Annotated in this window: 53 protein-coding genes (1 of these 53 running past the window's edge); 37 read left to right on the forward strand and 16 right to left on the reverse strand. The window is 71.4% G+C overall.

Annotated elements, in window-relative coordinates; all coding sequences use genetic code 11:
• Window positions 1–123: 123 nt before the first annotated feature.
• Window positions 124–441, forward strand: coding sequence for a DUF736 domain-containing protein (locus GXW74_RS16250; protein ID WP_149536470.1), 318 nt, complete (start codon window positions 124–126; stop codon window positions 439–441).
• Between the two features lie 416 nt (window positions 442–857).
• Here GXW74_RS16250 and GXW74_RS16255 read toward each other — a convergent pair whose 3' ends face one another.
• Window positions 858–2,207 carry an IS1380 family transposase gene (locus GXW74_RS16255; protein WP_211847582.1) on the reverse strand — a complete coding sequence of 450 codons (1,350 nt, stop codon included), beginning with the start codon at window positions 2,205–2,207 and terminating at the stop codon, window positions 858–860.
• A 66-nt stretch (window positions 2,208–2,273) separates the two neighbouring features.
• Between GXW74_RS16255 and GXW74_RS16260 the strand changes: the two genes are divergently transcribed.
• The 4 genes from GXW74_RS16260 to GXW74_RS16275 all read left to right on the forward strand — a co-directional run bounded on the left by GXW74_RS16260 (window position 2,274) and on the right by GXW74_RS16275 (window position 7,211).
• On the forward strand, window positions 2,274–3,176 hold the full coding sequence (locus GXW74_RS16260) for a toll/interleukin-1 receptor domain-containing protein (protein WP_211847583.1): 903 nt from the start codon (window positions 2,274–2,276) through the stop codon (window positions 3,174–3,176).
• A gap of 39 nt (window positions 3,177–3,215) precedes the next feature.
• Window positions 3,216–3,740 (forward strand): hypothetical protein, encoded by a 525-nt coding sequence (locus tag GXW74_RS16265; RefSeq protein WP_211847584.1) that lies wholly within the window; start codon window positions 3,216–3,218, stop codon window positions 3,738–3,740.
• Between the two features lie 95 nt (window positions 3,741–3,835).
• Entirely contained in the window at window positions 3,836–4,417 is a 582-nt protein-coding gene (locus tag GXW74_RS16270; RefSeq protein WP_211847585.1) for a hypothetical protein, read from the forward strand.
• Window positions 4,347–7,211 (forward strand): type ISP restriction/modification enzyme, encoded by a 2,865-nt coding sequence (locus tag GXW74_RS16275; protein WP_211847586.1) that lies wholly within the window; start codon window positions 4,347–4,349, stop codon window positions 7,209–7,211. Before GXW74_RS16270 ends, GXW74_RS16275 begins: the two co-directional genes overlap by 71 nt.
• Window positions 7,212–7,230: 19 nt before the next feature.
• Here GXW74_RS16275 and GXW74_RS16280 read toward each other — a convergent pair whose 3' ends face one another.
• The 4 genes from GXW74_RS16280 to GXW74_RS16295 all read right to left on the reverse strand — a co-directional run bounded on the left by GXW74_RS16280 (window position 7,231) and on the right by GXW74_RS16295 (window position 9,903).
• Complete coding sequence (locus tag GXW74_RS16280; protein ID WP_211847587.1) at window positions 7,231–7,809, reverse strand: RES family NAD+ phosphorylase; 579 nt, start codon at window positions 7,807–7,809, stop codon at window positions 7,231–7,233.
• A gap of 3 nt (window positions 7,810–7,812) precedes the next feature.
• Entirely contained in the window at window positions 7,813–8,160 is a 348-nt protein-coding gene (locus GXW74_RS16285; protein ID WP_211847588.1) for a DUF2384 domain-containing protein, read from the reverse strand.
• The gene (locus GXW74_RS16290; RefSeq protein WP_211847589.1) at window positions 8,157–9,518 is read right to left on the reverse strand and encodes a hypothetical protein; all 1,362 of its coding nucleotides are present in this window, start codon (window positions 9,516–9,518) and stop codon (window positions 8,157–8,159) included. The genes GXW74_RS16285 and GXW74_RS16290 overlap by 4 nt, the downstream gene beginning before the upstream one ends.
• 100 nt (window positions 9,519–9,618) lie before the next feature.
• Window positions 9,619–9,903, reverse strand: coding sequence for a helix-turn-helix domain-containing protein (locus tag GXW74_RS16295; RefSeq protein ID WP_211847590.1), 285 nt, complete (start codon window positions 9,901–9,903; stop codon window positions 9,619–9,621).
• Window positions 9,904–10,062: 159 nt separating this feature from the next.
• On the opposite strand from GXW74_RS16295, the gene GXW74_RS16300 reads away from it, so the two are divergent.
• The 11 genes from GXW74_RS16300 to GXW74_RS16350 all read left to right on the forward strand — a co-directional run bounded on the left by GXW74_RS16300 (window position 10,063) and on the right by GXW74_RS16350 (window position 19,185).
• Window positions 10,063–10,329, forward strand: a complete 267-nt coding sequence (locus GXW74_RS16300) for a DNA -binding domain-containing protein (RefSeq protein ID WP_211847591.1) — start codon at window positions 10,063–10,065, stop codon at window positions 10,327–10,329.
• Window positions 10,330–10,451: 122 nt separating this feature from the next.
• Window positions 10,452–10,790 carry a transcriptional regulator domain-containing protein gene (locus GXW74_RS16305; protein WP_211847592.1) on the forward strand — a complete coding sequence of 113 codons (339 nt, stop codon included), beginning with the start codon at window positions 10,452–10,454 and terminating at the stop codon, window positions 10,788–10,790.
• Between the two features lie 31 nt (window positions 10,791–10,821).
• The gene (locus GXW74_RS16310) at window positions 10,822–11,214 is read left to right on the forward strand and encodes a DUF2285 domain-containing protein (protein WP_211847593.1); all 393 of its coding nucleotides are present in this window, start codon (window positions 10,822–10,824) and stop codon (window positions 11,212–11,214) included.
• A gap of 125 nt (window positions 11,215–11,339) precedes the next feature.
• Window positions 11,340–11,624, forward strand: coding sequence for a helix-turn-helix transcriptional regulator (locus GXW74_RS16315; protein ID WP_211847594.1), 285 nt, complete (start codon window positions 11,340–11,342; stop codon window positions 11,622–11,624).
• Window positions 11,625–11,637: 13 nt separating this feature from the next.
• Window positions 11,638–12,708: a replication initiator protein A gene (locus GXW74_RS16320; protein WP_211847595.1), complete on the forward strand. Its 1,071-nt coding sequence runs from the start codon at window positions 11,638–11,640 to the stop codon at window positions 12,706–12,708.
• Entirely contained in the window at window positions 12,705–13,169 is a 465-nt protein-coding gene (locus tag GXW74_RS16325; protein WP_211847596.1) for a DUF2840 domain-containing protein, read from the forward strand. The genes GXW74_RS16320 and GXW74_RS16325 overlap by 4 nt, the downstream gene beginning before the upstream one ends.
• On the forward strand, window positions 13,166–13,696 hold the full coding sequence (locus tag GXW74_RS16330; RefSeq protein ID WP_246523498.1) for a S26 family signal peptidase: 531 nt from the start codon (window positions 13,166–13,168) through the stop codon (window positions 13,694–13,696). The genes GXW74_RS16325 and GXW74_RS16330 overlap by 4 nt, the downstream gene beginning before the upstream one ends.
• On the forward strand, window positions 13,693–14,511 hold the full coding sequence (locus GXW74_RS16335; protein WP_246523499.1) for a lytic transglycosylase domain-containing protein: 819 nt from the start codon (window positions 13,693–13,695) through the stop codon (window positions 14,509–14,511). Before GXW74_RS16330 ends, GXW74_RS16335 begins: the two co-directional genes overlap by 4 nt.
• 316 nt (window positions 14,512–14,827) lie before the next feature.
• Window positions 14,828–16,585, forward strand: coding sequence for a relaxase/mobilization nuclease domain-containing protein (locus GXW74_RS16340; protein ID WP_211847597.1), 1,758 nt, complete (start codon window positions 14,828–14,830; stop codon window positions 16,583–16,585).
• A gap of 153 nt (window positions 16,586–16,738) precedes the next feature.
• Entirely contained in the window at window positions 16,739–18,715 is a 1,977-nt protein-coding gene (locus GXW74_RS16345; RefSeq protein WP_211847598.1) for a conjugal transfer protein TraG, read from the forward strand.
• A gap of 5 nt (window positions 18,716–18,720) precedes the next feature.
• Complete coding sequence (locus GXW74_RS16350) at window positions 18,721–19,185, forward strand: ribbon-helix-helix domain-containing protein (protein ID WP_211847599.1); 465 nt, start codon at window positions 18,721–18,723, stop codon at window positions 19,183–19,185.
• Window positions 19,186–20,539: 1,354 nt separating this feature from the next.
• On the opposite strand, the gene GXW74_RS16355 is transcribed toward GXW74_RS16350, so the two are convergent.
• Complete coding sequence (locus GXW74_RS16355) at window positions 20,540–22,177, reverse strand: sigma-54 interaction domain-containing protein (protein WP_211847600.1); 1,638 nt, start codon at window positions 22,175–22,177, stop codon at window positions 20,540–20,542.
• 209 nt (window positions 22,178–22,386) lie between these two features.
• On the opposite strand from GXW74_RS16355, the gene GXW74_RS16360 reads away from it, so the two are divergent.
• From GXW74_RS16360 to GXW74_RS16385, 6 genes are read left to right on the forward strand one after another with little or no spacing between them, the layout of a single operon-like run.
• Window positions 22,387–23,658, forward strand: a complete 1,272-nt coding sequence (locus tag GXW74_RS16360; protein ID WP_211847601.1) for a CaiB/BaiF CoA transferase family protein — start codon at window positions 22,387–22,389, stop codon at window positions 23,656–23,658.
• Window positions 23,659–23,661: 3 nt separating this feature from the next.
• A complete protein-coding gene (locus tag GXW74_RS16365; protein WP_211847602.1) occupies window positions 23,662–25,278 on the forward strand; it encodes a class I adenylate-forming enzyme family protein in 1,617 nt (538 codons plus the stop codon).
• Between the two features lie 43 nt (window positions 25,279–25,321).
• On the forward strand, window positions 25,322–26,548 hold the full coding sequence (locus GXW74_RS16370; RefSeq protein WP_211847603.1) for an ABC transporter substrate-binding protein: 1,227 nt from the start codon (window positions 25,322–25,324) through the stop codon (window positions 26,546–26,548).
• On the forward strand, window positions 26,545–27,261 hold the full coding sequence (locus tag GXW74_RS16375; protein ID WP_211847604.1) for an SDR family NAD(P)-dependent oxidoreductase: 717 nt from the start codon (window positions 26,545–26,547) through the stop codon (window positions 27,259–27,261). Before GXW74_RS16370 ends, GXW74_RS16375 begins: the two co-directional genes overlap by 4 nt.
• On the forward strand, window positions 27,258–28,388 hold the full coding sequence (locus GXW74_RS16380; protein ID WP_211847605.1) for a CaiB/BaiF CoA transferase family protein: 1,131 nt from the start codon (window positions 27,258–27,260) through the stop codon (window positions 28,386–28,388). The genes GXW74_RS16375 and GXW74_RS16380 overlap by 4 nt, the downstream gene beginning before the upstream one ends.
• Window positions 28,385–29,281 carry a zinc-binding dehydrogenase gene (locus GXW74_RS16385; protein WP_211847606.1) on the forward strand — a complete coding sequence of 299 codons (897 nt, stop codon included), beginning with the start codon at window positions 28,385–28,387 and terminating at the stop codon, window positions 29,279–29,281. The genes GXW74_RS16380 and GXW74_RS16385 overlap by 4 nt, the downstream gene beginning before the upstream one ends.
• A gap of 63 nt (window positions 29,282–29,344) precedes the next feature.
• Here GXW74_RS16385 and GXW74_RS16390 read toward each other — a convergent pair whose 3' ends face one another.
• From GXW74_RS16390 to GXW74_RS16410, 5 genes are read right to left on the reverse strand one after another with little or no spacing between them, the layout of a single operon-like run.
• Window positions 29,345–30,199, reverse strand: coding sequence for an FAS1-like dehydratase domain-containing protein (locus GXW74_RS16390; protein ID WP_211847607.1), 855 nt, complete (start codon window positions 30,197–30,199; stop codon window positions 29,345–29,347).
• Entirely contained in the window at window positions 30,196–30,621 is a 426-nt protein-coding gene (locus GXW74_RS16395) for a Zn-ribbon domain-containing OB-fold protein (protein ID WP_211847608.1), read from the reverse strand. The genes GXW74_RS16390 and GXW74_RS16395 overlap by 4 nt, the downstream gene beginning before the upstream one ends.
• Window positions 30,621–31,766 carry a thiolase family protein gene (locus GXW74_RS16400; RefSeq protein WP_211847609.1) on the reverse strand — a complete coding sequence of 382 codons (1,146 nt, stop codon included), beginning with the start codon at window positions 31,764–31,766 and terminating at the stop codon, window positions 30,621–30,623. The genes GXW74_RS16395 and GXW74_RS16400 overlap by 1 nt, the downstream gene beginning before the upstream one ends.
• 35 nt (window positions 31,767–31,801) lie before the next feature.
• Window positions 31,802–32,899, reverse strand: a complete 1,098-nt coding sequence (locus tag GXW74_RS16405) for an acyl-CoA dehydrogenase family protein (protein ID WP_211847610.1) — start codon at window positions 32,897–32,899, stop codon at window positions 31,802–31,804.
• Between the two features lies 1 nt (window position 32,900).
• A complete protein-coding gene (locus GXW74_RS16410; RefSeq protein WP_211847611.1) occupies window positions 32,901–34,118 on the reverse strand; it encodes an acyl-CoA dehydrogenase family protein in 1,218 nt (405 codons plus the stop codon).
• 409 nt (window positions 34,119–34,527) lie between these two features.
• Between GXW74_RS16410 and GXW74_RS16415 the strand changes: the two genes are divergently transcribed.
• Genes GXW74_RS16415 through GXW74_RS16460 form a run of 10 tightly spaced genes read left to right on the forward strand, consistent with a single transcriptional unit; the run spans window position 34,528 to window position 42,893 of the window.
• Window positions 34,528–35,304: an enoyl-CoA hydratase/isomerase family protein gene (locus tag GXW74_RS16415; protein WP_211847612.1), complete on the forward strand. Its 777-nt coding sequence runs from the start codon at window positions 34,528–34,530 to the stop codon at window positions 35,302–35,304.
• A 1-nt stretch (window position 35,305) separates the two neighbouring features.
• A complete protein-coding gene (locus tag GXW74_RS16420; RefSeq protein ID WP_211847613.1) occupies window positions 35,306–36,100 on the forward strand; it encodes an SDR family oxidoreductase in 795 nt (264 codons plus the stop codon).
• Between the two features lie 22 nt (window positions 36,101–36,122).
• Window positions 36,123–36,935, forward strand: a complete 813-nt coding sequence (locus tag GXW74_RS16425; protein WP_211847614.1) for an enoyl-CoA hydratase/isomerase family protein — start codon at window positions 36,123–36,125, stop codon at window positions 36,933–36,935.
• Between the two features lie 21 nt (window positions 36,936–36,956).
• Complete coding sequence (locus tag GXW74_RS16430) at window positions 36,957–37,373, forward strand: Zn-ribbon domain-containing OB-fold protein (RefSeq protein ID WP_211847615.1); 417 nt, start codon at window positions 36,957–36,959, stop codon at window positions 37,371–37,373.
• Window positions 37,374–37,376: 3 nt separating this feature from the next.
• A complete protein-coding gene (locus GXW74_RS16435; protein WP_211847616.1) occupies window positions 37,377–38,519 on the forward strand; it encodes an acyl-CoA dehydrogenase family protein in 1,143 nt (380 codons plus the stop codon).
• 37 nt (window positions 38,520–38,556) lie between these two features.
• The gene (locus GXW74_RS16440) at window positions 38,557–39,735 is read left to right on the forward strand and encodes a thiolase C-terminal domain-containing protein (RefSeq protein ID WP_099096134.1); all 1,179 of its coding nucleotides are present in this window, start codon (window positions 38,557–38,559) and stop codon (window positions 39,733–39,735) included.
• A gap of 13 nt (window positions 39,736–39,748) precedes the next feature.
• Window positions 39,749–40,216 (forward strand): MaoC/PaaZ C-terminal domain-containing protein, encoded by a 468-nt coding sequence (locus GXW74_RS16445; RefSeq protein ID WP_211847617.1) that lies wholly within the window; start codon window positions 39,749–39,751, stop codon window positions 40,214–40,216.
• A 7-nt stretch (window positions 40,217–40,223) separates the two neighbouring features.
• Window positions 40,224–41,213 (forward strand): NAD(P)H-dependent flavin oxidoreductase, encoded by a 990-nt coding sequence (locus GXW74_RS16450; protein ID WP_211847618.1) that lies wholly within the window; start codon window positions 40,224–40,226, stop codon window positions 41,211–41,213.
• A gap of 5 nt (window positions 41,214–41,218) precedes the next feature.
• A complete protein-coding gene (locus GXW74_RS16455) occupies window positions 41,219–42,370 on the forward strand; it encodes an acyl-CoA dehydrogenase family protein (RefSeq protein WP_211847619.1) in 1,152 nt (383 codons plus the stop codon).
• A gap of 19 nt (window positions 42,371–42,389) precedes the next feature.
• A complete protein-coding gene (locus tag GXW74_RS16460) occupies window positions 42,390–42,893 on the forward strand; it encodes a TRAP transporter small permease (RefSeq protein ID WP_211847620.1) in 504 nt (167 codons plus the stop codon).
• Window positions 42,894–42,934: 41 nt separating this feature from the next.
• Here the strand turns inward: GXW74_RS16460 and GXW74_RS16465 are convergent, their stop codons facing one another.
• A complete protein-coding gene (locus GXW74_RS16465; RefSeq protein ID WP_211847621.1) occupies window positions 42,935–44,479 on the reverse strand; it encodes a class I adenylate-forming enzyme family protein in 1,545 nt (514 codons plus the stop codon).
• A gap of 92 nt (window positions 44,480–44,571) precedes the next feature.
• Between GXW74_RS16465 and GXW74_RS16470 the strand changes: the two genes are divergently transcribed.
• The 5 genes from GXW74_RS16470 (at window position 44,572) to GXW74_RS16490 (ending at window position 50,346) form a co-directional block, all read left to right on the forward strand.
• A complete protein-coding gene (locus GXW74_RS16470) occupies window positions 44,572–45,543 on the forward strand; it encodes a Bug family tripartite tricarboxylate transporter substrate binding protein (RefSeq protein ID WP_211847622.1) in 972 nt (323 codons plus the stop codon).
• Between the two features lie 99 nt (window positions 45,544–45,642).
• The gene (locus GXW74_RS16475) at window positions 45,643–46,614 is read left to right on the forward strand and encodes a Bug family tripartite tricarboxylate transporter substrate binding protein (RefSeq protein WP_211847623.1); all 972 of its coding nucleotides are present in this window, start codon (window positions 45,643–45,645) and stop codon (window positions 46,612–46,614) included.
• A 50-nt stretch (window positions 46,615–46,664) separates the two neighbouring features.
• The gene (locus GXW74_RS16480) at window positions 46,665–47,975 is read left to right on the forward strand and encodes a TRAP transporter large permease (RefSeq protein WP_211847624.1); all 1,311 of its coding nucleotides are present in this window, start codon (window positions 46,665–46,667) and stop codon (window positions 47,973–47,975) included.
• A 47-nt stretch (window positions 47,976–48,022) separates the two neighbouring features.
• Window positions 48,023–49,150 carry a C4-dicarboxylate TRAP transporter substrate-binding protein gene (locus GXW74_RS16485; RefSeq protein ID WP_211847625.1) on the forward strand — a complete coding sequence of 376 codons (1,128 nt, stop codon included), beginning with the start codon at window positions 48,023–48,025 and terminating at the stop codon, window positions 49,148–49,150.
• Window positions 49,151–49,164: 14 nt separating this feature from the next.
• Window positions 49,165–50,346: a CaiB/BaiF CoA transferase family protein gene (locus GXW74_RS16490; protein WP_211847626.1), complete on the forward strand. Its 1,182-nt coding sequence runs from the start codon at window positions 49,165–49,167 to the stop codon at window positions 50,344–50,346.
• A 146-nt stretch (window positions 50,347–50,492) separates the two neighbouring features.
• On the opposite strand, the gene GXW74_RS16495 is transcribed toward GXW74_RS16490, so the two are convergent.
• From GXW74_RS16495 to GXW74_RS16510, 4 genes are all read right to left on the reverse strand, one after another.
• Window positions 50,493–51,416, reverse strand: a complete 924-nt coding sequence (locus GXW74_RS16495; protein ID WP_211847627.1) for an electron transfer flavoprotein subunit alpha/FixB family protein — start codon at window positions 51,414–51,416, stop codon at window positions 50,493–50,495.
• 2 nt (window positions 51,417–51,418) lie between these two features.
• Entirely contained in the window at window positions 51,419–52,168 is a 750-nt protein-coding gene (locus GXW74_RS16500; protein WP_211847628.1) for an electron transfer flavoprotein subunit beta/FixA family protein, read from the reverse strand.
• Between the two features lie 46 nt (window positions 52,169–52,214).
• Window positions 52,215–53,381 carry an acyl-CoA dehydrogenase family protein gene (locus tag GXW74_RS16505; RefSeq protein ID WP_211847629.1) on the reverse strand — a complete coding sequence of 389 codons (1,167 nt, stop codon included), beginning with the start codon at window positions 53,379–53,381 and terminating at the stop codon, window positions 52,215–52,217.
• A gap of 144 nt (window positions 53,382–53,525) precedes the next feature.
• Window positions 53,526–54,923 carry the 3' portion of a DHA2 family efflux MFS transporter permease subunit gene (locus GXW74_RS16510; RefSeq protein ID WP_338148254.1) on the reverse strand. The gene runs 225 nt beyond the window's last position, so only the last 1,398 of its 1,623 coding nucleotides appear in the window; the start codon falls outside the window, past its right edge; it ends in the stop codon at window positions 53,526–53,528.

A 54,923-nucleotide genomic window follows, 5' to 3' on the forward strand; every position in this document is an offset into this window, starting at 1 on the left:
CCCGCCAGCGGCGGGGCGTCCGATCTGCACGCCACAACCCTCCGCAGATCATCAGCACCTTGACCTGAACCCCTCATGTGAGGCCGCGATGGGCGCGGCCCGATCGACAGACAGGAGACAGTCATGGCGACCATCGGCACCTTCACCCGCACCGGCGACGGCTTCACCGGCACGGTCTCGACGCTCACCCTCGACGCCAAGGTCCAGGTCCGGCCGGCCGAGAAGAGCAGCGACAAGGCCCCCGACTTCCGCATCTTCGCCGGCCGCGCCGAGATCGGGGCGGCGTGGAAGAAGACCTCGAACGAGGGCCGCGACTACCTCTCGGTCAAGCTCGACGACCCCTCCCTGCCGGCGCCGATCCTGGCGAACCTCTTCGAGATGGAGGGCGGCGAGTTCGAGCTGATCTGGTCGCGCCCCAACGGCAACCGCAGCAGGGAGTGAACGGCCAACGGCGCCCCGCCCGAGAGGGCGGGGCGCCTCCCTCCCAACAAAGCCGCGATACCGCCAGTCCGAATCGCCGGATCGTGCTATCCGATCCCTGAGAGCGCCGCCCAGCGTGCCCGTGTCGACACACGGTTCGCCCCCTCCAGCGGCCCGCTGGGACATCATGGCGACGATCTTCTTTTCTTACTCCCACGCCGACGAGGCACTGCGCGACCAGCTCGAGAAACACTTGTCTGCGCTAACCCGAATAATTCATGAGGGTGGACGGAACACGCGGACGGCGGACGGGCGCTCCTGGAGCGGAGACGCGGTCGCGCGCGATCGGCGCCGCCTCTGCAGGCTGCCTGTGGGTGCGGATCGCGGTGCTGGAGGGTTGCGGTTCCGGGGCTCGATCGGGGCGTCCGCCCCGTTGCTCAGCAGGCGAGGCGCGGCAGACGTTCGAGCACGAGGCGCAGGATGGCCTTGTCGGGACAGGCGCTCGGCAGGTGCAGCATGACGCGGGTCTTCAGTGCGACGACACGGGTGGCCAGCTTCACCAGGCGAAGCCGCAGGGTGTCGAATTGCGCGACCCGCCAGGTCGAGCGCTTCGGCATCAGGCTGCGCAGCGACCACAGCAGCCAGTAGGCGCCGGTGTGCAGTATCAGGCGGAACTGGTTGGCATCGGCGCGGCAGCAGGAGGTGCGGTCAGCGGCGAGATGGCGCTTCCAGGCCTTGATGTGATTCTCGGCCTGACCGCGCCGGCAATAGACGTTCTCGTAGATCACGCGTGCGGTCCCGTCCGTGAGGTTGGTGACGACGAAGCGCGTGTCGGTGCCCTGCGCGCCGGCCTCGACGCGGGCGATGAGGCGCTCGACGCGGCTCCAGCTCGCGGCGCTATCGTGGAATTCCTTGTAGCGCCGCAGCTTGTCACCGCTCGGCGCACTGGCGTAGCGGCTGGCGGTGCTGGCTTCCAGCGTCTCGACATGCCGGCGCAGCGTCGTGGTGGTGGCGACGCCGAGCACGAAGTCGATCCGCGCTGCGCGGCAGAAATCCAGCACTTCCGGTGCGCAGTAATGGCTGTCGGCACGGATCAGGATCTCGACGCGCGGCCAGTGACTGCGGATCTCGTGCACCAGGCGGCGGAGGAAGGCGCGCGCCACGGTGCCGGTTGGGCGCTTGGCCGGGCGCAGCATGGCGGCGACGGGTCGGCCATCTGCGTCGAAGACGACGATCGGCTGGAAGCCGTATTCGTCGTAGTAGGCGTTGAACAGACGCAACTGCTGCCCGCCATGGACGGCGTCGAAGGTGTCGTCGATGTCGAGCGTGATGCGGCGCGGCACCTGGCGGAAGCTCGCGCAGTAGAGCGCCACCATGGCGCGCGCCATGCGGATGAGCGCGCGCGGCCCCGGCGTGTTCTCGAGACGCGACAGCGTCGGCTGCGAGCAGAGCGCGGCCTCATCAGGCAGTCGCCCATTGGCGAGCTTGAACAGCGGGTCGTGGCGCAGGCTGTCGGCGTCGTTGCCGTCCTCGTAGCCGGCAGCGATCATCAGCAGGCGGAAGCGCAGCATGTCGGCGAGGCTGTGCTGGATGCGTTCGGGCGCGCGCGGATCGTCGATGCACGCAGCGAGGCGCTGGGCTACGCCGAGACGCGCCTCAACCTCACGCAGCGCCAGCAGGCCGCCATCGGAGGAGAGCGAGCCGCCGTCGAAGCGGGCAAGGATCGGCTTGCCTGCGACCGGTGACACACCCGGCAGGGGCAGCGTAGCGTGTGCGTCGGCGGGCATGGTGTCCGGAAACGGCGGGGTTCTGGGTTCGCAGCCGAATCCTATGGCTGTTCAACGGCTTGCACCATGCCCGCCAGCCATGATGAATTTTCCGGGCTAAAGCACGAGGGCCTGGTCGAAACCTGGCACGATCGGCGCATCCCAGCCGGCGATGTTTTGGACGACGCGATCAGTACAGAACTTGAGCGCGCCGATGTCATCCTGCTTCTTGTGAGCGCGGATTTCCTCGCTTCGAGATACTGCTTCGACATCGAGATGCGCCGCGCGATGGAGCGACATGCCGCAAGAGAGGCGCGGGTCGTCCCTGTCATCCTGCGTCCTTGCGACTGGCACGGCACGCCGTTCGGCAAGCTCGCTGCAACACCGGATGACGGAAAGCCAGTCCGGTCGTTCGCCGATATGGACGAAGGCTTTCTCCAGGTTGTGCGCGCCATCCGGCGGGCCCTGCAAGCCAGCGCCCCGACTGCGCCGCCGGCGCCGCCGAGCCGGACGGCTACCAAGCCGCACCCACAACAGCCCGTTCGCCCGGCACCCAGGTCCAGCAATCTTGGCTTGCCGCGACGATTCACCGATATCGATCGTGACCGCTTCCGTGACGAAACCTTCGAGTTCTTTGCCGCCTTCTTCGAAAACTCCTTGAATGAGTTGGCGCAGCGACACCCCGACGTTCAGGCGCGCTTCAAGCGCATTGATGCTGAAGCGTTCACGGCGGCGCTGTACCGCGACGGAAAGAAGAAGGCGTCCTGCCACATCTTCCTTGGAAAGCTGCCGGACGGAATTGCCTATTCGTCGTCAGAAAGCCAAGCTCGCAACAGCTACAACGAAATCCTCAACGTCGAAGCTGACGAACACGGCCTGTTCTGGCGTCCGATCGGCATGAACATTCGCAATCAGGATGCGGCACGTCTCATGCCGCAGGCTGCTGCCGAGGCGTACTGGGAGCTCTTCCTGCGCGATATGCGGCGGTGACGAGGGCAGGACGCCCATCGGTAACATGAAAGGCAGCGCATGCGTTTCTGGCCGCCCGTGACTCTCCGTCCCATCGAGGAACTCTCGCCAGGCGACGCATTCCTATTGGTCGACCTGCCATCACCCGCCGTGGGCTTCTGCGCGCAGGAAGCTGCCGGCGGAGCCATGGCGGACGGCGCGCTACTCGTCCTGCTGAACAGCAGCGCAGATGGCTTACCCGAGTTTGTTTGGCCGCATGCGCTTCAGGCGTCGTCCGTCCTCTCGTTCGGCGCCGCTGTCCGCTTCCACTTCGACCCGACAAGTCCTCGCGTCCGGCTCGCAGCGTCAGGCGGTAGCTGCGAGGGCTGCCTGATCGTCCGCAGGTCCGGCGTCGTCCTGCGCGTGCCTCAACGGCGCGGGGGCATGCGGTTGGGGTCGCGCGATGTCGACATCTCATCCGGCAAGATCACCGCCGGCGGGACGGGAAGTGGGGATGTCGCGATCACGGACTGGGACCTGCGGCTGTCGCCCGCCGACCCTGGCGGACAGCCAATCGTCCTGTTCCGGTTTGGAGCGACGACCTGAGCCGCGTTTCGGCTGTGGTGCTGGCGATTGGCCACTGCGTCCCCTAGCCTGGGCGGGACAGCAACAGTAGCCGAGGTTCCCCGCGCGTGCCCGTCATGACGCTCGCCGACGCCGTTTCCCGCTTCGGTGCCTCGCTGAAGGCCAAGCTCTCCGGCAATGCCGCCGTCGGTGCGCCCGAAGACCAGCTTCGCGCGCCCCTGGAGACGCTGATCACCGACCTCGCGGCGATCCTGCTGTTCAAGGGCGGGGATGTCGTTGCCATTGGCGAAACCACGCTTTCCTCCCTCAAGACCCGGCCCGACTACGCGGTGCGGGCCCGCAACGCCCTCGTCGGCTTCATCGAGGTCAAGGCCCCTGGCAAGGGTGCCGACCCGCGCCGCTTCAAGGACGAGCACGACCGGGACCAGTGGGCCAAGCTCAAGTCGCTCCCGAACCTCATTTACACCGACGGCAACGCCTTCTCTCTCTGGCGCGATGGCGCGCTTCAGGGCGAGATCGTGCGGCTGTCTGGCGACGTGGAAACCGCCGGCGCGGAGCTCACAGCCCCCGACGCGCTGACCCGCCTGTTCGGCGACTTCCTGCGGTGGGAACCGATCCCGCCGACCAATGCGCGCGCTCGCCGCGCTCAGCGCCGGCCTGTGCCGCCTGCTGCGCGACGAGGTCACCGAGCAACTTGAGCAGAAGGTTCCCGCGCTAACCGGTCTCGCCGAGGATTGGCGCCGGCTGCTGTTCCCCGAAGCGAGTGACGAGGACTTCGCCGACGGCTACGCGCAGGCCGTCACCTTCGGGCTACTGATGGCGCGCGCGCAGGGCATCGTGCTCGCCGATGGCCTGGACCGCGTCGCCCGGGCGCTGGCCAAGACCAACACGGTGATCGGCAGCGCCTTCCGCGTGCTGACCGACGATGTCGATGGCCAGGAAGCACTGAAGACGTCGCTCGGCACCCTCACGCGCGTGCTTGATGCCGTAGATTGGGCCGCCATCGGCAAGGGCGACCCCGAGGCCTGGCTGTATTTCTACGAGCACTTCCTGGAGGCCTACGACAACGACCTGCGCAAGCTCACCGGGTCCTACTACACGCCGCCCGAGGTGGTCACCGCCATGGTGCGCCTGGTGGATGACGTGTTGCGTGACCCGGCGCGCTTCGGGCAGCCGGAGGGCCTCGCCTCGAACGAGGTCACGCTGGCGGACCCGGCCGTCGGCACGGGCACGTACCTGCTCGGCGTCCTGCGGCGCATCGCCGAGACCGCGCGGGCCGACGGCGCCGGCACGGTGCCGGGTGTCATCCGCGCCGCGCTGAAGCGCATCATCGGCTTCGAGTTGCAGTTTGGCCCCTTCGCCGTGGCGCAGCTGCGCCTGCTGGCCGAGGTCGCCGACCTGCTCAAGGTGAAGGGCACAGTGCCGTCCGACGTGCACCTGCGCCTGTATGTCACCGACACCCTCGGCAATCCCTATGCCGATGAGGAATACATCCCGCAGATCCTGAAGCCGCTCGCCGAATCCCGGCGCGAGGCCAACAAGGTGAAGCGCGCGGAGCCGATTACCGTCGTCATCGGCAATTCGCCCTACAAGGAAAAGGCCAAGGGCCGCGGCGGATGGGTCGAGGCCGGCAGCGCGAACGCGAAGGACCCCGCGCCGCTCGCGCGCTGGATGCCGCCGCCGGAATGGGGCGTCGGCGCGCATTCGAAGCATCTGCGCAACTTCTATGTCTATTTCTGGCGCTGGGCGACGTGGAAGGTGTTCGGCGATGCGGCGGCTGCGCCGCAGGCGCGAGAAGACCGGCGCGGGATCGTGTGCTTCATCACCGTGGCGGGGTTTCTCAACGGGCCAGGCTTCCAGGCGATGCGCGCCGATCTTCGCCGCACGGCGGATGAGATCTGGGTGGTGGACTGCTCGCCGGAGGGGCATCAGCCCGCCGTCGCCTCGCGCATCTTCCAGGGCGTGCAGCAGCCCGTGTGCATCGTGCTGGTGGCGCGGACCGGCAAGGCCGATGCGAAGAAGCCCGCCCGTGTGCGGTATCGCGCGCTGCCCGTCGGGCGGCGGGAGGAGAAGTTCGCGGCGCTGGCGCAGCTCACCCTGGACGGTGCCGATTGGACCGAGTGCCCGGAGGAGGAGCGTGCGGCCTTCTTGCCTGCCGCGACCGGCGGATGGGCAACGTATCCGGCGCTCGATGCGCTGTTTGACTACAGCGGCTCGGGCGTCATGCCGGGGCGAACCTGGGTAATCGCGGCGGATCGCTGGTCACTGGAAGAACGCTGGAAGCGCCTCGTGGCCGAGCGGGATCCGGACCGGAAGGAAGTGCTGTTTCATCCGCACCTGTGCGACGAAAAGCTCGGCGACAAGCACTCAGGCAAGATCGTGGAGGAGGGCCTGCCCGGCCACGTTCATCGCACAATACCTGTAGCGAAGGATAAGGGAGCAGTGGTCACGCCGTCCCTCTACGGGTTCCGATCCTTCGATCGCCAGTGGGTCATCCCTGACGCGCGCTTGTTGAATCAACCGAACCCGACCCTGTGGCGCACTCATTCGGCGAAGCAGATCTATCTCACCGCGCCACATGACCGCACGCCGAGCGGTGGTCCAGCAGTGACCTTCTGCTCGCTCATCCCCGATTTGCACCATTACAATGGTCGTGGTGGTCGCGCCTTTCCCTTGTGGGCTGACAGCGCTGCGGCAACGCCGAACATCCCTGCCACGGTGCTGGCCGCGCTCTCCTCCGCCCTCAGCGCGCCGGTCTCCGCGCCCGACCTCTTCGCCTATATCGCCGCCGTGGCCGCGCACCCCGCCTATGTCGCGCGCTTCGCGACCGACCTGGTGCAGCCCGGCCTGCGCATCCCGCTCACCGCCGACGCCGCGCTGTTTGCCGAGGCCGCTCGGCTTGGCCGGCGCGTCATCTGGCTGCACAGCTTCGGCGAGCGCTTCGTCGATGCGTCCGAGGGCCGTCCCGCCGGCGCGCCGCGCCTGCCCACCGCGGAGCGTCCGACCATCCCGGAAGCCGGCGCCATCCCGACCGACCCCGCTGCGATGCCGGACGCGATCCGCTACGACGCCGCCACTCGCCGACTGCATGTCGGCCAGGGCAATGTGGACAACGTCGCGCCGGCGGTCTGGGCCTACGAGGTCTCCGGCAAGCAGGTGTTGACGCAGTGGTTCAGCTACCGCGGTCGCGACCGATCGCGCCCGATCATCGGCGACCGCCGCAAGCCCTCGCCGCTCGGCGACATCCAGCCGCCCGGCTGGCTGCCGGAATACACGGCGGAACTGCTCAACGTGCTGAACGTGCTTGGCGGCCTGGTTTCGCTGGAGACCGCGCAGGCCGACCTCCTGGAGCGCATCTGCAGCGGCCCGACGCTGCCCGCTTCGGCGCTGCAGACCGCGGTTCCGGCGGATGCGACGAAGGCCCCCGCCGCACGTCGCGGTCGCCGCCGCGTCGCGGCGCAGGGCGATCTGTTGGGCGGCAGCGACCCCTGACGCGCTGGCGGCGCGCCGCTCAGCCGTTGCGCTGCGCGTTGCGCCAGGCCGTCCAGTCGACGATGCCGTGGTCGCGCACGGCCTCGACCGCCTCAGGTCCGGCGACGCCGCAGAACACCACCAGGTTGGGATGGACGGAGCGCGCGCTCGGCACGAACAGGCCGTCGCGGCCGTGGAAATGCGCGGCCTCGGCGATCTCCTGCGTGCGCGGATATTCGAGCTGCCGTTCGCTGTAGGACAACTGGCCGAACGCGTTGGTCTTGAGGCCCAGGCTCGCGAGCACCTCCAGCGAGGCGATGCGCACGCAGGCATCGAGCGTGACGCGAAGCTCGTGCAGGCCGTAGCGTACCTGGGACGGCATCACCGGCTGGCCGCGGCTGAGATGGAAGAACATTTCGGCCCGCGCGCCATCCGCATGCGTCGAGGTGTAGAGAACCTCGAAGCTGCGATCGTCCCAACGACCGCCTACCGCGCTGCACTGCGTCGGGTCGCGCCCTTCGCGCACGACACGCCACACAGGGCCGCTCCAGGCCTCCCGCGGCAAAGCTTCGACGGCGTCGAGCAGATGGTTGTCGCGGGGGGAGCGAGCCGCGGCCATGCGTCAGAGATACACGTCCGAGTCCAGCCGATCGAGGATGCGCAGGATCTCCTCGGACCGGTTCTGGTTGATCAGGTCAATGGCGCGCTGGCCGTCGAGCTGCGGATGGCGCGCATAGAGCCAGGTGCGGATTTCGTCAGCGCTGTAGTACTCGGTCAGCCGCTGGACGATGAAGTGCAGGTCGGACAGCACCAGCTGTGTGTCCGGCTGCGGTTTGACGGTGCCGGCCTTCCAGCGAGAGACGGTGGCCTTGGAGACATCGGCGATATTGGCGATGTCGGTGCCGGACAGGCCGCCGAGCGTGTTCAGATCCTCGATGTAGCGGGGCATCGCCCCTGAGCGTGCGTTCATGGCTTCCCTGTCGCCGACTTGGGTACGCCTCCACTTCGAAGGGCGGCCACGCGCGCGCGTGGCACGTCGTTGCCACGGGTCTCGTGAATTGTTTCCAAGGTCGTGCGTATCTTCTCGGTCGTCCGGCTGTGGTCCGCAAGCCGTTTCATCAGGGCTTCCGGGTCGACGTTGTGGCGCGCCGCTTCAGCGGCGTCCGGCCGCAGAGCCTTGATCTCACGCGCCGTCCTGTCCGCCTTCGCCATGGGACCGTCGTGGCCGAGGAAAAACGTCTCGCGCCGAAGGTCCGGCACGGCCTCCAGCCTCGCGATGCTGCTGAAGAACTGCCGCGCCGCATGCCCCCGCGGATCAGCGACCATGCTGTCGTATCCATGCTTGCAGCACGCGCGATCAGCGCACCCGCAGATGCGGCGGCCATTCTTCGCGCTGGCGAGCACGTCGAGCTCGGCGCGTGTGAGCGTGCGGTTGAGGCCGGGTATAGAAACCCGGGCGGCGCGGCCGAACTTCGCGTCGTCGGTCCGCGGTTTGGCGGGTTTGTGCCAGTCGCCCGTATCGAAGCGCTCGCGTTCGCCGATGCCCTGCGCGATTCCGGAGACCACGCCGAACGCCAATGCAGCCTGGCCAGGCAGCCCGCCCAGATGATCGGCGATCACGGGCTTGCCGAGATTGTGCAGCCCTGCCACGGCCGAGAGGTAGCGGCTCATCTGCAAGGGGCCGGCATCTGCGCCCAAACCCACGACGCGCAGCCAGACGTGGTCGATGGGTAGCCTGCCAAGCATCGCAACCAGCAATCCCCGCTGGCTCGGGTCGTTCAGCATCGCGCTCGGAACGATCAATGGGTAGTCGATCGGAATGGCCTGGCCGCCCTCGCGGTCAAGCGCCGTTCGCAGGGCAAGGCACGCGTCGGAATCGACGCTCATCCAGTCGCGGAACCCCGGGTCACCGAGATGATGCGCTGGCGACAAGACACCGGTGACGCCGGACGACACCGCCAAACGGGCAATTTGGCCAATGACGTCGGTCGACGCGTCCGGCCGGAAATGATCGGGACCAAGCGGGCCGGCACCTTCTGGCAGTGCCCACGGTGCACCCCGAGCCCGCCCGGCATGCTTCCCGATGCTTGCGAGTTCGGCCACCTCGGTATCCAGGACGATCTCGCCACCAGCGTCTCGGACCGCGGCAATGAGCTCTCGCTGATGACGCAGGCGGGAAGCTTCCACGACCAGCCGGCGGGCCGGCAGATGGCCTGCCGCATGCAGATCCGCCAGCTTCCGATGGGCCTCACCGACCCAGAGATACGTCGCGATGGGCGACGACGGGGCCGAGGCGGGCTTCGGGAAAGGGAGAATCTGAGCAGCCAAGGCACACCCCACACATCGGTGTTTCAAGAATACCTATTCCTGAAACACCGATGCGTCAAGCGGGCCTAGGTCGCGGTGCGTCGCCTTAAATGTTGGGGCGTCACGGGCACTTAGGTGCGGTCATTGTCTTTCCTGAGCGACCCCCTCGGCGAAGCGGTGCGGCCGCGCCGCTTTCGCCGTCCGGCGCGACGAGCGCGACGTGACTGACACCCAGGGCGGACGCCAACTCGAAGAGTGTGACGATGGTCGGGTTACGGCGGCCGCGTTCCAGGCTGCTGAGGTACTGCTGGCTGAACCCGGACCGCTCGGCAAACGCCTCCTGCGTCAGGCCCTTCTCCAGCCTGATCCGACGCACCTTCCTCCCCACCAGCCGGCGCATATCCATGCCGGCACGGTCGGGTCGTTACATACTTTGAGTTTATCTTCTATAGTGTGTAAATCGCGCGCCCGTGCTCCCATGTAACGCCCCGGCTGGCGCTCGCGGCCCGGATGGGTGACTCTGCGGTGACAGCGCGATGAGACGCCGGCAGAGGGGGGCGCCCGCATGACCGCCGCGAGGATCCTCGAGACCCCACCCGACGAACCGGGCGTCACGCCCTATGATCTGGCCCACAAGATCCTCTACCTGCGCTTGCTCGATGCCGCCGCCGAGGGCGCCGACTGGAGGGAGGTCACGCGCATCGTCCTCGGCGTCGACCCCGACCACGACCCCGACCAGGCACGGCGAATCCACGACAGCCATCTCGCTCGCGCCCGCTGGATGACCGAGGCCGGCTACCGCGACCTGCTGCGGCAGGGCTCGACCAACTGACCGGCGTTGCGCCGACGGCAACACCTGTTGCCCGACGCGCGCCTCGACAACACACCGAATCGTCGCATCTCTCGGCATGCTGCGCGCGGAGCGTGTGCTCCGCCCCATGCCGGAGCCTTGCCATGCCGTCGCGAGACTGGCGGTCGGCGGCCGCCTACGCAGAGCTGGAGAACGCCTCGGCGCGCGAGCTCGCCTGGGAGTTCCTCCGGCGCAACCCGCGCTACGTGCGCGACTGGGAACAGCTCGACGATACGCGGCCCGATGACGCCGCCGACGCCGTCGCCGAGCGTTGGGGGTTGCGATTTCCCGGCCGACCCGGCGCTCGACGCGCGCGCCGCGGGCGTCGTCTGGATGCCGGCGCTCTGCGTCGCCACCGTGGCGCTCTCGGCCTTGCCGCCGTCCTTCTCGTCACCCTCTCCGGCTGCCCTACCGTCTGTGAGATCGCCGCGCCAGGCGAGTGACGGGCTGCACGGCGAGGTCAGCGCGGCGTCGATGCCAGTCTGGATCGTGCGCGGCGCGGCGCCGAACAGCCATCTCGGCGCCCTGATCCCCTTCGATGACGCCCTTCCGCTGCGCCTCGCTGCCGTGCTGCGCCTCTGGCACGCACTCCAGGGCAGGGCGCAGCCTGACGTCGGCCTGACAGCGCTGCAGCGCGGGCGCCTTGTCCTGGCGCTCCGCGCCCATGACGGGCACCGGGACGGCCACAGCTACCGCGATATCGCCATCGGGCTGTTCGGCGCGGCGCGCGTGCCCCGCGGTGCTGCCTGGAAAACCCATGACCTCCGCGCACGCACCATGCGCCTGGTCGCCGATGCCATCGCGCTCCGCGACGGCGGCTATCGCGCCCTGCTGCGCGCCGGTCCGCGCGTGGACCTCACGCGCTAACTCGGCGGGGTACGCCCAGCCCGCTCGCGCCTTCGTACTCCCCCGACGCTGCCCCGCTTCGCCAGCCTCCGATGCGACCGCCGCGCCCCATGCGCGGCATCCGACAGCATCACCGGAGGCTCCCGATGCCAGACCCGAATGCCGGCCTGCCGCCGCGCTATCTGCGAACGCCCGAGGCCGCGCGCTTCCTCGGCCTGTCCGGCCGCACCCTCGAGAAGCACCGGACCTACGGCACCGGCCCGCGCTACTCAAAGCTCGGCGGTCGGGTCGTATATGCGGTGACCGACCTCCAGGCCTGGGTCAACCGCGGCACCAAGGCATCAACAAGCGACGACATGGGCGAGACCGTGCTGCCGGCCAAGCGTCACGCAGCCATCTCGCCGGCCTATGCCGGCGCGGCACGGCGCTGAGTGCACCCCGCCGATGCGCCGCGATACCACGCCCAGCGAACGACTACGGCTCAGCCAGTTCGACGCCCTGCCGGACGAGGGACCGCCGCGCCGTGACCAGCGCGACCTGATGGAGCGGCCGTTCTTCTCGCTGGCAAAAGGCCGCCGCGTTGCGCCGATCCTCTACCGCGCCGGGGACATCGAGGTGCAGGTCCATGCCGTCCCTGAGCATGGCATGGCCACCATCTGGGACGCCGACGTGCTGATCTGGGCCGGCTCGCAGATCGTCGAGGCCGCCGACCGGGGCCTCGCAGCCTCCCGGTTCATGCGCTTCGCGCCGCACCAGCTGCTGACCGCCATCGGGCGCGGCACCGGCCAGCACCAATACCTGCTGCTGAAGGCCGCCCTCGGCCGGCTCCAGTCCACCGTCATCCGCACCACGATCCGTCACGGCGCGCACTGGCGGCGCCAGCAATTCTCCTGGATCAACGAGTGGGAGGAGCGGGTCACCGCCTCGGGCCGCGCCGACGGCATGGAGTTCGTGCTGCCGGACTGGTTCTACCGCGGAGTCCTCGACCGCCAGCTGCTGCTGACCATCGACCCGGCGTACTTCCGCCTGTCGGGTGGCATCGAGCGCTGGCTCTACCGGGTTGCGCGCAAGCACGCCGGGCATCAGCCGTCCGGCTGGGCATTCGAGTTCCGGCACCTGCACGCCAAGTCCGGCAGTCTGGCGCGCTTCGCCGACTTCGCGCTCGACCTCCGCCGGATTGCCGCCCGTCAGAGTCTGCCCGGCTATCGCCTTGCCATCCGGCGCGATGCCGGCGGCACCGAACTCCTGCGCATCACCCCGTGCAGCCGGCACGCAGGCTCTGTGGATAACTTGCGCAGGCCTGTGGAACCGCACGGCAGATCAGGCGCAGGAGATTCGGCAGATCAGGCGCAACCGACACGGCAGATCAGGCGCACGAACCACCCACAAACCATTGCCGCACAAGCGGAATTCTGGCCCGTAAAGACTCTAATTGAGTCTAATTCTAATGAAGGTAGGCCCAGTCCGGTCGGCGGAAAACACGACCGGGACGGGGAGCGGGAGGCGGCGCCGTGACGGCGCTGACCCGCGTCGAGCTGCTGTGGATCGAGGGCCGCGTCGAGCGCTGGATCCGCTTCGGGCGGATCGCCGAGGAGACGATCCTCGACCGCCGCCGCCGCGTCGTCGCCTTCGCCGCGGGCGAGATCTTCGCTTTCGTGCGGTGGGCCTCGAACGGCTACGGCACCATCGTCAGCCGCATCGGCATCCTGCGCGCGGTCGCGCCCGGCGAGGCCTTCAGCACGATCGGCTTTGTCGAGCCGGGGGCGGAGATCCTGCTGCGCATCTCCGGCTGGCCGAAGGTCAACGAGGTGCTGCGCGCGATCGACGCGGTCGAGCAGACCGGCTTCGCGCCGGAGGATGCCTGCCCGGACCACTGGCGGCACGTGATGAACCGCCTCGCGGCCGGCGAGAAGCCGCGCGCCTACACGCGCGAGCGACACCGCGCCTGGCTGCTGCGCCGGAGGATCGACGCATGACGGCGCGGCGGAGACGGCGCGCGGCGCCCGTCGCGGTCATGCTCGCCGGGCTGGGGCTGATTGCTGTTCCAGCGGTCGCGGGGTGGCAGCCGCGCATCATCTGGAACGCATCGGCGAGCGTGCCGCTCGGCCTCTACATCGCGGCACCGGCCGCCAATATCGCGCTGGGCGACCTCGTCCTCGTCCGCCCGCCGGAGACGCTGGCGGCGTTCCTCGCCGAGCGAGGCTATGTCGCGCGCGGCGTGCCGCTGCTGAAGCACGTCGCCGCCCTGCCGCCGCAGGTGGTGTGCGCAGAAGGCCACACAATCACGGTCGACGGCGCGACGGTTGCCCACCGTCGCACGGCTGACCGCCTGGGCCGCTCGCTGCCGACCTGGCACGGCTGCCACACGCTGGAATCCGGTGAGGTCTTCCTCCTCAACGCGACCGAACCGGACAGCCTCGACGGCCGCTACTTCGGGCCCCTCCCGCGCACGAGCATCGTCGCCCGGCTGCGTCCTGTCTGGATCACGGGGCGCGGACCATGAGCGCGATGACCCCGTTTCACGCGCACCAATCGACGACGCGCAATGCTAAGGCGGAGCGTGCTGGACGGCACGCTTTCTCCCTCCCGTCCCGGTCGTGGCTCTGCATCGCCGCCGCACTGGTGCTGATCAGCCTGCCGCCGTCCAGGTCGGCGGCGCAGACGATCTATGCTCCCGAGATCGCTGCCGCATCGCAGCGCTTCGGCATTCCGGAAGCGTGGATCCGAGCAGTGTTGCGCGCGGAGAGCGCCGGCGATCGGCGCGCCGTGTCGCATCGCGGCGCCATGGGGCTGATGCAGGTGATGCCGGCGACCTGGGCGGACCTGCGCGCGCAGCACGGCCTCAGCGCCGATCCATTCGTGCCGCAGGACAACATCCTGGCTGGCACGGCCTATCTGCGCGAGATGCTGGATCGCTTCGGGTCGGTGCCGCTGATGCTCGCGGCCTACAACGCGGGGCCGCGTCGGGTGGACGCGCATCTCGCCACGGGCCAGCCGCTGCCGGCGGAAACGCGCGCCTATGTCGCAGCCCTCGCGCCGCTACTCACCGGTGACGCCGGCACCGCTGCGGTTGGCCAGGTTGCCGTGCGTTCCGCGCGCAACGCTGACGGCATCTTCGTGCGGCTCGGCGGTGACGATATTGCACCGACGCGGTCGATCTTCGTGCCGGTTGGCGGTGCGACGATCGCTGCCGATACACCAGCCGCGCAGCCATTCGTCGGCCGTTCCCGAGCAGCCGAGGCGCACGATGCCGAAGGTCCCGAAGGCCATCGCGGCTCCATCTTCGCCATCCGCCGCAGCTCAGGCGGTGAACAATGAGCGATGACTTTGGGACGCAAGGCATGGCGCGCCCCTGCAATCGCACCGCTGTCGCACCGGCGCGCATGCTCGGGTGCTTCTGTCGTGCTGCCGGCTACCCCAGGACCCACCACCAGAGCGACGGAGGCGGAGGATCCGGGAACCCCGACCGCAGATTGCCAGATAAAAGCAGGACTGGCGGTCGGTCGTATGTATCTGATCAAGCACGGGAATTCGTGCCGCGCGCCGAAGTGGCGGCTGGCGCTCGCTACCGAAAGCCAAGGCAAATCAAAGGTCTCAGCGCCAGCCGCCTCCGGGCCCAAGTGGATCAGCACCAATGACGGCCCGCGACGACGACTTGCATGTTCGACCTGGCCGTATCGGCGATACGCGTGCGCCGACACGGCGCGCGCGGAGCTTCGTGGGCCAGGTCATGCGCGCCGTCCGAAAGGCCGGCCACACGGGCCCCGGCTTTGGTGGCGGCGCAAGAGGTGTGGGCCGCTCGCGCTTCGGGCGGGGCCGCGCCGCTGCAGCGCAGGCCGCGCTCCGCTCGCCCTCGCGACGCGTTGTGGTCAAGGCGCGCGTCGTGCGACATCAGGGCACGCGCTTCCGGTCCGCCTCCCTCGCCACGCACATAGGTTACCTCCAGCGCGACGGGGTGACGTGCGACGGCGCCAAGGCGCGGCTCTTCGACACAGGCTCCGACAACACCGACGGGCGGGCCTTCGCGGAGCGCTGCGCTGATGACCGGCACCACTTCCGCTTCATCGTCAGCCCGGAGGACGCGCCCACGCTCACGGACCTCAAGACCTGGACGCGTGACCTGATGCGCCAGGCCGAGCAGGACCTGGGCAGCAGTCTCGACTGGGTCGCGGTCGATCACTGGAACACCGACAACCCCCACGTCCATGTCCTTGTGCGGGGCCGGGCCGAGGATGGCAGCGACCTGGTGATCTCGCGCGACTACATCTCGCGCGGCTTCCGCGGCCGCGCCGAGGCGCTGGTCGAGCTGGAACTCGGGCCGCGGACCGACAAGGAGATCCGCAGCGCGCTCGAGGCCGAGGTCGGCGCCGAGCGCTGGACCGGTCTCGACCGCGCGCTGCGCGCCGCCGCCGATGAGGGCGGCGGCATCCTGGACCTGCGCCCCGCCGGCGCGGACGCCGCCGAACCGGAGCTCCGTCGGCTGATGATCGGACGGGCGCAGACGCTGGAGCGGTTCGGGCTCGCCGAACGCCATGGGCCCGCGGTCTGGACGCTCAGGCCCGGCATGGAGGAGACGCTGCGCGACCTCGGCACCCGCGGCGACATTATCAGGACCATGCATCGCGCCATGCAGGATCTCGGAGCCGAGCGCGCCGCCGGTGACTTCGCCATCCATGGCGAACGGCCCGAGCCGATCATCGGCCGCCTCGTCGAGCGCGGCATCGGCGACGAGCTCAAGGGCAGTGCCTACGCTATCATCGACGGCATCGATGGCCGCGTGCATCACCTCCGCTTCGCGGATATCGACGCGACAGGCGACGGGCACCCGGGCGCTATCGTCGAACTCCGCCGCTATCAGGATGCCGGCGGGCGGGAGCGCAGCGCCCTCGCCGTGCGATCGGACCTGCCGGTCGAGGCCCAGGTCACCGCCAACGGCGCGACCTGGCTGGACCGGCGCTTGCTGGACCGAGAGGCGCTGCCGCTGGCCGGGCAGGGCTTCGGCGCGGAAGTCGAGGGCGCGCTCGCTCGACGCACCGAGCATCTCGTCGCAGCCGGTCTCGCGCGCAGGCAGGGTCAGCGTGTGGTCTTCGCACGCGATCTGCTCAACACGCTGCGCCAACGCGAACTGGAGGCGGTTGCCGCGCGGGTGACGGCCGAGACGGGGAGGCCGTGGCGGCCGGCGCGGGAGGGGGACAGCGTCGCCGGGACCTTCACCCGGCGCCTCGACCTGGCCTCGGGGCGCTTCGCGATGCTCGACGACGGGCTCGGCTTCCAGCTGGTGCCGTGGAAGCCGGCGATGGAGCGGCAGCGGGGACTGGCCCTGGCGGGGAGCATTGCGCCTGGCGGCGGTCTCGAGCTTACGCCCGCGCGCAAGCGGAGCCTCAGCCTCTGACCGGATGCCGCGCCGCCGTATCGGCCCGGAAGGGGGGCCGCCGTTTCGCGCGATGCGCTCGCCGCGGGTACGATGCTGGACTGTGACTGCTTGAACGCGACCGCGTCGACCGCGCACGTCTCGCGGCATGGTCCCCGCGCCCCTCACCCAGCCATGACCGCCACCAAGATCCTCTGGGGCCAGGTGTTGGTCGTCTTCCTGATCGTGCTCGCCGCGGTCTGGGGTGCGACGCAGTGGGTCGCCTGGCGCCTCGGCTACCAGCCGCAGCTCGGCCAGCCCATGGACATCTGGGCGGGTGTGCCGGTCTACCCGCCGCCTGCCTTCTTTCTGTGGTGGTACTGGTACGACGCCTACGCGCCGCGGGTCTTCTACGAGGGCGCCGTCATCGCCGCGGCCGGTGGCTTCGCGGCGATCGGCATCGCCATCGGCATGTCCGTCTGGCGCGCTCGCGAGGCGCGAGACGTGACCACCTACGGCTCGGCCCGCTGGGCGACGGAGCGCGAAGTGCGGGACGCCGGTCTGCTTGCCCCCGATGGCGTCGTTCTCGGCTGGTTCGCGCAGCGCTATCTCCGGCATGACGGGCCGGAGCACGTGCTGTGCTTCGCGCCGACGCGCTCGGGCAAGGGCGTGGGCCTCGTCGTGCCCACGCTGTTGACCTGGCCGGGCTCGGCCATCGTCCACGACATCAAGGGCGAGAACTGGCAGCTCACCGCCGGCTGGCGGGCGCGCTTTGGCCGTGTGCTGCTGTTCGACCCGACCAACCCGGCGAGCGCCGCCTACAACCCGCTGCTCGAGGTCCGCCGCGGCGACAGCGAAGTGCGAGACGTACAGAACATCGCCGACATCCTGGTCGACCCCGAAGGCGCGCTGGAGCGCCGGAACCATTGGGAGAAGACCAGCCACTCCCTGCTGGTCGGCGCCATCCTCCACGTCCTCTACGCCGAGCAGGACAAGACGCTGGCCGGCGTCGCGGGCTTCCTCTCCGATCCGCGCCGCCCCATCGAGCGCACGCTGGCCGCGATGATGACGACGCCGCACCTCGGCGATCGGCCGCACCCCGTCGTCGCCTCCGCCGCACGCGAGCTGCTCAACAAATCGGACAACGAGCGCTCCGGCGTGCTCTCGACCGCGATGAGCTTCCTCGGCCTCTACCGCGATCCGGTCGTCGCGCAGGTCACGCGCCGGTGCGACTGGCGGATCGCCGACCTGGTCGAAGCGCGCGAGCCGGTCACGCTCTACCTCGTCGTCCCACCCTCTGACATCGTGCGGACCAAGCCGCTGGTGCGGCTCGTCCTGAACCAGATCGGCCGCCGACTGACGGAGGCGCTGGAGAACGAGCAGCGTCGCCATCGCCTGCTGCTGATGCTGGACGAATTTCCCGCTCTCGGTCGGCTTGATTTCTTCGAGAGCCAGCTCGCCTTCATGGCGGGCTACGGCATCCGATCCTTTCTCATCGCTCAGTCGCTGAACCAGATCGAGCGCGCGTACGGGCCGAACAACGCTATCCTCGACAACTGCCACGTCCGCGTCGCCTTCGCGACGAATGACGAGCGTACGGCCAAGCGCGTCTCCGATGCACTCGGCACGGCGACGGAGATCCGCGACAGCCGGAACTACGCGGGGCATCGCTTGTCGCCATGGCTAGGTCATCTGATGGTGTCGCGGCAGGAGACGGCACGGCCGCTGCTGACGCCAGGCGAGGTGATGCAGCTTCCGCCAACCGACGAGATCGTTCTGGTTTCCGGTTGCCCGCCGATCCGTGCGCGCAAGGCGCGGTACTACGAGGACTACCAGCTTCGCGCACGCGTCGTGCCGCCACCCTGCCCCACAGCGGCTGCACTGTCTGCGCCTCGTGCGGATGACTGGAGCGCGCTTAAGCCCGTCGTGCGGGAGGCAGCAACGTCCGCCGCCGCCACAACTGACGATGCCGACGGCGGCATCCGCCGGGAACCGACACTGCCTGAGCACGAGCGGGTCGCGCCTGAGCCAGGGCCACCACCCGAGAGGGAGTTCAGCTTCGTAGAGGACGATCAGGACGACGACGACGCGCGCACGCGCGCCCTCGCGGCGCGCGCACGCCGCGTGGCCCGCCAGGCGGCGCTCGATCCCGATGACGGCATTGCCCTCTGATCCGCATGCGCGCCAAAGCCACCTTCCGGCTGCCTCCCGATCTGATGCGCCGTCTCGCTGACTATGCGGCAAGGAAGCGCGTGAGCCAGGCCGTCGTGGTGGAGGCCGCACTCGAGAGCTACCTCTCCGCGGACGCTTCCGACCGGTTGGAGGCGGCCCTCGCGCGCCGGCTTGATCGCCTGTCGCGTGCGAGCGAACGGCTTGAACGGCACGTCACCATAGGGAACGAAGCGCTCGCGCTGTTCGTGAAGCACTGGCTCACTGCAACACCGCCGCTGCCCGACATAATGCCCGCTGCTGCAAGAGCGAAAGGTAAGGAGCGCTATGACGCATTCGTTGAGGCGCTTGGTCGTAGGCTGCAGAAAGGCCGCACACTCGCTGATGACATAGCGGCTGACGTGGCCGCGCCTGATAGTGAGCTGCACCCGGTTTCCTTGGACAGCCATCGTTCCGGCCAGAGACCGGCATGATGAAGTCCAGCATGAACCAGATCGAACACGATGAAGCGGCTGCAGGGTTTGCGGTAGCGAGGGCGGGCGCAGAACGTCCGCGCTATCCACAGGTCAGGTCGCCCCGCCGCGGCAGGGCGCACCGCGGTCAGGCCCGCTCGTTTTCGGCCAGCGTCCGGGCGTCGGGCGCAAGCGGAGGGTCGTGCTGCGGCGGCTGCGCGCCCGGATCGAGCACCCCGGCCCTTTGCGCCGCAGGCGGTCGCGGTGATGGGCGAAGCGATCTCGCAGCGGCCGGCCGGCGCTACGGCCTCGCGCTGTTCTGCCGGGTCTGGGAGGCGGCACGCTCCTCGCCCTATGCCGCCCTCCGGGGCCAGTGGCCGACGGCACCGCCGCCGCGGCCCGAGCCCCGCCCTGTCGGACGCGGCGCTGCTGGCGCCCATGCGCGCCGACCTCGCGCGTTCACCCTGGACCGCCTGGACCGGCGAGGGGCACCGCCCCAGGTCTGGACCCGGCTGCGGGCCATCGACAGCCTTCGGGTGTCGCGCAAGCGCGTGCTGCGGCCGATGCGCGAGCACGCCCTGCTCTCGCGCCACAGGGCCCGGCGATGGACCGATACTGCCACGCATGAGCGCTGCATAGGCACCGCGGCGCCGGTCGCGATGTGGGCGACCGTCGCGAGCCAGACCGCCATGGTCGCCGACGGCAAGGTCTGGCTGTTCGGCGTCGCTGAGCACCGGACGCCGAACTACCCGGCTGGCACCTGGCCAAGCGCGGCACCCGCTACGAGGCCATCCCGGCGGTCGGCATAGCGGCGCGCCAGTGGTTCGGCCGGCTCGGTTCCGGCGCCGCACGCGGCCTTGCGCCGATCCACGACCACGGCAGCAACTTCATGTCGGACGCCTTCCCGAAGCAGATCAGGTTCAGAGGCATGGTGCCGAGCCACCCCTTCGTCGCCCGCTACGACGCGGAGAGGCTGATCGAGAAGAACCGCCATCACAGCCCAGACGCCACGCGTGCCGCCCGGAATGAGCAGACCTTCAGTCACGCCGCATCAGGCGACCCATTGTCCAGAGAACCTGGTCCGGTACGGGAGGGCGACGGATTCGACCCATCCTGCCCGCCTCCCGGCAGCAATTCCTTGCAGCATGCCCGCACGGCTCCACTGCGGCTGGCGTGGCCCAGCACCGCGGCGATCTTGGCCAGATGACCGCGAACCGCGCCGCGCCTCAGGCCCGCAAACGCTTTCCCTCACGCTCGCCACCGCCCAGATCCGGAATGACACGGCGTGCGACCTCGCGCCTTGCCCTGAGGGCCGCGCATCGCGGATCCGCGACCACTGCGGAGCCGCCGCCATCGATCCGGCCGCCGCCCGGCCTCACGCATCGATCTCGGCGAGCCGCTTGTAGAGATAGGTCCGCGAGATGCCGAGCTCCGCCGCGACGCGCTTCTTGTTGCCGCGGTTGCGCTGCATCGCCTCGCGGATCTTCGTGCCTTCGAGCGCGGCCATGCTGTCCGCCAGGCGCGCGCCCTGCGGTTCCGCGGCCGGCCGCGGGCGCGCCGGGCCGGCGGCGACATCGGGGAAGGCGGCGGGCGTCAGCCGCTCGCCCTCGGCGAAGATCAGCGCGCGCTCGACCGCATGGCGCAGCTCGCGGACATTGCCGGGCCAGTCGGCCTGGCGCAGCAGCGCCTCCGCCGCCGGGTCGAGCTCGGGCTCGGGTCGCCGGTGGCGCTGCGCCAGCTCGTGCAGGAAGTGGCGGGCGAGCAGCGGGATGTCCTCGCGCCGCTCCGCAAGGCCCGGCACCTCGATCACCACCGGGCTGATGCGGTAGAACAGGTCGAGCCGGAAGCGCCGCTCGGCCACCATGCGCTTGAGGTCGCAATGGGTGGCCGAGACCAGGCGGAAATCCACCGGCAGCGGCGCCTCGCCGCCGACCCGCTCGACCGTCCCTTCCTGCACCACGCGTAGCAGCTTGGCCTGGGTCTCGGGCGGCATCTCGCCGATCTCGTCGAGCAGGATGGTGCCGCCGGCGGCCTGCTCGAAGCGGCCCTTCCGCCCCTTGCGGTCGGCGCCGGTGAAGGCGCCGGGCGCGTAGCCGAACAGCTCGCTTTCGACCAGGCTGGCCGGCAGCGCGGCGCCGTTGACCGCCACCAGCGCGGCGGCGCGGCGCGGGCTCAGCGCGTGCAGGGCGCGCGCCACCAACTCCTTGCCGGTGCCGCTCTCGCCATGGATCAGCACCGGCACGTCGAGCGGGGCGACCTTGGCGATGTCGCGCTTGAGGCGGCGGATCGCCGCGCTCTCGCCGACGATGTCGTCGAGGCTGCCGACCGCGTCGCCGCGCAGCGCCGCGGCCTTGCGGCGGTAGAAATCCACCTCGCGCTGCAGCGCGTTGACGTGGCGGGCCAGCGCCTCGACCTGCTGCGGCCCCTTGAACATCACCCGCCCGATGGCGCCGACCACGCGGCCGTCGCGCGTGATGGGGATGCGCGAGACCACGCGCTCGGCCCCGCGCATGCGCTGGATCTCGCCGACTTCCGGCCGCCCGGTCGCGAGCACACGGTCGAGCCGGGTGTTCTCGATCACCTCGCGCACCGGGCGGCCGATGCCGCCGCCGCGGTCGAGGCCGAAGAACGCCTCATGCACGGGCGAGATGTAGGCGACCCGCGCCTGGTCATCCACCACGGTCATGGCATCGAAGGGGTCGGTGACGACGTGCTCGATGATGTCCCAGGCGACGTCCACCGCGGCGACGAACTCCAGCACCGCATCGCCCGGCGGCTCGCTGAACACGACCAGGTCGGCGCCGTCCAGCGGCATCAGCAGCACCAGGAAGCGACCGCGCGGGGTGGCCAGGGTGGCGAGCCGGCGCCCCCGCAGCGCCGCCATCCATGCCGGGTCGGCGAGGCAGGCCGCCACCTCGGGCGAGCGCGCGAGGCCATGGGCGGCGATCCTTCCGCCATGCTCGACGATGGCGGCGCCGCATCCCGGCGACGCGACCGGCTGCGTTCGTGGCATGGCGTTTCTTCCCCGCATGAGTGTCCTTGCCATGGACACTAGGCCGGCGCGACTGTCCGCGCCAAGGGCCGGGGCGGCGGCGCGATGGCGGGCCTCCGCCGGGCCGGGGCGCTGGCACGCCGGATGCAACCCCCGGCGCCCGGCGCGGCCCGCCGGCGCGGCGCCGGCCGTCGCGGCATCGCGGCATCGCGGCATGAGGAGGATCGCCCATGGACCAGGCTGACAAGGCCGCCACCCCCCGGCACGACACCCCGCCCGGCGCCGCGCTGCCGCTGCTCGCCGCCGGGCCGGGCGCCTTCGACCTGCTCGACGGGGTGCGGGTGCTCGACCTCACCACCTCGATCGCCGGGCCCTATGCGGGGATGCTGCTCGGCGACCTCGGCGCCGAGGTGGTGAAGGTGGAGCGGCCCGGCGCCGGCGACGATGCGCGTGCCTGGGGCCCGCCCTTCCTCGACGGCGAATCGCTGTGGTTCGTCGCCGTCAATCGCAACAAGCGCAGCCTCACCCTAGACATCACCTCCGCCGCCGGGGCGGAGGTGCTGCGCGGCCTGATCGGGCGGGCCGACGTGCTGCTGGTCAACCAGCCGGCGCGCAGCCTCGCCAAGCTCGGCCTCGCGCCCGAGCAGCTGCGCGCGGCGCGGCCGGAGCTGATCCATGTCTCGATCACCGGCTTCGGCCTGACGGGGGAACGCGCCGACCATGCCGGCTACGACCTGATCGCCGAGGGCTATTCCGGCGTCATGGACCTGACCGGCACGCCCGAGAGCGAGCCGCAGAAGGTGGGCGCGCCGGCGGCCGACATGCTGGCCGGCCAGGACGCCGCCATGGCGGCGATGGCGGCGCTGTTCGCGCGCGCGCGCATAGGGCGCGGGCGCAGCATCGACATCGCGCTGACCGACAGCATGACCCGCTTCCTCACCTGCCGCATCGTCCCCTTTCTGGGTTCGGGGGAGGTGCCGCGCCGCTCGGGCGGGCGGGACAGCGTCATCGCCATCTACCAGGCCTTCGAGACGGCCGACGAGCCGATCACCCTCGGCCTCGGCAATGACGGCATCTGGCGCCGCTTCTGGGAGGCGGTGGGCCGGCCGGAGCGCGGGCGGGATCCTCACCATGGCAGCAACGCGCTGCGCCGCGCCCATCGCGCCGGGATCGTCGCCGAGATCCAGGAGATCCTGCGCGGCCGGCCGCGCGCCGAATGGCTTGCCGCCTTCGCCGCCGCGCGGGTGCCGGCGGGGCCGATCAACCGGGTGGACCAGGTGGTGGCCGACCCGGCGCTGATCGCGCGCGGCCTATTCTACCAGGTCGAGGCAGAGGGGGCGGCGATGCCGCAGGTCGGCACCGGTTTCCTGCTCGACGGCGCGGCGAACCGGCCGCGGCGGCCGCCGCCGCGGCTTGGCGCCGACACCGCGGCGGTGCTCGGGGAATGGCTCGGCCTCGATGCGGCGCGGGTCGCGGCGCTGAAGGCGGAAGGGGCGCTGTAGCCGATGCGGCCCTCCCTCACCCTGCATCATCCGGCCGCCGCGCGCGCCCATTACGAGGCCGGGCTGTGGCGGCAGGAGACACTCTACGGCCTGCTCGCCGCCCATGCCGAGGCGCGGCCGGAGGCCCCGGCGGCGCGCGACGGCGCCCGCACCCTGGGCTGGCGCGCGCTGCGCGACTGGGTGGACGGGGTGGCGGCGCATCTGGACGGCGCGCTCGGCATCGGCGCGGGCGAAAGGGTGGCGATTTGGGCGGGCAACCGGCTCGAGACGCTGGTGCTGTTCCTCGCCTGCGCGCGGCAGGGCATCGCCTGCAACCCATCGCTGCACCGCACCTATACGGCCGATGAGATCCCGCCGCTGCTCGCCGCACTCTCCGCCCGCGCCCTGCTGAGCGAGCCGGGCTGGGGCGCCGACCGGCTCGCCGACCCGGTGGCGCGCTTCGGCGGCCTGCCCGGGCTGGCCGCGGTGCTGACGCCCGCCGGCTTCCCCGGCCCCGGCGCCGCGCCGGGCCCGGCGGTGGCCGACCCCGACAAGGTCGCCTATCTCGCCTTCACCTCCGGCACCACGGGCACGCCGAAATGCGTCATGCATTCGGACAACACGCTGCTCGCCAATGCCCGCGACCTGGTGCGGGACTGGGGGCACGGGCCGGACAGCGTCATCCTCACCCTGTCGCCGCTGTCGCACCACATCGCCTGGGTGGCGGTGGCGCAATGGCTGGTCGCCGGCGCGCTGCTGGTCGCCGACGACCCGCCGCCGGGCACCGGGCGGCTCGACTGGATCCTCGCCAACGGCGCGACCTACGTGCTCGGCGTGCCGACCCATGCGATGGACGTGCTGGCGGCGGCGCGCGAACGCGGCCTCGGCGCGCTGGGCGCGGTGCGCTGCTTCTACATGGCCGGGGCGCCGATCCCGCCGGCGGTGGCCGAGGCCTTCGTGCGGCTCGGCGTGCGACCGCAGAACGTCTATGGCATGACCGAGAACTCCTCGCACCACTACACCCATCCCGACGACCCGACCGAGGTGATCGTCGAGACCTGCGGCCGCGGCGGCCGCGCCTATGCGATCCGCCTGTTCGACCCGGCCGAACCGGACCGCCCCGTGGCAGCGGGCGAGATCGGCGAGATCGGCGGCCGCGGCGCCGCGCTGATGCTCGGCTATTTCGGCAACCAGGCGGCGACCGAGGCGAGCTTCAACCGCGACGGCTGGTTCCTCTCTGGCGATCTCGGCATGATCGACGAGCGCGGCAACCTGCGCGTGGTCGGGCGGAGCAAGGACCTCATCATCCGCGGCGGGCACAACATCCATCCCGCGCGCATCGAGGCGCTGGCGCTGCGCCACCCGGCGGTGAAGCGCGCCGCCGCCTTCCCGGTGCCCGACGAGCGGCTGGGCGAGCGCGTCTGCCTTGCCGTCATCGGCGAGATCGGGGCCGAGGCGCTGCTCGCGCATCTCGCCGCCGAGGGGCTGTCGCGCTACGATATGCCGGAATGGTTCCTCCGGCTCGACGCCTTTCCGCTGACGGCGAGCGGCAAGGTGCTGAAGCGGGACCTGGCGGCGATGGCGAGGGCCGGCACGCTGCGGCCCGAGCCGGTGCGCCGCGACGGCGTGCGCGAAGCATGAACCGCCGCGCGGCGGCGGAACCAAGGAGGGAGGGACAATGACCATGAGGCATCTCACGAGGCGCGCGGCGCTGGCGGCCGGCGGGCTCGCGGCGCTGGCCGCGCCGGCGCTGCGGGCGCAGGGCGTGGTGTCGGACGGCGTGGTCAAGCTCGGCGTGCTGGACGACATGTCCGGCGTCTTCGCCGACCAGCAGGGCATGGGCGATGTCGTCTCGGCGCGCATGGCGATCGAGGATTTCGGCGGCCGCGTGCTCGGCGCTTCGATCGAGCTGATCCATGGCGACCTGCAGAACCGGGCCGATGTCGGGCTCGCCATCGCGCGGCGCTGGTACGACCAGGATAAGGTGGACGCCATCTTCGGCGTCGGCAATTCCGCCGTCGCGCTGGCAGTCCAGCCGCTGGCCCAGGAGAAGCGGCGCATCGCCGTCGCCACCGCGCCCGGCACCACGGAGCTGACCGGCAAGGCCTGCGCGCCGCTCGGCGTGCAATGGACCTACGACAACTACGCCCTGGCCAAGGGCACGGTGACGCCGCTGGTGCGCGGCGGCGGGCGGAAGTGGTTCTTCATCACCTCCGACTACGCCTTCGGCCATTCGCTCGAGCAGAACGCCGCCGACCTCGTCCGCCGCCTGGGCGGGGAGGTGGCGGGCGCAGTGCGCGCGCCGCTGGGGGAGACGGACTATTCCTCCCACCTGCTGCGCGCCGCCGCCTCGGGGGCCAATGTGGTCGGCATCGCGGCGGCGGGGCTCGACCTCGTCAACATCGTCAAGCAGATGGGCGAGTTCGGGCTGGCGCGGCGCGGCATCCAGCCGGCGGCGCTGCTCTGCCTGCTGACCAATGTCCGGGCGATGGGGCTGCAGACGGCGCAGGGGCTGGTCTTCACCGAGGCCTATTACTGGGACCAGAACGACGAGACGCGTGCCTTCGCCCGCCGCTTCGAGGCCATCCACGGCCGCCCGCCGACCATGATGCAGGCGAGCGTCTGGGGCGCGGTGACGCACTACCTCAACGCCATCCGCGACGCCGGCACCGATGCCGCCGAGCCGGTGATGGCGCGCATGCGCGCCACGCCCATCAACGACTTCATGACCCGCAACGGCCGCATCCGCGAGGACGGGCGCGTCATCCGCGACATGTACCTGCTGCGCGCCAAGCGCCCGCAGGACAGCCGCAGCGAGTGGGACCTGCTCGAGGTGGCCGGCACGATCCCCGGCGAGGAGGCCTATCGCCCGCTCGCCGAGAGCGAGTGCCCGCTGGTGCGCCGCACATGAGCGCGCCGACGCGCGGCGCCGTCGTCGTCACCGGGGCGAGCCGCGGCATCGGCGCCGCCATCGCCGCCGACCTCGCCGGGCGCGGCTTCCGCGTCGTCGGGCTGTCGCGCAGCGGAGTCTGCGCCTCGGGCCTCGGCATCGCCTGCGACGTGACCGAGGAGGAGGCGCTGCGCGCCGCCTTCGCCCGCGCCGCCGAGGAAGGGCCGGTGGTCGGCCTGGTCAACAATGCCGGCGCCGTCCATCACCGCCGCAGCGCCCGGCTGACCACCGCGGAGTTCGAGGCGGTGATGCGCCTCGACGCCACCGCGGTGATGGTCGGCTGCCGCGAGATCCGCCCCCATCTCATCGCCGCCGGGGGCGGGCTGATCGTCAATATCGGCTCCTTCTACGCCCGGCTCGGCGTGCCGGGCGCGCTCGCCTATTGCGCCGCCAAGGCGGCGGTCGGGGCGATCACCCGCTGCCTCGCGGTGGAATGGGCGCCCGAGGGCATCCGCGCCCTGTGCGTCGCCCCCGGCTACATCGAGACCGACCTCAACCGCGAGGCCCTGGCCGGGCAGGAGCTGCACGAGCGGCTGATGACGCGCATTCCGCTGCGGCGCTACGGCCGCGCCGAGGAGGTCGGCCGCCTGACCGGCCTGCTGTTCGAGGGCGGCATGGACTTCATGACCGGGGCGACGTTGGCCATCGACGGCGGCCAGGGGGTGGCGGAGTGAGCGCCGCCGCCGGGCCGCTCGCCGGGCTGCTGGTGCTCGATTTCTCGACCCTGCTGCCGGGGCCGATGGCGACGCTGATCCTGGCCGAGGCGGGGGCCGAGGTGGTCAAGGTCGAACGCCCCGGCAGCGGCGACGAGATGCGCGGCTACCAGCCGGCCTGGGGCGCGGAATCGGCCAATTTCGCCCTGCTCAACCGCGGCAAGCGCAGCGTCGCGCTGGACCTCAAGGACCCGGCGCAGCGGGCGCGGCTCGAGCCGCTGCTCGAACGCGCCGACATCCTGGTCGAGCAGTTCCGCCCCCGCGTGATGGAGCGCCTCGGCCTCGGCCCCGACCAGGTGATGGCGCGCAACCCGCGGCTGATCTGGTGCTCCATCACCGGTTACGGGCAGAGCGGGCCGAAGCGCGACGCGGCGGGGCACGACCTCAACTACATCGGCGATGCCGGGCTGCTCTCCCTCGGCCATGGGGACCCGGTGCGGCCGGTGGTGCCGCCGGCGCTGATCGCCGACATCGCCGGCGGCGCCTATCCGGCGGTGATGAACATCCTGATGGCGCTGCTCGCTCGCCAGGCGACGGGCCGCGGCCAGCGGCTCGACATCGCCATGACCGACAACCTCTTCCCCTTCCTCTACTGGGCGATCGGGCAGGGCTTCGCCACCGGGCGCTGGCCCGGCAATGGCGATGGGCTGGTGACCGGCGGCACGCCGCGCTACCGGCTCTACCCGACCGCCGATGGCCGCCTGCTCGCCGCTGCGCCGATCGAGGACCGCTTCTGGGCCGTGTTCTGCGACATCATCGGGCTGGAGCCGGAATGGCGCGACGATGCGCGCGACCCCGCCGGCACCGCGGCGCGGGTGGCCGCACTGGTCGCGGCGCGCGACGCCGCTGCCTGGCGGAGCGCGATCGCCGGGCGCGACTGCTGCTGCAGCATCGTCGCCACCGTGGAGGAAGCCATGAACGACCCGCACTTCGCCGCGCGCGGCCTGTTCGGCCATCGCCTCGCCAATGCCGCCGGGCAGCAGATGCCGGCGCTGCCGGTGCCGCTCGCCCCGGCGCTGCGCGCCCCGCCCGGCATCCGCTCCGCCCCGGCGCTCGGCGCCGACACCGCCACGGTGCTGCCCCGATGAAGGCGGCGCTGCTGACCGAATACGCCGGGCCTTCGGCGATCGTGCTGCGCGACCTACCCGAGCCGGTGCCGGCCGAGGGCGAGGTGCTACTGGGCTTCGAGGCGGCCGAGGTGAACTACCCCGACGCGCTGGTGGTGAGCGACCGCTACCAGACGCGCCCGCCGCTGCCCTTCATTCCCGGCAAGGCCATGGTCGGGCGAGTGCTGGATGCGCGCGGCGCGGCGGCCCCGGCGCGCGGGGCGCGGGTGATCGCGCATGTCGAATACGGCGCCTTCGCCGAGCGCGTGGCGCTGCCCGCCGCCGCCTGCCTGCCGGTGCCCGAGGGGATCGACGCGGCGGATGCGGCCGCCCTCGGGCTCAACTACCAGACCGCGCATTTCGCGCTGGCTGCGCGCGGCGGCCTCGCGGCGGGGGAGAGCGTGCTGGTGCTCGACGCCTCGGGCGCGGTGGGCGCCGCGGCGCTGCAACTGGCCCGCCCGCTCGGCGCCGCGCAGGTGCTGGCCGGCATCCGCGGCGAGGCGGCGGCGACCGGCGGGCGCGGCGTGGATGTGGTGATCGACCCGCTGGGCGATGCCGTCACCGCCGCCGCGCTGCGCTGCCTCGCCCCCTGCGGGCGGCTGGTGGTGGTCGGCTTCGCCGCCGGGGAGATCCCGCAGATCCGCAGCAACTACCTGCTGGTGAAAAGTGTCGGCGTGCTCGGCCTGAACTGGGCCGACCGCCGCGACCGCGAGCCCGCGCGCGTCGCGGCGGTGCAGGCGGAGATCTTCGCGCTGTTCCTGGAAGGGCGGCTGCGGTCGCGCATTCATCGCCGCCTGCCGCTTGCCGCGGCGGCTGAGGCGCTGGACCTCGTCGCGCGCGGCGGCCTGCCGGGCCGGGTGCTGCTGGAAGGCTGATCCCCCGCCCTGGCGAGGAGCGAATGGCGGGGAGGGGCCACCCCCCTCCCGGCCATGCGCGGTTCAGCCGAGCGTCGCGGTCGCCTGCATGGCGATGCCGCCATCCGGGCCCACTGCCCAGACCTCGGCGCCCTCGGCGGTCGGCCGGCCGATCACCGTGAAGGGCGCGGTGTCGAACAGCGGCGCGCGCGCCCGCATGGTGAAGGTGCGGATCGCCTTGCCAGGGAGATTGTCGCGCAGCAGGTCGAGCAGGCATTGCTGCGAGAACGGCCCGTGCACCACCAGGCCCGGATACCCTTCCTCCTGCATCGCGTAGGTGCGGTCGTAGTGGATGCGGTGCGGGTTGAGGGTCAGCGCCGAATAGCGGAACAGCGTCACCGGGTCGGTGGTGATGGTGCGCCGCCAGGCAACGTCCGTCGGGGCCGAGTCGCGCTTGGGCGCGCGCACGGGCGCGGCGGGGTCCACCGCCTCGCGGAACACGGTGTGCTGGTCCTCGGTCACCGCGAGGCCGCGCGGGGTGTAGATCCGCCGCGTCACGGTGGTGAAGAGCATGGTGCCGGTGCCGCCTTCGCGCAGCTGGATGTCGCTCAGCTCGGTTTCGCGCCGCAGCGCGTCGCCAACCAGGATCGGTGCGTGGAAGGTATAGGCTTGGCCGGCGAACATCCGCCGCGGCAGCGGCATCTCCGGCAGCACGCCGCCGGAGGTGGGCAGCCCGTCGGCGCCGAGCACCGAGCGCGGCGCGAGCGGCACGAAGAAGCACCAGTGCCAGCCCGGCGGGACCGGCTCGCCGCGCGCGGGGGCGGGCTCGGGCCGCTCGAAGGTGACGGTCATGCCGCGCATGGGCGGCAGCGTCGCCTCGTCGGTTTCCTCGATCTTGCGGCCGATATGGCTTCGCAGCTGGTCGATGTCGATCTTCATGCCGGCTCTCCCGGGACAAGGTAGGGCAGGGTGAGGCCGTCCTTCACCGTCTCGTAGTCCACGCGCACGGGCAGGCCGATCCGCAGCTTCTCGGCCGGCACCGCGCGCAGCTGCGCGAGCATCCGCACGCCTTCGTCGAGATCCACCGTGGCGAGGGTATAAGGCAGGTCGTCGCGCACGCCGGGATGGAAGGCGTGGTGGGTGATGGTCCAGCTATGGATCACGCCGCGGCCGCTGGCCTCGACCCATTCCACCTCCGTCGAATGGCAGGACGGGCACATGGGCTGCGGATAGTGGCGGATCCTGCCGCAGCCGCAGCACTTCTGCAGCAGCAGCTTGCGCCGGTTCAGCCCTTCCCAGTAGGGCGCGCTGTGCGGCGTCGGCTCGGGGACGAGCTTGTTGTAGGTTCCGGTCGCGCTCATCATCCTCTCCTCATGATGGCGACGGAGCCGTCGCCCATGTCGCCATAGCCGGTGACGAGGCCGATCTCGGCGTCGCGCACCTGGGCCTTGCCGGCCTCTCCGCGCAGCTGGCGCACCAGCTCCGCGATGTGGTTCATGCCCACCATGTGCGCCTGGCTGAGCAGGCCGCCATGGGTGTTGACCGGCAGCTTGCCGCCGAGGCGGATCGCGCCGCTCTCGACGAAGGGGCCGCCCTCGCCCTTCTTGCAGAAGCCCAGATCCTCGAGCTGGCACATCACGATGTAGGTGAAGCAGTCGTAGATCTCGGCCACGTCGATGTCGTCGTGCTTGACGCCGGCCATCTCGAAGGCGCGCGGCGCCGCCTTGGCGATGCCTAGGCGCGTCATATCCGGGCGCTGGGTGATGACGCTGGGAGAGTCCGGATGGCCTTCGGCGATGCCCATCACCATCACCGGCGGCTTGCGCAGGTCGCGTGCGCGCTCGGCGCCGCTGACCACAATGGCGCAGGAGCCGTCGCTCTCGAGGCTGCAGTCGAACAGCCGGAAGGGGTCGGAGATCATGCGCGAGGCCTGGTGGTCCTCGATCGACATCGGCTTCGTCATCACGGCATTGCCGTTGAGCATGGCGTTGGCGCGCGTCGAGACCGCGATCTCGCCGAGCTGCCGGCTGGTGGTGCCGTAGAGCTCCATGTGCCGGCGCGCCATCGGCGCGTAGAGCTGCGCCGGCGCGATGGCGCCGAGCGGCATCTCGAATTCGCCGACCAGGCGGAACTGCGGCATCTGCTGCACGCGCATCCCGATGCGCCCGCCCGAGGCGCCGTTGCGCCCGACCGGGATCAGCACATGGTTGCAGATGCCCGCGGCGATCGCGGCGACGGCGCATTGCACCGCGGCGACGCAGCTCGCCCCGCCGAGCGGCGTCACCGCCGAGAAGCGCAGGTCGGGCAGGCCGAGATTGGTGATGAAATCCTCGGCGACCACCCCCGAATAGGGGATCACGCCGTCGATGTCGGCCGGCTTGAGGCCGGCATCCTCGATCGCCTTCAGCGAGGCCTCGAGCTGCAGCGACAGCACGCTGCGGCCCGATTCCCGGGAATAGGCGGTTTCGCCCACCCCGGTGATCGCGCCCTTCTCACGCAATGACATGGCTATCCTCCTTCAATTGTCGCGGAAACGCAGGCTCAGGCGGCGATCCAGCCCTGCGCCACCGCCGCGTCGTGCCGGCAGCGCTCGGGCCCGCCGAGGGCCTGCCGGTCGAAGGTGATGCGCTTGAACTGGTGGTGCAGGCCGAGCAGGTCGGTGAAGCCCATGCCGCCATGCACCTCGGTCGCCAGGCGGGCGACCTCGCGCCCGACCTCGGCCAGATGGGCCTTGGCGTGGGAGGCGACCATGGCGGCTTCCTCCGGCACCGCGTCCTGCGCATAGGCGGCATACCACACCATGGCGCGGCAGGGTTCGAGCATGGTCGCCATGTCGGCGCACATGTATTTCACGCCCTGGAAGCTGCCGATGACGCGGCCGAACTGCATGCGCTCATTGGCATAGGCCACGGCGCGGTCGAGCATGTTCTGCGCCGCGCCGAGCGTGTCGGCCGCCAGCATCACGCGCCCCGCGTCGCGCACCCGCCGCGCCGCGGCGAGCGGATCGTTCGAGGATTGCAGCAGCGCCACCGGCGCCGCGCCGGCGAGGTCGAGATCCACCAGCGCGCGGGTGCGGTCCACGCTGCGGCGCAGCGTGGCGGTCACGCCCGGGGCGCCGGCCTCGATCAGCGCGGCGCGGCCATCGGCCAGGTAGGCGAGGAAATGGGTGGCCTCGCCGCCATCCATCAGCCCGTCCAGCGCGCCCGACAGGCGCCCGCCCTCAAGGCGCAGCGCCGCCCGGCCGGTCTGCCCCGCCAGCCCCGCGAAGCCGAGGCCGATGCGCGCCTGCCCCGCGGCGACGCGCGGCAGCCACTGGCGCTGCTGCTCGGCGTCGCCGGCGCTGCGGAAGGCCTGCACGGCCATCACCAGCGCCGCCGCGAAGGGCGCCGGCGCGGCGTGGTAGCCGAGCGCCTCGGCCGCCAGCGCGGCGTCGAGCATGCCGAGCCCGGCCCCGCCATGCTCCTCGGGCACCAGCAGCCCGTGCAGGCCCAGCTCGCCGAGGCCGCGCCACAGCTCGGCATCGAAGCCGGTGCCGGATTCGGCGAGGCGGCGCAGCGTATCGAGCGGCAGCCGGTCGGCGAGAAAGCCGCGCAGCGAGCGGCCGAACAGTCCCTGGTCTTCCGTCAATCCGAACCGCATCTCAGTTCCTCCCCGCCGGCACCGCCGCCTTGGGCTCGCGCGGCAGGCCGAGGCCGCGCTCGCCGATGATGTTCTTCTGGATGTTCGACGACCCGCCGCCGATGATGAGGCCGATGTCGTACATGTAGTCGATCTGCCAGGTGGTGGCGGGATCGTCCTCGGCCACTTCGCCCTGCGGTTCGTAGAGCAGGCCGGTGCTGCCCATGACGTCGAGTGCCAGCGAGGCGAGCCGGTGCGCGAGCATGGTGCCGTGATACTTCACGATGAAGCGCCCGAGGCCCGAATCCACCCCTTCGGCGGTTTCCGTCAGCAGGCGCATGTTGTGGTTGCGCGCCGCGATCACCTCGCCCTGCAGGCGCAGCAGGCGGTCGCGCCATTCGGCGCGGTCGAGCAGTCGCGCGCCGTCGGCGCCCGGCTGCTCCATCATGCGGCGGATCGCCTCGAGCCGCTGCTGCAGCTTGTTGGGATCGCCGAGCAGCATCCGCTCATACTTGAGCGTGACGTTGGCGACGTGCCAGCCGTCGCCGCGGCCCATGACGATCTGGTCCACCGGCACGCGCACGTCGGTGAAGAAGGTCTCGTTGAACTCGGCGCGGCCGGTCATGGTCCGCAGCGGGCGCACCTCGATCCCCGGCGCGTTCATCGGCAGCAGCAGGTAGGACAGGCCGGCATGCTTCGCCTTGTCGGGCTCGGTGCGGCAGAGCAGGAACATCATGTCGGCGAAATGCGCCGAGCTGGTCCAGATCTTCTGGCCGTTGATGACGAAATGCCCGTCCTCGACCGCGGCGCGGGTCTGCGCGGCGGCGAGGTCGGAGCCCGAGCCGGGCTCCGAATAGCCCTGGCACCAGATAACCTCGCCGCGGATGGTCGGGCCGATCCAGCGCCGCTTCTGCTCCTCGGTGCCGACCTCGAGCAGCGTCGGCACCAGCATGCTGATGCCCTGGTTGTGGATGCCCGGCGAGATGCTGGCGCGGCTGAACGCATCGGCGATGATCGCCAGTTCGATGACGTCGTGCGGCGCGCCGAAGCCGCCGTATTCGCGCGGGATGGTGCGCGCGAAATAGCCGTGCTCGAGCAGCAGCGCCTGCCAGTCCAGCGCCTTGCGGTCGGGCCGCTTGCGCCCGCCGCCCGGGCGCGGTGCGGCGTCGCGATGCGCGGCGATGAAGGCATCGACCTCGTCGCGCAGCGCGCGGTGTTTCGGGGTCAGCGTCAAGTCCATGGAGTTCCTCCGCTCATTCTTCCAATCCCGCCCGCCGGACTGCCGCTCAGCACGCCGCATCCCGTGGCGCCCGGGCGGCGCCAAGCCCCCCCATCGCCTCCGGCGCGGCATGCCAGGATCCTCGCGGCATCGATGGAACGGCGCCGCAGTGTCACGCCGCGCCATCGCCGGCGCAAGCCCTCCGGAGCGCGATGGCGTTCGATGCGCACGGCGCGGACATGATGTCCGCGGCGCCGACAATGCCGGGACACGCGGACGCATGCGGTGGCCCGGATGCGGCGGTCCGCGCCGCTGGCACATGCATTGCGTCGTTCAACCCCGGAGGCATGGTGCGCGCCGCGATGGCGACGTCCGGCCCCGCGGGAGGAGCAGCCATGCGCCCAGATCAGCGCAATGGACGTGGCGCGCCATGAGCGCGGAGGGTGTCGTGCTGGAACGCGACGGCGCGGTGGCGGTGCTGCGGCTGTGCCGTCCCGACCGGCTCAACGCGCTCTCCGCGGCGATGCGGCACGCCATCGCCGCGCGGCTGCGCGAGGTCACCGCCGACCGGGACATCGCCGTGCTGCTGCTGCGCGGGGAAGGCCGCGCCTTCTGCGCCGGCGCCGATCTCGACGACATGCCCGAGAACCCCTTCGCCTGGCGCGAGCGCATCCTGCTCGCGCAGGCGCAGCACCTCGCGCTGATCCGCATGGACAAGATCGTGGTCGCGGCGGTGCAGGGCGCGGCCTTCGGCGGCGGCGCCTCGCTCGCGCTCGCGGCCGACATCCTGCTGCTCGCCGAGGATGCGCGGCTGGGCTTTCCCTTCGTGCATCTCGGCATCGTGCCCGATGGCGGCGCCGCCTGCCTGCTGCAGGCGCGCCTGGGCAGCGCGGTCGCGCTCGACCTGCTGCTGACTGGCGGCACCCTGCCGGCCGAGGAGGCCCAGCGGCTCGGCCTGACGCGGCGGGTGGCGCCGGTGGCGGAGTTCGACGCCGCGGCGATGGCGCTGGCTCGCGAGATCGCGGCGCTGCCGCGCGAGGCGCTGGCGCTGACCAAGTCGCTGTGCCGCCAGCGCTGGGGCCAGGGCCTCGACAATGCGCTGGCGCATGAGGCGGACGCCTTCGCCCTCGCCACCACCACCGCCTCGCACCGCGCCGCGCTGGCCGCCGCCCGCCGGCGGCAATCCGCGCCGCGCAAGGGATCCTGACATGCTCGCCGGCACCGCCTTCGCGCCCGGGCTGCTCGCCGACCAGGTGGCCTTCGTCACCGGCGGCGGCAGCGGCATCGGCTTCGCCATCGCCTCCGCCTATGCCCGGCTCGGCGCGCGGGTGGTGATCGCCAGCCGCAAGCAGGCGACGCTCGACGCCGCGGCGGCGCGCCTCGCGGCCGAGGGCGCGGAGGTCGCCGCCTTCCAGGCCGATGTGCGCTCCTACGAGCAGGTGCACGAGGCGGTGACGCGCACGGTCGAACGCTTCGGCGCGCTCGACATCCTGGTGAACAACGCCGCCGGCAACTTCTTCTGCCCGACCGCCGACCTCTCGGCCAATGGCTGGAAGACGGTGGTGGACATCGACCTCAACGGCACCTTCCATTGCTGCCGCGCCGCCTATGCCGCGCTCAAGGCGTCGCGCGGCGGCGGGCGGATCATCAGCATCATCACCATGAACGCGCTGTCGGGCTGGCCGGGGGCGGCCCATGCGGCGGCGGCCAAGGCGGGCATCCTCTCGCTCAGCCGCAGCCTGGCGGTGGAATGGGGGCCGGACGGCATCCGCAGCAACACCATCTCGCCCGGGCCGATCGCCGACACCGAAGGGGTGCGCCGGCTCTACGAGGATCGCGGCGTGGCGGAGCTGGAACGCCGGCGCACCGCGCTCGGCCGCTTCGGGCGGACCGAGGATGTCGCCAATGCCGCGGTGTTCCTCGCCTCGCCGCTCGCCGCCTATGTGACGGGGGAGAACCTCGTCGTCGATGGCGGGCGCTGGCTGAAGCATGTCGCGGCGTGACGCGGAAGGAGAGGGCAAGGCCATGAGCACCGATCCGGGCGGGGAGCTCGTCAGGCGGCGGCGCGAGGGCGCGGTGCTGGTGCTGCGGCTCGACAATCCGAAGAACCGCAACGGGCTCGACGAGCCGATGCGCGTCGCGCTCGGCGCCGCGGTCGAGGAAGCCGAATCCGACCCCGCCGTGCGCGCGGTCTATCTCACCGGCGCGGGGCCGAGCTTCTGCGCCGGCGGCGACCTGCGGATGCTGCGCGGGGCGAGCGACCCCTGGCCGGTGCATCGCCGCTTCCGCCGCCTCAGCCGCTGGCTGGTGCCGCTGATGACGCTCGAGAAGCCGGTGGTGATCGGCGTCAACGGCCATGCGGTGGGCGGCGGGATGGGCCTCGCGCTCACTGGCGACCGGCTGATCGCGGCCGAGGGCGCGGTGTTCATGGCCGGCTTCTTCCGCCTCGGCGCGATTCCCGACATCGGCATGATGTACACGCTGCCGCGGCTGATCGGCATGGCGCGCGCCAAGGATTTCCTGTTCGGCGGCGGCAGCCTGACGGCGGCCGAGGCGCTGGCGCTCGGCCTGGTCGGCCGCGTGGTGCCCGATGCCGAGCTCGACGCGGCGGGATTCGCCGAGGCGCAGCGCCTCGCTTCCGGTCCGGCGGAGGTGATGGGCCTCGCCAAGATCCTGATGGCGCGCAGCTTCGAGAGCAGCCTCGACGAGATGTTCGCCTATGAGGGGCTGGGCCAGGCGCTGGCCATGTCCAACCCCGAGTTCCGCGAGGGGCTGGCGGCGATGCTCGACCGCCGGCCCGCCGATTTCCCGGCCGCTGCCGCGGCGGCGCGCCGCTGAGCCCGACAGGAACCCGAGAGCATGACCGAAACGCTGCCGAGCCCCGTCGTCAACGCCGATTCCGCCCCCTACTGGCAGGGCGCGCGGGAGGGGCGGCTGCTGATCCGCCGCTGCGATGCCTGCGGCCAGACGCATTTCATGCCGCGCCATTTGTGCCCCGCCTGCTGGTCCGGCGACCTGCGCTGGGTCGAGGCCACGGGCCGCGGCACGGTGCACAGCTTCACGATCATCCGCCGCGCGCCGCTCGCCGCCTTCGCCCCGCGCGTGCCCTATGTGGTGGCGCTGATCGACCTTGAGGAAGGCCCGCGGATGATGGCCAACATCCTCGGCGATGATGCGCTCGACACGGCGATCGGCGATGCCGTCGCGGTCTGCTTCGAGGATCGCGGCGAGGGCGCCGCCGTGCCGCAGTTCCGCCGCGCCGGCGGCCGGGGCTGAGCGATGGATTTCGCCCCCACCGAGGAGCAGCGGCTGCTGCGCGAGAGTGCGGCCGCCTTCGTCCGCCGCCACTGCCCGCGCGAGGCGGTGCGCCGCTGGGACCGCGAGGGCGAGTTCCCCGAGACGCTGCACGCGGCGATGGTCGAGGCCGGCTTCCCGGCGATGGTGGTGCCCGCCGCCCATGGCGGCCTCGGCAGCCCGATGCAGGATTGCGCCATCGTCTATGAGGAGCTCGCCCGCCCGTCGATGGACATCGCCTCGCGCATCGCGCTGATCGCCTGGGGGGCGGCGATCCTCGGCGATTTCGCGTCCGAGGAGATGCGGCGCGCGATGCTGCCGCGGGTGGCGCGCGGGGAGGCCAAGCTCTCCTTCAGCCTGACCGAGTCGCAATCGGGTTCGGACGCGGCGTCCCTGCGGACCCGCGCGCGGCGCGACGGCGGCGACTGGGTGGTGAGCGGGCAGAAGCTGTTCTCCACCGGCGCCCATGCCAGGGACAACCACATCATCCTGGTGGCGCGCACCGATCCGGACGCGCCGAAGCACAAGGGCATCTCGCTACTGCTGGTGCCCAACGACGCGCCCGGCATCACCATGCGCCGGCTCGACACGGTGGGGCGGCACATCATCGGGCTGAACGAGATCTACTTCGACGAGGTGCGGCTGCCCGGCTCGGCCCTGATCGGGGAGGAGAACCATGGCTGGCGCTACGTCACCCGCCACCTGGAGCGCGAGCGCATCACCATCGCCGCCTACAATCTCGGCTGCGCGCTGGCGACGCTGGAGGATGCGGTGGCCTATGCGCGCGAGCGCGAGCAGTTCGGCCAGCCGATCGGGCGCTTCCAGGCGCTTGCCCATGCGCTGGCGGACGCGGCGACCGAGGTGGAGGCGGCGCGCTGGCTGACCGCGCTGGCCGCCTGGCGCTACGACCAGGGGCTGCCCTGCGCGCGGGAGGCGAGCATGGCGAAGCTGCATGCGTCGGAGATGCTGGTGCGGCTGACCACGCTCGGGATGCAGGTTCTGGGCGGGCATGCCTACACCTATGACCACGACATGCAGCGCTACTGGCGCGATGCGCGCAATTCCACGGTGGGCGGCGGGACCTCGCAGATCCAGCGCCAGCTGATCGCGCGGGAGATCGGGTTGTGAACGGCGTGACGGGACGCCGCGGCAAGGAAGCGGGAAGATGAGCGAGACGAGCCTGCGGAACCGGGTGGCGATCGTCGGCGTCGGCGAATCCGACATCGGCAAGGTGCCGGGCATGACCGGACTCGGGCTGAATGCCCAGGCGGCGAAGCGCGCGCTGGACGATGCCGGTCTGAAGCCGTCGGACATCGACGGGCTGCTGACCGCCTATTCCTTCACCGAGCCCTATTTCATGCTGGGTTCGGTGCTGTGCGAGTATCTCGGCCTGCAGCCGCGCTTCAACGCCTCACTCGTGGTGGGCGGGGCGACGCCGGCGGTGATGCTGAAGCACGCGGCCGAGGCGATCGTCGCCGGCCAGGCCGAGGTGGTGCTGGTGACCGCCGGCGAGAACCGCGCCACCGGCCAGAGCCGCGACCAGGCGGTGGCGGCGCTGACCGCGGTCGGCCACCCGTATTTCGAGCAGCCCTACGGATCCTCGATCCCCGGCTTCTACGCCATGATCGCGCGCCGCCACATGCTGGAATACGGCACCACGCGCGAGCAGATGGCCGAGGTGGCCGCGACCACGCGCCGGCACGCGCTGCTGCACCCCAACGCCCACATGAAGGCGCCGCTGACGCGCGAGCAGGTGCTCGCGGCCAAGCCGATCGCCGATCCGCTCGGCATGCTCGATTGCTGCCTGATCTCCGATGCCGGGGGCGCCTTCATCGTCACCTCGGCCGAGCGGGCGGCCGACCTGCGCGCGAAGCCGGCCTACCTGCTCGGCATCGGCGAGTTCCACACGCATGAGCACATCATGTGCGCGCCGAGCCTGACCGAGTTCGGCGCGACGCGCTCGGGGGCTGCGGCCTATCGCATGGCCGGGCTCGGCCCGGCGGACATCGACGTGGCCGAGCTGTACGACTGCTTCAGCATCGTGCCGATCATCGAGGCCGAGGAGCTCGGGCTCTGCCCGCGCGGCGAGGGCGGCCGCTACTGGCTCGACGGGCGGGCGGCGATCGGCGGCGGCGCGGTGCCGGTGAACACCCATGGAGGCATGCTCTCCCACGCCCATGCGGGCGCGGCGGGCGGGCTGTTCGGCATCGTCGAGGCGGTGCGCCAGCTGCGCGGCGGCCTCGGCGCGCGGCAGGTGGAAGGCGCCGAGATCGCGCTGGTGCACAATGAGGGCGGCATCCTGTCCTCGCACTGCACGATGCTGCTCGGCAAGGACAAGGCGTGAGGAGGAACGGAGCATGACCACCGCAGGCAAGCCGCGCGGGATGTATTTCGAGGATTTCGAGATCGGCCAGGAGCTGACGACGCCGGCGCGCACCATCACCTCGACCGACATCGTCAACTTCGCCTGCCTGTCGGGCGACTTCAACGAGGTCCACACCAATTTCGAGTATTGCCGCACCACCCAGTTCGGCGAGCCGATCGCCCATGGGCCGCTGGTCTATGCGGTGATGGGCGGCCTCACCTATGCCAGCGGCATCAATGACGGCACGCTGCTCGCGCTGCTGCAGATCGACGGCTGGAAGATGCTGTCCTCGGTCAAGCACGGCGACACCATCCGCATGGTGGCGAAGGTGGTGGCCAAGAAGGAATCGAGCAAGCCGGACCGCGGCACCGTCACGCTCGACCGGCGCTGCGTGAAGCAGGACGGCACGGTGGCGCAGGAGATGCGCGCCACCCTGCTCTATCGCCGCCGGCCGGGCTGAGCGCGTGATGAACGGCGCCGCCGACCGGATGGAGACGCGCGCGACGCGCGTGCTCGGCATCCGCTACCCGATCGTGCAGGGCGGGCTCGCGCGCGTTGCGCGGGCGGAGCTGGCGGCGGCGGTCTCGGCGGCCGGCGGCCTCGGCCAGATCGCCATGGCCGGGCTGCACCAGCCCGAGCTGCTGCGCGCCGAGATCCGCAAGGCCAAGGCGCTGACCTCGGCGCCCTTCGCGGTGAACTTCCCGATCGGGCGGATCGACATCTCGGCGCTGGTGGATCTCTCGGTCGAGGAAGGCGTGCCGGTGCTCTCCTTCACCGCGGGCAATCCGCGGCCCTGGATCGACCGGCTGGCGGGCACCGGCACCCGCACCCTGGTGCTGGTGGCCGGCGCCGAGCAGGCGCGCAAGGCGGAACAGGCCGGCGCCGACGTGGTGGCGACGGTGGGCTACGAGGGCGGCGGCCATCTCGGCCGTTCGGACCTGACGACGATGGTGGCGGTGCCGATGGTGGTCGATGCCGTCGGCATCCCGGTGCTGGCGAGCGGGGGCATCGTGGACGGGCGCGGCCTGGCCGCGGCGCTGGCGCTCGGCGCGGACGGGATCGAGCTCGGCACGCGCTTCGTCGCCACCCGCGAGGCGGCGGCGCATGAACGCTACAAGGCGGCGCTGCTGGCGGCGCAGCCCGAGGACACGCTGGTCATCAAGCAGAGCCTCGGCATGCCCGGCCGGGTGCTGGACAGCGCCTGGACCCGCCGCATCCAGGCGGCGGAGAAGGCGGGGGCGGACCGCGACAGCGTGCTCGCCATGGTGGACTGGGCGGCGAATGAACGCGCCGCGGTCGGCGGCGCGCTCGACGAGGGGCTGGTCTGGGCCGGCCAGGCGGTGGGCCTGATCGACGACCTGCCCCCGGCGGGGGAGGTGGTGGCGCGCATCGTCGCCGGGGCGCGCGCGGCGGCGGGACGCGCGGCGGCGCTGGCGGGCGCGCAGGGGGAAGGATGATGGCGATGCAGGATCCGGGGCGCGATTTCGGCCTGACCGACGAACAGCGCATGATGCGCGACAGCGTGCAGGCGCTGCTCGCCCGCGTGCTGCCGCGCGAGCGCATCCGCACGCTCGACGAGGCCGGCGAGTTCCCCTTCGACGCCTATGAGGCGCTGGCGCGGGACGGCTGGCTCGGCCTGCCCTTCCCCACGGCGATCGGCGGCGCAGGCGGCTCGTTCAAGGACCTCGCGGTCTTCGTCGAGGCGGTCTCCTGGCACAGCGCGCAGATGGCCTCGGCCTGGCTGACCACGGCGATCTATGGCGGGCGGCAGCTGCTCGGCGCGTCCGAGGCGCTGAAGGCGGAGATCATGCCGGGCCTGCTGCGCGGCGAGACCCGGCTCGCCTTCTGCCTGACCGAGCCGCATACCGGGTCGGACGCGGCGGCGATCCGCACCCGCGCGGTGCAGGACGGCGACGGCTTCGTCATCACCGGGCAGAAGATCTACATCACCTGCGCCCATGTCGCGCACCACCTCGCGGTGGTGACCAAGACCGAGGCCGATGCCGGCCATCGCGGCATCACCGTGTTCCTGGTGGATGCGCGCAGCCCGGGGCTGACCATCCGGCCGCTGCGCGCACTCGGGCGGCGGATGATCCATGTGAACGAGGTGTTCTTCGACGATGTGCGCGTGCCCGCCGCGCGCATGCTGGGCGGGCGCGGCCAGGGCTGGAGCAACCTGATGCGCGGGCTCAATGTCGAGCGGCTCTGCCTCGCCGCGGCGGCGAGCGGCAACTGCCAGCGCATCATCGACGACGCCCGCGAATTCGCGCTGGACCGCACCGCCTTCGGCCGCCGGATCACCGAGTTCCAGGCGGTGGCGCACAAATTCGCCGACATGCGGATGATGGTCGAGGCGGCGCGCGCGCTGACCTATCGCGCGGCGGACATGATGGATGCCGGGCTCGACCCGGTGAGCGAGACCACCATCGCCAAGGTCGTGGCGACCGAGAACAACAGCCGCTGCGCCGACATGGGCATCCAGATCATGGGCGGGGCCGGCTACATGATGGACCACGACATGCAGATGTATTTCCGCGACGCCCGCGTGGGCACCATCGGCGGCGGCACCAGCGAGATCATGCGCGGGATCATCGCCCGCCGCATGGGGCTCTGAGCGGCGGGAGGGCGCCGCCATGCGGACCGCCGAAGGCGCGCTCGGGGCCGCCACCGCGGCGGTGCTGTGGATCGCCGGGGCGGCGCTGCTGCTGATGATGGTCAACGTCACGCTCGACGTGACGCTGAAATACCTGTTCCGCTGGCCGGTGCCCGGCACGCTCGAGATGGTCTCCTACTACTTCATGGCGGCCGCGGTGTTCTTCCCCTTCGCCCATGTGCAGCGCAAGCGCCACCACATCGCGGTGACGCTGTTCACCGACGCGCTGCCGGCGCCCGCGCGGCGCGGGTTGGAGGCGGCGGCGCTGCTGCTCTCGGCCGTCTATCTCATCGCCTTCGGCTGGGCCGGCGCCGAGGAGGCGTGGGAGATGACGCAGGTCGGCGAGGCCACCGGCGCGGTCGCCTTCGACGTGCTGATCTGGCCGACGCGCTGGGCGGTGCCGCTCGGCACCTGGTCGATGGCGGCGTGGATGCTGCTGCAGGCCGTGCGCGAGTTGGCGCCGCCCAGGGCGCCGGCGCCGTGAGGCGCGCGCCGCCCGCCGCGCCCTGGGCGATGCGCGCCGGTTCAGGCGGGAGGCGGGCGCAGCAGCGCCTCCAGCTCGTGGCGGCGGATCTTGCCGGTGGTGCTGCGCGGCAGCGCGGCTTCCTCGATGAAGCGGATCTCCTTGGGCACCTTGTAGCCGGCTATGGCGGCGCGGCAGGCGGCGATCAGTTCGGCCTCGGTCAATGCCTCGTCGCGGCGGGCGACGAAGGCGACCGGCACTTCCCCCCAGCGGGCGTCGGGGCGGCGCACCACCACCGCCTCGCTCACCCGCGGGGAGGCGAGCAGCACGCGCTCGATCTCGGCGGGGTATATGTTCTCGCCGCCCGACTTGATGAGGTATTTCACCCGGTCCACGAAATCGAGCGTGCCGTCGGGGTTGCGCCGCATCACGTCGCCCATGTGGAACCAGCCGCCGCGGAAGTCGCGCGCATTGGTCTCGGGCGCGCGCCAGTAGCCGCTGAACAGGCTCGGGCCGCGGAAGGCGACCTCGCCGGGCTCGCCGTCGGGCACCTCGCGGTCCTCGGGGTCCACCAGGCGGATGCGGCAGTAGGAGCTCTGCACCTTCGACAGCCGCGCCGGCGTGGCGCCCACCCGGATGCGGCCGCGGCTGGCCGGGCCGGGGCCGGTCTCGGTCGAGCCGAAGGTGTTGCGGAACGGCGCCTGCAGCCGTTCGGTCAGTTCGGCGATGGCGGCCGGCGCGATCAGGTCGGCCATGGCGCCGACCAGCCGGACCCCGCGCGGGCGCGCGCCGGTGCGGCGCAGCTCCTCGAGCAGCGGCTCGGCGGTGCCGGGCATGACCGAGAGCCAGCCGAGTGCCTCGTGCGCCAGCACCGCGACGAGGGCGGCCGGGTCGAAGCCGTCCTGGATGATGACCTTGCCGCCATGCATCAGCGTCGCCAGCGCGCTGTCAGTCGCGCCCATGTGGAACATCGGCGACCAGGCGACGAAGGTCTCCTCGGGGAAGGCGCTCTGGTCGGCGCGGGCGATGATGGCGCGCGCGACCATGGCGCGCTGGCTGATCAGCGCGCCCTTCGGCATGCCGGTGGTGCCGCTCGTGTAGAGGATGACGAGGCCGTCCTCCGGCTCGGCGCGGTCGGGCGGCGGCGCGGCGCTCTCGGCCGCCAGCGCCGCCTCGTAGCGTGGGCCGAAGACCAGGCTCGGCAGCGCGCCGCCGCCGGCCTCGGCGAGGCGCGCCTCGAAGCGTTCCGAGACAAGGCACAGGCACGGTTCGGCGAGGGCGAGGCAATAGGCCAGTTCCTCGCGCGACTGGCGCCAGTTCTGGCAGGCCACGATGGCGCCGAGCGAGGCGGCGGCGAGTTCGGCCTCGACGAATTCGTGCCGGTTCTCCGACAGCACGGCGATGCGCTCGCCGCGCCCGACGCCGCGCGCGGCGAGCGCGCGGGCGAGGCGGTTCACCCGTTCCTCCAGCGCGCCATAGGTCCAGCGCCGGCCATCCTGTTCGAGCGCGACGCGGTCGCGGTGCCGCGACGCGCGGTCGCGGAACAGATCCGCGACGGTCAGCGCCGCGGCGCCAGGGATGCCGGCATCGGCGGGGCTTTCGGTCATGGCGTCCTCCTGCTTCTTCGCGCGCAGGCTGCGGGCGGGGCGATGATGCGTCAACGGGGCGCGCGGCACGGGCGCGGATGGGAGGATCGGCGATGAGGGGCATCGGCAGGCGGACATTCCTCGCGGCGGCGCTCGGCGCGCCGGCGGTCGCGCGCGCGCAGGACGCGGCCTGGCCGGCGCGGCCGGTCACGGTGGTGACGGGCTATGCCGCGGGTGGGCTGTCCGACGTCGTGGCGCGCGCGGTGGCGGAACGGATGGCAGCGGATCTCGGCCAGCCGGTGGTGGTGGAGAACCGCACCGGCGCCGCGGCCTCGATCGCCGCCGCCCATGTCGTGCGCGCACGGCCGGACGGCTACACGCTGCTGCTCGGCACCTCGACCCTCGCGATCAACCCGACCTTGCAGCCGTCATTGCCGCCGCAGGATCCGCTGCGCGAACTGGCGCCCGTCGCGCAGACCTACGACACGCCCTTCGTGTTGCTGGTGAATGCGGAACTGCCGGCGCGCGACCTGGCGGGCTTCCTCGCATACGCGCGCGCCCGGCCGGGCGAGGTGATGGTGGCGCATTCCGGCACCGGCTCCGTCAACCACCTGCTGACCGAGATGGTGCAGCGCGCCGCCGGCCTGCGATTCGGCCAGGTGCCCTATCGCGGCGCGCCGCCCGCGCTGCTCGACCTGAAGGCGGGCCGGGTGCAGGCGACCTTCGCCACCCTCTCCGATGCCCAGCCGCAGCTGGAGGATGGCCGGCTGCGGCTGCTCGCGGTCTCCTCGCGCGAGCGGATCGCCGCGATCCCCGCCGTCCCGACAGTGCAGGAGACGCTGCCTGGCGTGCATGCCGCCTTCTGGCAGGCCATGTTCGCGCCGGCGGGGACGCCGGCGCCGGTGATCGCACGCCTGGCCGCCTCGCTGCGCGCCGCCACCGGCGCGCCGGAGTTCCGCGCGCTCTGGGGGCCGCGCGGCGTGGTCATCGCGAGCGGCGGGCCGGAGGAGTTGCGCAGGATGCTGGCCTCCGAGATCGAATCCTGGGGGCGCCTGATCCGCGAGGCAGGGATCAGGGCGGATTAGCGGCCGGGGTTGCGCCGCCGGCACCGGCCCGGGGCGCGGCAACGGAGGTTCGTCGCCGGCGTGCGGGCACCGGGCGGCATGGTCACAGGGAGGAACGAAATGAACGGTTTGCAGCGGCGGACATTCCTCGCGGCGGCGCTCGGCGCGCCGCTGGGCGCGCGCGCGCAGGAGGCCGCCTGGCCGGCGCGGCCGGTCACGCTCGTCACCGGCTATCCGGCCGGGGCGCTGACCGACGCGGCGACGCGCGCGGCGGCCGAGCGGATCGCGCGCGAGCTCGGCCAGCCGGTGGTGGTGGAGAACCGCACCGGCGCGGCGGCCGCCATCGCCGCCGCCCATGTCGTGCGCGCGCGCCCCGACGGCTACACGCTGCTGATGGGCGCGGCGAGCCTCGCCATCGCGCCCGCGCTGCAGCCGCAGCTGGTGCCGCAGGACCCGCTGCGCGAACTGGCGCCGATCGCGCATTTCTACGACACGCCCTTCATCCTGGTGGTCCACCCGGACGTGCCGGCCGCCGACTTCGCCGGTTTGCTCGACCTCGCGCGGCGCACGCCCGGCGGGCTGACCTTCGGCAGCTCGGGCATCGGCGCGGTGAACCACCTGATGATCGAGATGATCCACCGCGCCTCCGGCGCGCCCTTCGTGCATGTGCCCTATCGCGGCGCGGCGCCGGCGCTGGTGGATCTGACGGCGGGGCGGCTGCCCGCCTTCCTTGCCACGGTGTCGGACGCGGCGCCGCTGCTGGCCGACCGCCGCGTGCGCGCCATCGCCGTCACCGCGCGCGGGCGGATCGCGCTGATGCCCGACCTGCCGGCGATGCAGGAGACGCTGCCCGGCGTGCAGGCGAGTTTCTGGCAGGCGCTCTTCGCCCCGGCGGGCACGCCGCAGCCGATCGTCGCGCGCCTCGCCGCGGCAATGCGCGCCGCCACCGCCGATCCCGCCTTCCGCGCCCAGTGGGAAGCGCGCGGGCTGGTGATGGGCCAGGGCGGGCCGGAGGAGCTGCGCGCGCTGCTCGCCGCCGACCTCGCGACCTGGCGAGCGCTGATCCGCGAAGCCGGGATCAGGGTGGAGTAGATGCCGCAGCGCCGCCCGCTTCCCCACCGCCCCCGGCCCGTAGCCGCCGCATGACCCCGTTGCAGATCGGCTTCACCGGGCTTGGCGCCGTCTTCGTGCTGATCGCGCTGCGGGTGCCGATCGGCGTCGCCCTCGGCGGCGTCTCGGTTGTCGGCATCGCGCTGCTGCGGAGCCCGCAGGCAGCACTCGGCGCGCTCGGCGCGCTGCCCTTCGAATTCGCCGCGCATTGGTCGCTTTCGGCGGTGCCGATGTTCCTGCTGATGGGGGCGGTCGCATACCACACCGGCATGACCGGCAGCCTGTTCCGCGCCGCGCGGCTGTGGCTGGGCTTCCTGCCGGGCGGGCTCGCGGTCGCCACCAATTTCGCCGCCGCCGGCTTCGCCGCCGCCTCGGGCTCCTCGATGGCGACGGCGGCGGCGATGGGCCGCCTCGCCATCCCGGAGATGCTGCGCGCGCGCTACGAGCCCGGCCTCGCCACCGCCGTGGTGGCGGCAAGCGGTACCCTCGGCTCGCTCATCCCGCCGAGCATCCTGATGGTGCTCTACGGCATCTTCGCCGAGCAGCCGATCGGCCGGCTGCTGATCGCGGGCATCCTGCCAGGGCTGCTGACGGCGGCGGTCTATGCGGCGATGATCATCCTGCGCTGCTGGCTGAACCCGGCGCTGGCGCCGCGCGCGGAGGAGCCGGCCGGCTGGGCCGAGCGGCTGGCCGCGCTGCGCCAGGTCTGGCCGATCCCGGTGCTGGTGCTGGCGGTGATCGGCAGCCTCTATGGCGGCGTCGCCACGCCGACCGAGGCGGCGGCGGTCGGCGCGCTCGCCGCCTGCGGCATCGCCGCGCTGCAGGGCCGGATGTCGCGCGCGGCGATGGGCGCGGCGGTGATGGAGGCGCTGGAGGGGACCGCCTCGATCTTCTTCATCGCCATCGGCGCGGTGCTGCTGTCGCGCTTCCTGGCGCTGTCGGGGATGCCGGGCTTCCTCGCCGGACTGATGGGAAGCTGGGCGGTGGATCCGCTGCTGGTGGTGATCGGCGCCTCGCTGATCTACCTGTTTCTCGGCTGCTTCCTCGATCCGCTCGGGCTGATGCTGCTGACGCTGCCGGTGCTGCTGCCGATGTTCCAGGCGCTCAACCTCGACCTGGTGTGGATCGGCGTGCTGGTCATCAAGTATCTCGAGATCGGCCTGCTGACGCCGCCGGTGGGGATGAACGCCTATGTCGTCAGCGGCATCGTCGGCAAGGAGGTGCCGCTGCCGACGATCTTTCGCGGCCTGCTCTGGTTCCTGGCGGCGGAGGCGGTGATCGTGGCGCTGCTGATCGCCTATCCGCAGATTTCGCTCTGGCTGCCCGACATGATGGGGCGGTGAGGCCGCCCCGCGCGAGACCGACCATCAACCACACGGGAGGAACCGAGATGACGAGCCGATCGAGACTGACAACCCTGCTGGCCGGCGCCGCGCTGGCGCTGGGCAGCCTGCTGCCGGCCGGCGCATCGGCGCAGCAGCGGGCGCTGACCTATTCCAGCTACCTGCCGCCCAGCCACGGCAGCAACCGCGACGGGCTGATCCCGCTGTTCCAGGAGGCGGAACGCGCGACCGGCGGGTCGCTGCGGATCCAGCTGCACACGGGCGGCTCGCTGGTCGCCGGGCCGGCGACGCTCTCGGCCATCCGCACCGGGCTCGTCGATGGCGGCTTCGTCGTCTCGCTCTACCACCCGAACCAGATCCCGCTGAACACGGCGATGAGCGACCTCGCGCTGCTCGCCGCCGATCCTCTGGCGACGATGGGCGCGATCAACGAGACGGTGCTGCTGAACTGCCCCGACTGCCTCGCCGAGTACCGCCGCAACAACACGGTCTATATCGGCGCCTACTCGACAACGCCATACCGCGTCATGTGCCGCCAGCCGGTTCGCAGCATGGACGACCTGCGCGGGTTGCGGATGCGCGCGGCCGGCAATGTCTATGGCCGCTGGGCGCAGCGCATGGGCGGCGTCGGCGTCAACATCCCCAACGCCGAGGCCTATGAGGCGCTCGAGCGCGGCCAGCTCGACTGCGTCATCGGCTCAGTGGCCTGGCTCGAGACGCTGTCGCTGTGGGATGTGGCGAAGAACGTCGTGGACCTGCCGATGGGGGCGTATTTCGGCGGCGCGCTGATCGCCTTCAACCGCGACAGCTGGAACGGCATCCGCGCCGAGGACCGCGCCGCCTTCCTGCGCCTGGTCCCGCGCGCCCTGGCGCAGGTCGCGGTCGGCTACGTCCGCGACGACGAGACGGTGGAGCGCCGCGCGCGCGAGCGCGGCGTGACCACCTTCCCGCCCGATCCGGCGCTGGCCCGGCTGCTCGAGGACTACAACCGTGACGAGGTCCGCAACGCCATCGCCGTGGCGCGCCAGCGCGGCGCCCGCAACCCGGAGCCGGTGATCGAGGCCTTCCTTGCCAATCTGCGGAAATGGCGCGAGATCGTGCAGCGCACCGGCGTGGACGTGGACCGCTTCGAGCAGGCGCTGCGGACGGAGATCTACGACCGGGCCAGGTTCTGAGGAGGAGGAACGCCATGCCGGCATGGGAGCCGCCCTATCGCGGGCTCAGGGTGCTCGATATCAGCCAGGGGCTCGCGGGGCCGTCCTGCGCCTCGATCCTCGCCCAGCAGGGGGCGGAGGTGATCAAGGTGGAGCCGCCCGCGGGCGACTGGGGCCGCGGCATCGGCTGGGGGCTCGAAGGCAAGTGCGGGCTGTTCATCGCCGGCAACCTCGGCAAGCGGTCCATCGCCATCGACGCGACGCGGCCAAAGGGGCGCGAATTGCTGGCGCGCCTCGCCCAGGGCGTGGACGTGGTGGTGGAGAGCTTCCGCCCCGGCGTCGCGGCGCGGCTCGGCCTCGGCTATGCCGATCTCGCCGCGCGCGATCCGCGGCTCGTCTATGTCTCGGTCAATGGCTACGGGCAGGATGGCCCCTATGAGACGCGGCCCGGATCGGATTCCGTGTTCCAGGCGATGACCGGGCTGATGCGCGTCAACCGCGATGCGAGCGGGACGCCGCGCAAGGTGGGCGTGCTGGTGGCCGACATCTGCACCGGCGTCTATGCGGCGCAGGCGACCGGCGCGGCGCTCTATCGCCGCGCCACCACCGGCAAGGGCGGGCATGTGGAGGCCTCGCTGCTCGAGGCCACCAGCGCCTTCCAGGCCATGGCGGTGGTCGAGGACGAGATCGCCGGCGGCAAGACCGTGCAGCCCGTGGCGGTGCCGGCGGCGACCTACGCGACCGCCGACGGCTATATCAACGTCACCGCGCTGACCGACCCGATGTTCGCCAAGCTCGCCCAGGCGATCGGGCGGACCGACTGGGCGGGGGATGCGTCCCTCGCCAAGGTCGCCGGCCGGCTCGAACGGCGCGGCGAGATCGATGCCGGGCTGGCCGCGCTGTTCGCCACCGCGCCGACCGCGCATTGGATCGAGCTGCTGAGCCGCCACGACGTGCTGTGCGGCGCGGTGAACAGCTATGCCGAGATGCGCGCCGATCCGCAGGTGCGCCATTCGCGCATCCTGACGGAGCTGGACCAGGCGCCCTATGGCCGCATCCTTGTGCCCCGGCTGCCCGGGGTGCCGCCGGAAGCCGCGGCCGCGATCCGGCCCGCGCCGGGCATCGGCGAGCACAGCATCGAGGTGCTGGAAGGGCTCGGCGCGACCGGCGCCGAGATCGCCGCGCTGATCGAGGAAGGCATCGTCCTCGCGGGCTGAACCCTGAAACGAGAAACGGGGGGAGAAGGGAACTTCTCCCCCCGTACCCCCCTCAACCTTTCTTGGCACCTGGGAACTGACAGCCGAGGCCGGCGCCAGATGACAAGGAAGGGAGGAGGTTCGGGAGAGGTTCTCCTCCCCCGGCCTTACTTCGCCAGTTCGGCTTCCAGTTCCGGCACCGCCTTGAACAGGTCCGCCACCAGGCCGTAGTCGGCGACCTGGAAGATCGGCGCCTCCTCGTCCTTGTTGATGGCGACGATGACCTTGCTGTCCTTCATGCCGGCCAGGTGCTGGATGGCGCCCGAGATGCCGACGGCGATGTACAACTCCGGGGCGACGATCTTGCCGGTCTGGCCGACCTGCATGTCGTTCGGCGCATAGCCCGCATCGACCGCGGCGCGCGACGCACCGACGGCCGCGCCCAGGATGTCCGCGACCTTCTCGATGATGGCGAAGTTCTCGGAGGACGCCATGGCCCGACCACCGGAGATGACGATCCGCGCGGCGGTCAGTTCCGGCCGTTCGGACTTCACGATCTCCGCGCCCAGGAAGGTGGACAGGCCGGGATCGGCGGCGGTCGGCGCGGCTTCCACCGAAGCGGAGCCACCTTCGGCCGGCGCCGGGTCGAAGGACGCGGCGCGCACCGTGATCACCTTCTTCGCATCCGACGACTTCACCGTCGCCATCGCATTGCCCGCATAGATCGGGCGGATGAAGGTATCGGCATCGACCACGCCGGAGATGTCCGACAGGATCTGCACGTCGAGCAGGGCGGCGACGCGCGGCATCACGTTCTTGCCCGAAGCCGAGGCCGGGGCCAGCAGGTGCGAATACCCCGGCGCCATAGACACCAGAAGCGCGGCCAGCGGTTCGGCCAGCACCGGCGCTTCCGCACCGGTCAGCACCTTCGCTACGCCAGCGATCCTCGCGGCGGCGGGCGCTGCCGCGGCGGCACCTTCGCCTACCAGCAGCACATGGACGTCCCCGAGCGCCGCGGCGGCCGCGACCGTGCTGCGCGTGGGCTGGGTGATGCCGCCATCCTTGTGGTCGGCGAGAACGAGCACGGCCATGGTCAGATCACCTTCGCTTCGTTGCGCAGCTTCTCGACGAGCTCCTGCACCGAGCCCACCTTCTTGCCGGCCTGGCGCTTCGCCGGCTCCTCGACCTTCAGCACGCTCAGCCGCGGCGTCGGGTCGACGCCGAGGTCGGCCGGCTTCAGCGTCTCGATCGGCTTCTTGCGCGCCTTCATGATGTTGGGCAGGGAGGCGTAGCGCGGCTCGTTCAGGCGCAAATCGGTGGTCACGATCGCGGGAAGCTTCAGCGACACCGTCTCGAGCCCGCCATCGACCTCGCGCGTGACGCGCAGGCTCTCGCCCTCCTTCTCGATCTTGGAGGCGAAGGTGCCCTGGCCCCAGCCCAGCAGCGCGGCCAGCATCTGCCCCGTGGCGCTCATGTCGTCGTCGATCGCCTGCTTGCCGAGGATGACCAGCGCCGGGCCTTCCTTGGCGACGATCGTCTTGAGCAGCTTGGCGACCGCGAGCGGTTCCAGCACGCCGTCATGCTCGACCAGGATGCCGCGGTCCGCCCCCATGGCGAGCGCGGTGCGGAGCTGTTCCTGCGCCGCGTTCGGGCCGCAGGAAACCGCGACGATCTCCCCCGCCACGCCCTTCTCCCTCAGGCGCACGGCTTCCTCGACCGCGATCTCGTCGAACGGGTTCATCGACATCTTGACGTTCGCCGTCTCGACGCCCGACCCGTCCGCCTTGACGCGGACCTTCACATTGTAGTCGACCACCCGCTTGACGGGGACGAGGACCTTCATCGGCATCTTCCTGGTTTGCTCAAGGGGCCGCCCTGCGGCGGCGCGTTCAGTAGGATTTCGGCAGCCCGAGCACGCGCTCGGCGACGAAGCTGAGGATGAGCTGCGGGCTCACCGGGGCGATGCGCGGGATCATGCTCTCGCGCAGGTAGCGCTCGACGTGATACTCCTTCGCGTAGCCGAAGCCGCCATGCGTCATCACCGCCTGCTGGCATGCCTTGAAGCCGGCCTCGGCGGCGAGGTATTTCGCCGCGTTCGCCTGCGCCCCGCATTCGAGCCCGCTATCGTAGCGCCAGGCGGCGTTCATCGTCATCAGCCGCGCCGCCTCGAGCTCCATCCAGCATTCGGCGAGCGGATGCTGGATCGCCTGATTCTGGCCGATCGGGCGCCCGAACACCACGCGCTCCTTGGCATAGGCGGCGGCGCGCGACACCGCGAGATGACCGAGGCCCGCCGCCTCTGCGGCGATCAGGATGCGCTCGGGGTTCATGCCGTGCAGGATGTAGCGGAAGCCCTGCCCTTCCTCGCCGATGCGGTCCTCGACCGGAATCTCGAGCCCGTCGATGAACACCTGGTTGGAATCGACCGCCTTGCGGCCCATCTTCTCGATCTCGCGCACCTCGATGCGGCTGCGGTCGAAGTCGGTGTAGAACAGCGACAGCCCCTCGGTGCGCTTGCGCGCCTGCTCAGCCGGGGTGGTGCGCGCCAGCAGCAGCATCTTCTCGGCGACCTGCGCCGTGCTGATCCATACCTTCTGGCCATGCACCACATAGCGGTCCCCGCGCCGCTCGGCGCGGGTCTTGAGCTGGGTGGTGTCGAGGCCGGTATTGGGCTCGGTCACGGCGAAGCAGGCCCGCTCGCGCCCCTCGATCAGCGGCGGCAGCATCCGCTGCTTCTGTTCCTCGGTGCCGAACACCACGACCGGCTGCAGCCCGAAGATGTTCATGTGGATGGCCGAGGCGCCGCTCATGCCCGCGCCGGATTGCGCGATGGTCTGCATCATCAGCGCCGCCTCGGTGATGCCGAGGCCGGCGCCGCCCACATCCTCGGGCATGCAGACGCCGAGCCAGCCGCCTTTCGCGAGCGCCTGGTGCAGCTCGGTCGGGAAGCCGCCCTGGCGGTCGCGCATCAGCCAGTAGTCGTCGCCGAGATCGGCGCAGATGCGCCCGATGGCGTCCTGCAGCGCCTCCTGCTGCGGTGTCAGAGCGAAATCCACGACGTCTCCCCCTTCATTCCTCGATGACCATCCGCGCCCTTCGGGCCGGTCTGCCATCCGTCCTGCCATCCGTCACGACTCGGTTCCAGGTTCGCACGGCCCGGCTGCCTGCGGAAGCGCCGGGGCCGACGATGGCGCCGCCGCTCAGCCCGCATGGCGGGAACGCAGGCGCATCAGCCAGGCCGGCGGGATGGCGACGACGAAGGCGATGGCGATCAGCAGGAAGCCGTCCCGGTAGCCCATCATCGCCGCCTGCGCCGCCAGCATCCTGCCGAGATAATCCAGCGCGTAGCCGAGCCGCTGCCCCTCGGCCAGGCCGATGCTCTCCGCCCCGAAGCCCGGGGCGACACCGCCTTCGGCAACGCCTCCCTCGGCCAGGAGGTAGGAGAGAAGCTGGCGCAGCAAATCCACCGTGGCGGGATTGGCGGTGTCCTGGGAGGCGGCGAAGGCATGGGCGTAGAGCTGGCCGCGCCGCTCGCTCATCACCGCGAGCAGGTTGGTCCCGATCGCCCCGCCAAGCTGGCGGACGAAGTTGAGCGCCCCCGAACCCTGGCCCAGCAGTTGCGGCGGAAGCGCACGCAGCGCCCCCGCGTTCAGGCTCGGCATGATGAGGGAAAGCCCGATGCGCCCCAGCGCGATCCACACCGCCAGCGACCAGAAGGGGGTGTTGGTGTCGAGCCCGGCCATGAGCAGCGAGGACCAGGCGAACAGCAGCAGCCCGGCGGTGATCATCACATCCGCCGGCAGCTTGTCTGTCAGCCGCCCGGCGATGGGGAAGGCGATCGTCAGGATGAGCCCGGCGGGCATCAGCACCAGCCCCGACCGGGTCGCGGTGTAGCCCTGGATGGTCTGCACGAAGATCGGCACCAGGTAGGTCGAGCCGAAGATGCCGGCGCCGAACACGATGGCGACGATGGAGGCGCCGGAGAAGCTCGGGAGGCGGAACAGCGCGAGGTTCAGCATCGGCGCGGCGGTCCAGGTCTCCCACGCCACGAAGGCGAGGCCCGAGACCGCGGCGAGGGTGAAGTCGAGCAGTACCATGTGCGACCGCCAGCCATGGCGCTGGCCGTTGGACAGCCCGTTGAGCAGCACGACGAGGAACACCGAGAGCAGGGCGAAGCCGATCCAGTCGAAGGGCTTGCGCGGGCCGCTGGTCGCGCGCCTGGGCATGAACAGCGCCGAGAGGAACAGCCCGGCGACGCAGGTCGGCAGCACCAGGAAGAACACGAAGCGCCAGTTGAAGTTGTCCACCATCAGCCCGCCGATGGTCGGCCCGAGCGCCGGCGCCAGCACCACGCCGATGCCGTAGATGCCCATGGCCGAGCCGCGCCGCTCGGGCGGGAAGACCTGGAAGATGGTCACCATCGCCAGCGGCTGCAGCACCCCCGCCGCGCCGCCCTGCAGCACGCGGGCAAGGATCAGGATCGGCTCGCTGGGCGCGAGGCCGCCCATCGCCGAGGCGACGATGAACACGGCGATGGTGCCGGAGAAGGTGGCGCGCTGGCCGAAACTGTCCACCAGCCAGGCATTGATCAGCATGGT

The organism is Neoroseomonas eburnea, assembly GCF_018129005.1.
In the GTDB taxonomy this organism is placed as follows: Bacteria; Pseudomonadota; Alphaproteobacteria; order Acetobacterales; family Acetobacteraceae; genus Neoroseomonas; species Neoroseomonas eburnea.

What these genes read in the sequence shown, in the direction of transcription:
- GXW74_RS16250 (WP_149536470.1), top strand. Translation starts at nt 124, where the DNA reads ATGGCGACCATCGGCACCTTCACCCGCACCGGCGACGGCTTCACCGGC.
- GXW74_RS16255 (WP_211847582.1), bottom strand. Translation starts at nt 2,207, where the DNA reads ATGCCCGCCGACGCACACGCTACGCTGCCCCTGCCGGGTGTGTCACCG.
- GXW74_RS16260 (WP_211847583.1), top strand. Translation starts at nt 2,274, where the DNA reads ATGCCCGCCAGCCATGATGAATTTTCCGGGCTAAAGCACGAGGGCCTG.
- GXW74_RS16265 (WP_211847584.1), top strand. Translation starts at nt 3,216, where the DNA reads ATGCGTTTCTGGCCGCCCGTGACTCTCCGTCCCATCGAGGAACTCTCG.
- GXW74_RS16270 (WP_211847585.1), top strand. Translation starts at nt 3,836, where the DNA reads ATGACGCTCGCCGACGCCGTTTCCCGCTTCGGTGCCTCGCTGAAGGCC.
- GXW74_RS16275 (WP_211847586.1), top strand. Translation starts at nt 4,347, where the DNA reads ATGCGCGCGCTCGCCGCGCTCAGCGCCGGCCTGTGCCGCCTGCTGCGC.
- GXW74_RS16280 (WP_211847587.1), bottom strand. Translation starts at nt 7,809, where the DNA reads ATGGCCGCGGCTCGCTCCCCCCGCGACAACCATCTGCTCGACGCCGTC.
- GXW74_RS16285 (WP_211847588.1), bottom strand. Translation starts at nt 8,160, where the DNA reads ATGAACGCACGCTCAGGGGCGATGCCCCGCTACATCGAGGATCTGAAC.
- GXW74_RS16295 (WP_211847590.1), bottom strand. Translation starts at nt 9,903, where the DNA reads ATGGATATGCGCCGGCTGGTGGGGAGGAAGGTGCGTCGGATCAGGCTG.
- GXW74_RS16300 (WP_211847591.1), top strand. Translation starts at nt 10,063, where the DNA reads ATGACCGCCGCGAGGATCCTCGAGACCCCACCCGACGAACCGGGCGTC.
- GXW74_RS16305 (WP_211847592.1), top strand. Translation starts at nt 10,452, where the DNA reads ATGCCGTCGCGAGACTGGCGGTCGGCGGCCGCCTACGCAGAGCTGGAG.
- GXW74_RS16310 (WP_211847593.1), top strand. Translation starts at nt 10,822, where the DNA reads ATGCCAGTCTGGATCGTGCGCGGCGCGGCGCCGAACAGCCATCTCGGC.
- GXW74_RS16315 (WP_211847594.1), top strand. Translation starts at nt 11,340, where the DNA reads ATGCCAGACCCGAATGCCGGCCTGCCGCCGCGCTATCTGCGAACGCCC.
- GXW74_RS16320 (WP_211847595.1), top strand. Translation starts at nt 11,638, where the DNA reads ATGCGCCGCGATACCACGCCCAGCGAACGACTACGGCTCAGCCAGTTC.
- GXW74_RS16330 (WP_246523498.1), top strand. Translation starts at nt 13,166, where the DNA reads ATGACGGCGCGGCGGAGACGGCGCGCGGCGCCCGTCGCGGTCATGCTC.
- GXW74_RS16335 (WP_246523499.1), top strand. Translation starts at nt 13,693, where the DNA reads ATGAGCGCGATGACCCCGTTTCACGCGCACCAATCGACGACGCGCAAT.
- GXW74_RS16340 (WP_211847597.1), top strand. Translation starts at nt 14,828, where the DNA reads ATGACGGCCCGCGACGACGACTTGCATGTTCGACCTGGCCGTATCGGC.
- GXW74_RS16345 (WP_211847598.1), top strand. Translation starts at nt 16,739, where the DNA reads ATGACCGCCACCAAGATCCTCTGGGGCCAGGTGTTGGTCGTCTTCCTG.
- GXW74_RS16350 (WP_211847599.1), top strand. Translation starts at nt 18,721, where the DNA reads ATGCGCGCCAAAGCCACCTTCCGGCTGCCTCCCGATCTGATGCGCCGT.
- GXW74_RS16355 (WP_211847600.1), bottom strand. Translation starts at nt 22,177, where the DNA reads ATGCCACGAACGCAGCCGGTCGCGTCGCCGGGATGCGGCGCCGCCATC.
- GXW74_RS16360 (WP_211847601.1), top strand. Translation starts at nt 22,387, where the DNA reads ATGGACCAGGCTGACAAGGCCGCCACCCCCCGGCACGACACCCCGCCC.
- GXW74_RS16365 (WP_211847602.1), top strand. Translation starts at nt 23,662, where the DNA reads ATGCGGCCCTCCCTCACCCTGCATCATCCGGCCGCCGCGCGCGCCCAT.
- GXW74_RS16370 (WP_211847603.1), top strand. Translation starts at nt 25,322, where the DNA reads ATGAGGCATCTCACGAGGCGCGCGGCGCTGGCGGCCGGCGGGCTCGCG.
- GXW74_RS16375 (WP_211847604.1), top strand. Translation starts at nt 26,545, where the DNA reads ATGAGCGCGCCGACGCGCGGCGCCGTCGTCGTCACCGGGGCGAGCCGC.
- GXW74_RS16385 (WP_211847606.1), top strand. Translation starts at nt 28,385, where the DNA reads ATGAAGGCGGCGCTGCTGACCGAATACGCCGGGCCTTCGGCGATCGTG.
- GXW74_RS16390 (WP_211847607.1), bottom strand. Translation starts at nt 30,199, where the DNA reads ATGAAGATCGACATCGACCAGCTGCGAAGCCATATCGGCCGCAAGATC.
- GXW74_RS16395 (WP_211847608.1), bottom strand. Translation starts at nt 30,621, where the DNA reads ATGAGCGCGACCGGAACCTACAACAAGCTCGTCCCCGAGCCGACGCCG.
- GXW74_RS16400 (WP_211847609.1), bottom strand. Translation starts at nt 31,766, where the DNA reads ATGTCATTGCGTGAGAAGGGCGCGATCACCGGGGTGGGCGAAACCGCC.
- GXW74_RS16405 (WP_211847610.1), bottom strand. Translation starts at nt 32,899, where the DNA reads ATGCGGTTCGGATTGACGGAAGACCAGGGACTGTTCGGCCGCTCGCTG.
- GXW74_RS16410 (WP_211847611.1), bottom strand. Translation starts at nt 34,118, where the DNA reads ATGGACTTGACGCTGACCCCGAAACACCGCGCGCTGCGCGACGAGGTC.
- GXW74_RS16415 (WP_211847612.1), top strand. Translation starts at nt 34,528, where the DNA reads ATGAGCGCGGAGGGTGTCGTGCTGGAACGCGACGGCGCGGTGGCGGTG.
- GXW74_RS16420 (WP_211847613.1), top strand. Translation starts at nt 35,306, where the DNA reads ATGCTCGCCGGCACCGCCTTCGCGCCCGGGCTGCTCGCCGACCAGGTG.
- GXW74_RS16425 (WP_211847614.1), top strand. Translation starts at nt 36,123, where the DNA reads ATGAGCACCGATCCGGGCGGGGAGCTCGTCAGGCGGCGGCGCGAGGGC.
- GXW74_RS16430 (WP_211847615.1), top strand. Translation starts at nt 36,957, where the DNA reads ATGACCGAAACGCTGCCGAGCCCCGTCGTCAACGCCGATTCCGCCCCC.
- GXW74_RS16435 (WP_211847616.1), top strand. Translation starts at nt 37,377, where the DNA reads ATGGATTTCGCCCCCACCGAGGAGCAGCGGCTGCTGCGCGAGAGTGCG.
- GXW74_RS16440 (WP_099096134.1), top strand. Translation starts at nt 38,557, where the DNA reads ATGAGCGAGACGAGCCTGCGGAACCGGGTGGCGATCGTCGGCGTCGGC.
- GXW74_RS16445 (WP_211847617.1), top strand. Translation starts at nt 39,749, where the DNA reads ATGACCACCGCAGGCAAGCCGCGCGGGATGTATTTCGAGGATTTCGAG.
- GXW74_RS16450 (WP_211847618.1), top strand. Translation starts at nt 40,224, where the DNA reads ATGAACGGCGCCGCCGACCGGATGGAGACGCGCGCGACGCGCGTGCTC.
- GXW74_RS16455 (WP_211847619.1), top strand. Translation starts at nt 41,219, where the DNA reads ATGCAGGATCCGGGGCGCGATTTCGGCCTGACCGACGAACAGCGCATG.
- GXW74_RS16460 (WP_211847620.1), top strand. Translation starts at nt 42,390, where the DNA reads ATGCGGACCGCCGAAGGCGCGCTCGGGGCCGCCACCGCGGCGGTGCTG.
- GXW74_RS16465 (WP_211847621.1), bottom strand. Translation starts at nt 44,479, where the DNA reads ATGACCGAAAGCCCCGCCGATGCCGGCATCCCTGGCGCCGCGGCGCTG.
- GXW74_RS16470 (WP_211847622.1), top strand. Translation starts at nt 44,572, where the DNA reads ATGAGGGGCATCGGCAGGCGGACATTCCTCGCGGCGGCGCTCGGCGCG.
- GXW74_RS16475 (WP_211847623.1), top strand. Translation starts at nt 45,643, where the DNA reads ATGAACGGTTTGCAGCGGCGGACATTCCTCGCGGCGGCGCTCGGCGCG.
- GXW74_RS16480 (WP_211847624.1), top strand. Translation starts at nt 46,665, where the DNA reads ATGACCCCGTTGCAGATCGGCTTCACCGGGCTTGGCGCCGTCTTCGTG.
- GXW74_RS16485 (WP_211847625.1), top strand. Translation starts at nt 48,023, where the DNA reads ATGACGAGCCGATCGAGACTGACAACCCTGCTGGCCGGCGCCGCGCTG.
- GXW74_RS16490 (WP_211847626.1), top strand. Translation starts at nt 49,165, where the DNA reads ATGCCGGCATGGGAGCCGCCCTATCGCGGGCTCAGGGTGCTCGATATC.
- GXW74_RS16495 (WP_211847627.1), bottom strand. Translation starts at nt 51,416, where the DNA reads ATGGCCGTGCTCGTTCTCGCCGACCACAAGGATGGCGGCATCACCCAG.
- GXW74_RS16500 (WP_211847628.1), bottom strand. Translation starts at nt 52,168, where the DNA reads ATGAAGGTCCTCGTCCCCGTCAAGCGGGTGGTCGACTACAATGTGAAG.